This is a genomic window from Pseudoxanthomonas sp. F11, from assembly GCF_037046485.1.
GTDB lineage: Bacteria > Pseudomonadota > Gammaproteobacteria > Xanthomonadales > Xanthomonadaceae > Pseudoxanthomonas_A.
Genome location: NZ_JBANLZ010000002.1, coordinates 733,743 through 789,711, shown reverse-complemented (window position 1 = coordinate 789,711; position 55,969 = coordinate 733,743). Strand labels below are relative to the sequence as shown.

The 55,969-nt window shown below is 67.8% G+C and carries 56 protein-coding genes (2 of these 56 only partly in view); 34 read left to right on the top strand and 22 right to left on the bottom strand.

The features are described from left to right. A protein-coding gene (locus V8246_RS09535; RefSeq protein WP_336189084.1) for an oligopeptide:H+ symporter crosses the window boundary here: on the top strand, positions 1–1,554 show its 3' portion. Its footprint begins 240 nt before the window's first position; only the last 1,554 of its 1,794 coding nucleotides appear in the window; its start codon lies beyond the left edge, outside the window; the stop codon is at positions 1,552–1,554. 29 nt (positions 1,555–1,583) lie between these two features. On the opposite strand, the gene rfbD is transcribed toward V8246_RS09535, so the two are convergent. The 5 genes from rfbD to V8246_RS09510 are packed head-to-tail and all read right to left on the bottom strand — an operon-like array spanning position 1,584 to position 5,518. Continuing rightward, positions 1,584–2,471 carry a dTDP-4-dehydrorhamnose reductase gene (gene rfbD, locus V8246_RS09530; protein WP_336188893.1) on the bottom strand — a complete coding sequence of 296 codons (888 nt, stop codon included), beginning with the start codon at positions 2,469–2,471 and terminating at the stop codon, positions 1,584–1,586. Further along, entirely contained in the window at positions 2,468–3,025 is a 558-nt protein-coding gene (gene rfbC / locus V8246_RS09525; protein ID WP_336188892.1) for a dTDP-4-dehydrorhamnose 3,5-epimerase, read from the bottom strand. Before rfbC ends, rfbD begins: the two co-directional genes overlap by 4 nt. Beyond that, positions 3,022–3,909, bottom strand: coding sequence for a glucose-1-phosphate thymidylyltransferase RfbA (gene rfbA, locus V8246_RS09520; RefSeq protein ID WP_336188891.1), 888 nt, complete (start codon positions 3,907–3,909; stop codon positions 3,022–3,024). The genes rfbC and rfbA overlap by 4 nt, the downstream gene beginning before the upstream one ends. Before the next feature lie 10 nt (positions 3,910–3,919). Beyond that, positions 3,920–4,975: a dTDP-glucose 4,6-dehydratase gene (rfbB, locus tag V8246_RS09515; protein ID WP_336188890.1), complete on the bottom strand. Its 1,056-nt coding sequence runs from the start codon at positions 4,973–4,975 to the stop codon at positions 3,920–3,922. 54 nt (positions 4,976–5,029) lie between these two features. Beyond that, entirely contained in the window at positions 5,030–5,518 is a 489-nt protein-coding gene (locus V8246_RS09510) for a single-stranded DNA-binding protein (RefSeq protein ID WP_336188889.1), read from the bottom strand. A 153-nt stretch (positions 5,519–5,671) separates the two neighbouring features. On the opposite strand from V8246_RS09510, the gene V8246_RS09505 reads away from it, so the two are divergent. Further along, positions 5,672–6,670: a polyprenyl synthetase family protein gene (locus tag V8246_RS09505; RefSeq protein WP_336188888.1), complete on the top strand. Its 999-nt coding sequence runs from the start codon at positions 5,672–5,674 to the stop codon at positions 6,668–6,670. A gap of 13 nt (positions 6,671–6,683) precedes the next feature. Here the strand turns inward: V8246_RS09505 and V8246_RS09500 are convergent, their stop codons facing one another. The 5 genes from V8246_RS09500 to V8246_RS09480 all read right to left on the bottom strand — a co-directional run bounded on the left by V8246_RS09500 (position 6,684) and on the right by V8246_RS09480 (position 13,372). Further along, positions 6,684–7,466, bottom strand: a complete 783-nt coding sequence (locus V8246_RS09500; RefSeq protein ID WP_336188887.1) for a dienelactone hydrolase family protein — start codon at positions 7,464–7,466, stop codon at positions 6,684–6,686. 61 nt (positions 7,467–7,527) lie between these two features. Next, entirely contained in the window at positions 7,528–8,931 is a 1,404-nt protein-coding gene (gene murD, locus V8246_RS09495; RefSeq protein WP_336188886.1) for a UDP-N-acetylmuramoyl-L-alanine--D-glutamate ligase, read from the bottom strand. Continuing rightward, the gene (murL, locus tag V8246_RS09490; protein WP_336188885.1) at positions 8,912–10,267 is read right to left on the bottom strand and encodes a UDP-N-acetyl-alpha-D-muramoyl-L-alanyl-L-glutamate epimerase; all 1,356 of its coding nucleotides are present in this window, start codon (positions 10,265–10,267) and stop codon (positions 8,912–8,914) included. The genes murD and murL overlap by 20 nt, the downstream gene beginning before the upstream one ends. Next, a complete protein-coding gene (locus V8246_RS09485) occupies positions 10,264–10,758 on the bottom strand; it encodes a hypothetical protein (RefSeq protein ID WP_336188884.1) in 495 nt (164 codons plus the stop codon). Before V8246_RS09485 ends, murL begins: the two co-directional genes overlap by 4 nt. Beyond that, entirely contained in the window at positions 10,742–13,372 is a 2,631-nt protein-coding gene (locus V8246_RS09480; RefSeq protein ID WP_336188883.1) for a bifunctional aspartate kinase/diaminopimelate decarboxylase, read from the bottom strand. The genes V8246_RS09485 and V8246_RS09480 overlap by 17 nt, the downstream gene beginning before the upstream one ends. Before the next feature lie 154 nt (positions 13,373–13,526). Between V8246_RS09480 and V8246_RS09475 the strand changes: the two genes are divergently transcribed. Continuing rightward, positions 13,527–14,405 carry a PhzF family phenazine biosynthesis protein gene (locus V8246_RS09475; RefSeq protein ID WP_336188882.1) on the top strand — a complete coding sequence of 293 codons (879 nt, stop codon included), beginning with the start codon at positions 13,527–13,529 and terminating at the stop codon, positions 14,403–14,405. Between the two features lie 144 nt (positions 14,406–14,549). Here the strand turns inward: V8246_RS09475 and V8246_RS09470 are convergent, their stop codons facing one another. From V8246_RS09470 to V8246_RS09455, 4 genes are all read right to left on the bottom strand, one after another. Further along, the gene (locus V8246_RS09470) at positions 14,550–16,223 is read right to left on the bottom strand and encodes an amidohydrolase (protein WP_336188881.1); all 1,674 of its coding nucleotides are present in this window, start codon (positions 16,221–16,223) and stop codon (positions 14,550–14,552) included. Positions 16,224–16,364: 141 nt separating this feature from the next. Then, the gene (locus V8246_RS09465; RefSeq protein ID WP_336188880.1) at positions 16,365–17,066 is read right to left on the bottom strand and encodes a glycine zipper 2TM domain-containing protein; all 702 of its coding nucleotides are present in this window, start codon (positions 17,064–17,066) and stop codon (positions 16,365–16,367) included. Between the two features lie 70 nt (positions 17,067–17,136). Further along, a complete protein-coding gene (locus tag V8246_RS09460) occupies positions 17,137–17,832 on the bottom strand; it encodes an alpha/beta hydrolase family protein (RefSeq protein WP_336188879.1) in 696 nt (231 codons plus the stop codon). Beyond that, a complete protein-coding gene (locus V8246_RS09455) occupies positions 17,829–18,263 on the bottom strand; it encodes an OsmC family protein (protein ID WP_336188878.1) in 435 nt (144 codons plus the stop codon). The genes V8246_RS09460 and V8246_RS09455 overlap by 4 nt, the downstream gene beginning before the upstream one ends. A 205-nt stretch (positions 18,264–18,468) precedes the next feature. Here V8246_RS09455 and fusA point away from each other — a divergent pair, with 205 nt between their 5' ends. The 7 genes from fusA (at position 18,469) to V8246_RS09420 (ending at position 24,383) form a co-directional block, all read left to right on the top strand. Beyond that, entirely contained in the window at positions 18,469–20,514 is a 2,046-nt protein-coding gene (gene fusA, locus V8246_RS09450; protein WP_336188877.1) for an elongation factor G, read from the top strand. Between the two features lie 252 nt (positions 20,515–20,766). Continuing rightward, a complete protein-coding gene (locus V8246_RS09445) occupies positions 20,767–21,165 on the top strand; it encodes an HU family DNA-binding protein (protein ID WP_162109645.1) in 399 nt (132 codons plus the stop codon). A gap of 148 nt (positions 21,166–21,313) precedes the next feature. Continuing rightward, entirely contained in the window at positions 21,314–21,955 is a 642-nt protein-coding gene (locus tag V8246_RS09440; RefSeq protein ID WP_185896820.1) for a tellurite resistance TerB family protein, read from the top strand. A 3-nt stretch (positions 21,956–21,958) separates the two neighbouring features. Continuing rightward, positions 21,959–22,528, top strand: a complete 570-nt coding sequence (locus V8246_RS09435) for a M23 family metallopeptidase (RefSeq protein ID WP_336188876.1) — start codon at positions 21,959–21,961, stop codon at positions 22,526–22,528. A gap of 108 nt (positions 22,529–22,636) precedes the next feature. Next, the gene (locus tag V8246_RS09430) at positions 22,637–22,948 is read left to right on the top strand and encodes a DUF3861 domain-containing protein (RefSeq protein WP_336188875.1); all 312 of its coding nucleotides are present in this window, start codon (positions 22,637–22,639) and stop codon (positions 22,946–22,948) included. Positions 22,949–23,238: 290 nt separating this feature from the next. Beyond that, positions 23,239–23,811 carry a DUF1439 domain-containing protein gene (locus V8246_RS09425; protein WP_185896822.1) on the top strand — a complete coding sequence of 191 codons (573 nt, stop codon included), beginning with the start codon at positions 23,239–23,241 and terminating at the stop codon, positions 23,809–23,811. An 11-nt stretch (positions 23,812–23,822) separates the two neighbouring features. After that, positions 23,823–24,383: a DUF1439 domain-containing protein gene (locus tag V8246_RS09420; RefSeq protein WP_185896823.1), complete on the top strand. Its 561-nt coding sequence runs from the start codon at positions 23,823–23,825 to the stop codon at positions 24,381–24,383. Between the two features lie 75 nt (positions 24,384–24,458). On the opposite strand, the gene V8246_RS09415 is transcribed toward V8246_RS09420, so the two are convergent. Continuing rightward, on the bottom strand, positions 24,459–26,678 hold the full coding sequence (locus V8246_RS09415; protein ID WP_336188874.1) for a DUF5916 domain-containing protein: 2,220 nt from the start codon (positions 26,676–26,678) through the stop codon (positions 24,459–24,461). Positions 26,679–26,790: 112 nt separating this feature from the next. Then, positions 26,791–27,264: an SET domain-containing protein-lysine N-methyltransferase gene (locus V8246_RS09410; RefSeq protein ID WP_162109651.1), complete on the bottom strand. Its 474-nt coding sequence runs from the start codon at positions 27,262–27,264 to the stop codon at positions 26,791–26,793. 122 nt (positions 27,265–27,386) lie between these two features. Here V8246_RS09410 and V8246_RS09405 point away from each other — a divergent pair, with 122 nt between their 5' ends. After that, positions 27,387–27,953, top strand: a complete 567-nt coding sequence (locus tag V8246_RS09405) for a c-type cytochrome (protein ID WP_336188873.1) — start codon at positions 27,387–27,389, stop codon at positions 27,951–27,953. 15 nt (positions 27,954–27,968) lie between these two features. On the opposite strand, the gene V8246_RS09400 is transcribed toward V8246_RS09405, so the two are convergent. Continuing rightward, on the bottom strand, positions 27,969–28,166 hold the full coding sequence (locus V8246_RS09400) for a hypothetical protein (protein WP_185896824.1): 198 nt from the start codon (positions 28,164–28,166) through the stop codon (positions 27,969–27,971). A 209-nt stretch (positions 28,167–28,375) separates the two neighbouring features. Between V8246_RS09400 and V8246_RS09395 the strand changes: the two genes are divergently transcribed. From V8246_RS09395 to V8246_RS09320, 16 genes are all read left to right on the top strand, one after another. Beyond that, entirely contained in the window at positions 28,376–28,837 is a 462-nt protein-coding gene (locus V8246_RS09395) for an SUF system Fe-S cluster assembly regulator (RefSeq protein WP_185896825.1), read from the top strand. A 15-nt stretch (positions 28,838–28,852) separates the two neighbouring features. Next, complete coding sequence (gene sufB / locus V8246_RS09390) at positions 28,853–30,292, top strand: Fe-S cluster assembly protein SufB (RefSeq protein WP_336188872.1); 1,440 nt, start codon at positions 28,853–28,855, stop codon at positions 30,290–30,292. A 152-nt stretch (positions 30,293–30,444) separates the two neighbouring features. Continuing rightward, positions 30,445–31,209: a Fe-S cluster assembly ATPase SufC gene (gene sufC / locus V8246_RS09385; protein ID WP_336188871.1), complete on the top strand. Its 765-nt coding sequence runs from the start codon at positions 30,445–30,447 to the stop codon at positions 31,207–31,209. Continuing rightward, complete coding sequence (sufD, locus tag V8246_RS09380) at positions 31,209–32,471, top strand: Fe-S cluster assembly protein SufD (protein WP_336188870.1); 1,263 nt, start codon at positions 31,209–31,211, stop codon at positions 32,469–32,471. The genes sufC and sufD overlap by 1 nt, the downstream gene beginning before the upstream one ends. Then, complete coding sequence (locus V8246_RS09375) at positions 32,468–33,715, top strand: cysteine desulfurase (protein ID WP_336188869.1); 1,248 nt, start codon at positions 32,468–32,470, stop codon at positions 33,713–33,715. The genes sufD and V8246_RS09375 overlap by 4 nt, the downstream gene beginning before the upstream one ends. A 39-nt stretch (positions 33,716–33,754) precedes the next feature. Further along, positions 33,755–34,294 carry an N-acetyltransferase gene (locus V8246_RS09370; protein ID WP_185896830.1) on the top strand — a complete coding sequence of 180 codons (540 nt, stop codon included), beginning with the start codon at positions 33,755–33,757 and terminating at the stop codon, positions 34,292–34,294. Continuing rightward, positions 34,291–34,623, top strand: a complete 333-nt coding sequence (locus tag V8246_RS09365) for a non-heme iron oxygenase ferredoxin subunit (RefSeq protein WP_185896831.1) — start codon at positions 34,291–34,293, stop codon at positions 34,621–34,623. Before V8246_RS09370 ends, V8246_RS09365 begins: the two co-directional genes overlap by 4 nt. A gap of 584 nt (positions 34,624–35,207) precedes the next feature. Further along, complete coding sequence (locus V8246_RS09360) at positions 35,208–37,577, top strand: TonB-dependent receptor (protein ID WP_336188868.1); 2,370 nt, start codon at positions 35,208–35,210, stop codon at positions 37,575–37,577. A gap of 78 nt (positions 37,578–37,655) precedes the next feature. After that, entirely contained in the window at positions 37,656–38,342 is a 687-nt protein-coding gene (locus V8246_RS09355) for a Fe2+-dependent dioxygenase (RefSeq protein WP_336188867.1), read from the top strand. A 101-nt stretch (positions 38,343–38,443) separates the two neighbouring features. Further along, complete coding sequence (locus tag V8246_RS09350) at positions 38,444–38,890, top strand: hypothetical protein (protein ID WP_336188866.1); 447 nt, start codon at positions 38,444–38,446, stop codon at positions 38,888–38,890. A gap of 94 nt (positions 38,891–38,984) precedes the next feature. Next, entirely contained in the window at positions 38,985–41,363 is a 2,379-nt protein-coding gene (locus V8246_RS09345) for a TonB-dependent receptor (RefSeq protein WP_336188865.1), read from the top strand. Between the two features lie 100 nt (positions 41,364–41,463). Beyond that, entirely contained in the window at positions 41,464–42,099 is a 636-nt protein-coding gene (locus V8246_RS09340) for a PepSY-associated TM helix domain-containing protein (protein ID WP_336188864.1), read from the top strand. A gap of 28 nt (positions 42,100–42,127) precedes the next feature. Next, positions 42,128–42,658, top strand: a complete 531-nt coding sequence (locus tag V8246_RS09335) for a DUF2271 domain-containing protein (protein WP_336188863.1) — start codon at positions 42,128–42,130, stop codon at positions 42,656–42,658. A gap of 32 nt (positions 42,659–42,690) precedes the next feature. Continuing rightward, entirely contained in the window at positions 42,691–43,503 is an 813-nt protein-coding gene (locus V8246_RS09330; RefSeq protein ID WP_336188862.1) for a DUF4198 domain-containing protein, read from the top strand. A gap of 45 nt (positions 43,504–43,548) precedes the next feature. After that, positions 43,549–44,541 carry an FAD:protein FMN transferase gene (locus V8246_RS09325; RefSeq protein ID WP_336188861.1) on the top strand — a complete coding sequence of 331 codons (993 nt, stop codon included), beginning with the start codon at positions 43,549–43,551 and terminating at the stop codon, positions 44,539–44,541. Next, the gene (locus tag V8246_RS09320) at positions 44,538–46,184 is read left to right on the top strand and encodes a sulfite reductase subunit alpha (RefSeq protein WP_336188860.1); all 1,647 of its coding nucleotides are present in this window, start codon (positions 44,538–44,540) and stop codon (positions 46,182–46,184) included. The genes V8246_RS09325 and V8246_RS09320 overlap by 4 nt, the downstream gene beginning before the upstream one ends. 10 nt (positions 46,185–46,194) lie before the next feature. Here V8246_RS09320 and V8246_RS09315 read toward each other — a convergent pair whose 3' ends face one another. After that, a complete protein-coding gene (locus V8246_RS09315) occupies positions 46,195–46,785 on the bottom strand; it encodes a HutD family protein (RefSeq protein ID WP_336188859.1) in 591 nt (196 codons plus the stop codon). Positions 46,786–47,067: 282 nt separating this feature from the next. Continuing rightward, positions 47,068–47,406, bottom strand: a complete 339-nt coding sequence (locus V8246_RS09310; RefSeq protein WP_336188858.1) for a helix-hairpin-helix domain-containing protein — start codon at positions 47,404–47,406, stop codon at positions 47,068–47,070. Between the two features lie 242 nt (positions 47,407–47,648). Here V8246_RS09310 and V8246_RS09305 point away from each other — a divergent pair, with 242 nt between their 5' ends. Both V8246_RS09305 and V8246_RS09300 read left to right on the top strand, forming a co-directional pair. Beyond that, complete coding sequence (locus tag V8246_RS09305) at positions 47,649–49,139, top strand: M20 family metallopeptidase (protein WP_185896842.1); 1,491 nt, start codon at positions 47,649–47,651, stop codon at positions 49,137–49,139. A gap of 217 nt (positions 49,140–49,356) precedes the next feature. After that, a complete protein-coding gene (locus V8246_RS09300; protein WP_345786373.1) occupies positions 49,357–49,623 on the top strand; it encodes a GlsB/YeaQ/YmgE family stress response membrane protein in 267 nt (88 codons plus the stop codon). 67 nt (positions 49,624–49,690) lie between these two features. On the opposite strand, the gene V8246_RS09295 is transcribed toward V8246_RS09300, so the two are convergent. Continuing rightward, positions 49,691–51,097, bottom strand: a complete 1,407-nt coding sequence (locus V8246_RS09295) for a mannose-1-phosphate guanylyltransferase/mannose-6-phosphate isomerase (protein ID WP_185896844.1) — start codon at positions 51,095–51,097, stop codon at positions 49,691–49,693. A gap of 72 nt (positions 51,098–51,169) precedes the next feature. Between V8246_RS09295 and V8246_RS09290 the strand changes: the two genes are divergently transcribed. From V8246_RS09290 to V8246_RS09270, 5 genes are read left to right on the top strand one after another with little or no spacing between them, the layout of a single operon-like run. After that, on the top strand, positions 51,170–52,186 hold the full coding sequence (locus V8246_RS09290; protein WP_336188857.1) for a phosphotransferase: 1,017 nt from the start codon (positions 51,170–51,172) through the stop codon (positions 52,184–52,186). Continuing rightward, positions 52,183–52,887 carry an N-acetylmuramate alpha-1-phosphate uridylyltransferase MurU gene (gene murU, locus V8246_RS09285; protein ID WP_336188856.1) on the top strand — a complete coding sequence of 235 codons (705 nt, stop codon included), beginning with the start codon at positions 52,183–52,185 and terminating at the stop codon, positions 52,885–52,887. The genes V8246_RS09290 and murU overlap by 4 nt, the downstream gene beginning before the upstream one ends. A gap of 47 nt (positions 52,888–52,934) precedes the next feature. Then, positions 52,935–53,495, top strand: coding sequence for an RNA polymerase sigma factor (locus V8246_RS09280; protein ID WP_336188855.1), 561 nt, complete (start codon positions 52,935–52,937; stop codon positions 53,493–53,495). After that, positions 53,485–53,874, top strand: coding sequence for a hypothetical protein (locus tag V8246_RS09275; RefSeq protein ID WP_336188854.1), 390 nt, complete (start codon positions 53,485–53,487; stop codon positions 53,872–53,874). Before V8246_RS09280 ends, V8246_RS09275 begins: the two co-directional genes overlap by 11 nt. A gap of 10 nt (positions 53,875–53,884) precedes the next feature. Then, complete coding sequence (locus V8246_RS09270; protein ID WP_336188853.1) at positions 53,885–54,760, top strand: PDZ domain-containing protein; 876 nt, start codon at positions 53,885–53,887, stop codon at positions 54,758–54,760. A gap of 9 nt (positions 54,761–54,769) precedes the next feature. Here V8246_RS09270 and hda read toward each other — a convergent pair whose 3' ends face one another. After that, on the bottom strand, positions 54,770–55,465 hold the full coding sequence (hda, locus tag V8246_RS09265; RefSeq protein ID WP_185897054.1) for a DnaA regulatory inactivator Hda: 696 nt from the start codon (positions 55,463–55,465) through the stop codon (positions 54,770–54,772). 23 nt (positions 55,466–55,488) lie between these two features. Beyond that, on the bottom strand, positions 55,489–55,969 hold the final stretch of the coding sequence (locus V8246_RS09260) for an AI-2E family transporter (protein ID WP_185896850.1). It continues 683 nt past the right edge of the window; 481 of the gene's 1,164 nt are visible here — the last part of the coding sequence; its start codon lies off the right edge, out of view; it ends in the stop codon at positions 55,489–55,491.

Below are 55,969 nucleotides of genomic sequence, written 5' to 3'. Positions count from 1 at the left end.
AAGGCGGTGGTCTTCGGTGGATTGCTGCTGGTGGCCGGCCATGCGGGCATGGCGCTGGAAGGTGCGGCGGCAACGATGGAAAGTGGCGTGGTCACGCGCGATGAAGGCGCGCTGCGCACGATGTACGTATCGCTGGCGCTGATCGTCATGGGCGTCGGCTTCCTGAAGCCGAACATCACCGGCATCGTCGGCCGCCTGTATCCGGCGGGCGATCCACGCCGCGATGGCGGCTTCAGCCTGTTCTACGCCGGCATCAACCTGGGCGCCCTGCTCGCCTCGCTGGTGTGCGGTTACCTGGGCGAGACGCTGGGCTGGAAGTATGGCTTCGGCGCGGCCGGCATCGGCATGCTGCTGGGGCTGGCCATGTTCCTCTGGGGCCAACGCTACCTGCATGGCCACGCCGAACCACCCACACCCGCGGCGTTGCGTGCACGCGTATGGGGCGTCCCGCGGGAATGGCTGATCTACGCGGGCGCCGCGCTGGGCGTACTGCCGGTGGCCTGGCTGATGTGGGCGGCAGCCAACGGCGCGTTCGCGCTGGGCGGCGAGTTCTCGCTGGCGCTCGCGCTGATGTTGTTGGTGCTGGCCGTGGTGATGGCGTGGTTCCTCTGGTTCATCACCACCCAGTGCACGCCGGTGCAGCGGCGCCAGATGCTCGCGCTGATGGCGCTGATCCTCATGTGTCTGGTGTTCTTCACCCTGTACGAGCAGACCTACGGCTCGTGGGTGATGTTCACCGACCGGCTGCTGACCAAGGACCTGTTTCCGTCGCTGGTACAGCCGGCATCGGTGGTGGTCTGGTCGGACAGCCTTGCCGCGAACGTCGCGCTGTTTTTTGGCAGCGCACCGTGGTCCACCTGGGCCCTGCTGGCCATGCCGCTGTCGTTCGTGATCGCGTCGCGCTGGTCGGAGCGGAGCGTGCATCCGGCCCCCCCTCGCGTGCTGTTCCTGGGAACCGCGGTCCTGATGGTGCTGCTGGTACTGCGAGACTCGCTGGTCCTGCCTCAGACCGCCGGTTCGCTCACTTATCTGGGTGCGATGTTCCTGGTGGTGCTCGCACCGCTGTTCGCCTGGCTGTGGGCCACGCTGGGGCGCCGCGGCCGGGATCCGTCCAAACCGGTGAAGGGCGCACTGGGCCTGCTGTTCGGCGGCCTGTCCTTCATCCCGCTGGCATTGGCCGCACAGCAGGTGGGTGCCACCGGCATGGTCGCGAGCGTGTGGTGGCTGGTGCTGGCCTATCTGCTGCTGGAGATCGGCGAGATGTGCCTGGCGCCGGTGAGCCTGGCGGCGGTCACCGAATTGTCGGTGCCGCGCGTGGTGAGCTCGATGATGGGCATGTGGCTGCTGGCGACCGCGTTCTCGGAAACGCTGGCGGCGCAGTTCGGAAAGCTCGCCGCGATGGACGTTCCCGCCAACGGAGCCGTGGACATCGCCCACGCCGCCACCGGCTTCGCTGACCTGTTCTGGCTGATGATGTGGATCGGCCTGGGCTGCGCCGCCATCGCGATGCTGGCATCGCCGTGGTTGCGACGGGCGATGCGCGCTGCGGACTGAACCCGTGCGTGCATCGCCTGCGGCCCGGATCAGCTGCCCAGCACCTGCTTCAGGCCCACGCGCCACTCGGGAAGCACATGGCCGAGCACCCCTTCCAGCTTGCCGATGTCGAGGCGGGAGTTGCCGGGTCGACGGGCCGGCGTCGGGTAGTCGGACGTGGCGATGGGAGTCACCTTGGGGGCGCGTGAGATAAGACCACGTGCCAACGCCTCTTCAAAAATGGCTTCGGCGAACCCGTGCCAGCTCGTCTGGCCACGAGGCGTCAAGTGAAACGTCCCCGAAGGCGCATCCTGCAGACCCAGCAGTTCCGTCGTGACATCCGCGATCAGCGGCGCCGGCGTGGGCGTACCGATCTGATCGGCGACCACGCGCAGTTCGTCACGGTCCGCGCCGAGCCGCAGCATCGTCTTCATGAAGTTGTGGCCATGCCGGCCGTAGACCCAGGCGGTGCGCAGAATCAGGTGCCGCCCGCCGGCCGAACGGACCGCATCTTCGCCAGCGAGCTTGCTGGCGCCGTAGACACCCAGCGGCGCGGTCGGATCGTCCTCGCGATAAGGCCGCGAGCCCTGCCCATCGAACACGTAGTCGGTCGAGTAGTGGACGAACGGAATGTCTCGCAGGGCGCATGCGTGCGCCAATACGCCCGGGGCCTCCGCATTGGTACGGAAGGCCGCATCGGCATCGTCCTCGGCCTTGTCCACCGCCGTGTAGGCCGCGGCATTGACCACGATGGCCGGTGCCACGCGCTCGACGAGCTCCGCAAGACTGTCGGGGTGATCGAAATCGGCCACTTCGCAACGCGCACCCTCGGGCAACTCGCCGGAGCGCGTGGTAACGACCACGTCGCCCAGCGCACGCAGACTTCGCCTCAGCTCATGCCCGACCTGGCCGTTGCCGCCGAACAGCAGGACGGTCATGGCGCGTATGTCGGCAGCCGCTCCGGCGCCACATCCGCGAGCAGGGGCGCGACGGCGTCCTTGGCCGACAACTGCGGCTCCGCCACCGGCCAGTCGATGCCGATGGCCGGATCGTCCCAGCGCACGCCTGCATCCGCCGCCTTGTCGTATACGGCCGTGCACAGGTAGCTGAATACCGCGCGCTCCGACACAACGGCGAAGCCATGCGCGAAGCCTTCCGGCATCCAGAACTGCCGCTTGTTCTCGGCGCTGAGCATCACCGCCGCCCATTGACCGAAGGTCGGCGACCCACGGCGGATGTCAACGGCCACGTCATACACTTCGCCCTCCAGCACGCTGACCAGCTTGCCCTGGGGATTCGGCCATTGGTAATGCAGGCCGCGAAGGACGCCGCGCGCCGATGACGATACGTTGCTCTGGGCGAAGGCGGTCGGCAGACCATGCTGACCGTAACGCTCCGCATTCCAGGTTTCGAAGAAGAAGCCCCGTTCGTCGCCGAAGACTACCGGCTCGATCACGATGCACCCTGGCAACGATGTTTCGATCACCTTCATCGTACGACCCGACGCGCCGCCAGCGACAGCAGGTACTGGCCGTAGCCGTTCTTGGCCAACGGCGCGGCGAGCTTCTCGACCTGTGCGGCATCGATCCAGCCATTGCCGAAGGCGATCTCCTCGGGGCAACACACCCGCAGGCCCTGGCGCGCCTCGATCGTCTCGATGAAATTGGAGGCTTCCAGCAGTGATTGGTGCGTGCCCGTATCCAGCCAGGCATGGCCGCGGCCCAGTGGCTCCAGGTGCAGCGCGCCGGCTTCGAGATACCGCCGGTTGAGGTCGGTGATCTCCAGTTCGCCGCGCGGCGAAGGCTGCAGCTCCGCCGCATAGTCGCTGGCGTGGCCGTCGTAGAAATACAGACCGGTCACCGCGTAGTTCGAACGTGGATGCGCCGGCTTTTCCTCGATGCCGATCACGCGTCCATGGGCATCGAACTCGGCGACGCCATAGCGCTCCGGATCGTTCACCCAGTATCCGAATACGGTAGCGCCCTCGCTCCGCGCATCGGCGCGACGCAGCATGTCGGTGAAACCGTGCCCGTAGAAGATGTTGTCCCCCAGCACCAGGCAGCTCGGCTGTCCGGCCACGAAGTCCCGACCGATGAGATAGGCCTGCGCCAAGCCGTCCGGGCTCGGCTGCGCAGCGTACTGGATGTCCATGCCCCACTGGGAGCCGTCGCCCAGCAACGCCTTGAACAGTGCCTGCTCATGAGGGGTATTGATCACCAGCACTTCGCGGATGCCCGCCAGCATCAGCACGCTGAGCGGGTAGTAGATCATCGGCTTGTCGTACACCGGCAGCAGTTGCTTACTGATCGCCTGCGTCAACGGATAAAGACGCGTACCCGAGCCGCCGGCGAGGATGATGCCCTTGCGCTTCGTCATCGCATCCACCTCAGACGGCCGTGCCGATACGTTCGAGGCGGTAGCTGCCGTCCAGCACGCGCTTCACCCAGGCCTGATTGGCGAGATACCAGTCGACGGTCTCCGCGATGCCCTGTTCGAAGGTGTATTCGGGCTCCCAGCCCAGTTCGTCGCGCAGCTTGGACGCATCGATCGCATAACGGCGGTCGTGCCCAGGGCGATCGGCCACGAAGGTGATCTGGCTGCTGCGCGGCTTTCCATCGGCGCGCGGCACCCGTTCATCGAGCAATGCGCAGATCGTGTGGACGACTTCGAGGTTCTGCTTCTCGGCATTTCCGCCGACGTTGTACGTCTCGCCCACGCGCCCCTTCTCCAGGACGGTGCGGATGGCGCGGCAATGGTCGCCTACGTACAGCCAGTCGCGTACGTTCTTGCCGTCGCCATAGACCGGCAACGGCTCCCCGGCGAGCGCGCGGGCGATGATCAGCGGGATGAGCTTCTCGGGGAAATGGTAGGGGCCGTAGTTGTTCGAACAGTTGGTCGTGAGGACCGGCAAGCCATACGTGTGATGGAACGCGCGCACCAGATGATCGGAGGCCGCCTTCGAGGCCGAGTACGGGGAGTTGGGCGCGTACGGCGTGGTCTCGGTGAACCGGCCGGTATCGCCCAGCGAGCCGTAGACCTCGTCGGTGGACACATGCAGGAAGCGGAACCGCTCGCGCGCCTCCCCTTCCAGTCCCTTCCAATGGTCGCGGACCGATTCCAGCAACCCGAGGGTACCGACGACGTTGGTCTGGATGAACGCCGAGGGCCCGTCGATCGAACGGTCCACATGGCTCTCGGCGGCGAAGTTCACCACCGCATCCGGGCGATGCTCGGCAAGCAGCCTGGCGACCAGCGCTCGGTCACCGATGTCGCCCTCGACGAAGACGTGCAGGGGGTCGTCCTGTACCGAAGCCAGCGTATCCAGATTGCCCGCGTACGTGAGCGCATCCAGGTTGATGACTTTCACGCCGCTCGCGATGGCGCGCAGGACGAAATTACCCCCAATGAAACCGGCTCCGCCGGTCACCAGCCATGTCGGCACGCTACTGCTCCTTTCAACTCAGCTTGATTGCGACTCCAGCGACATTGAGACGGTTCAGAACGGGATATCGTCGTCCGCGAAGTCGTCCATCGGCGCCGACTGCGAGGCCGGTGCGGGCGCCGGACGGCGCTGGCCGCCGCCCTGGCTGCCATAGTCCTGCCGGGGTGCCCGGGCCGGGCGGTCTCCGCCCGCGCCACCACCGCCGCCTTCACGGCCACCGAGCATCTGCATCTCGTCGGCGATGATGTCGGTGGAGTACTTCTCCTGTCCGTCCTGGCCGGTGTACTTGTCGTAGCGGATCGAACCTTCGACATACACCGAGCTGCCCTTGCGCAAGTATTCGCCGGCGATCTCGCCGAGCTTGCCGAAAAACACCACGCGGTGCCATTCGGTGCGCTCCTGCTGGTTGCCGTCCTTGTCCTTGCGCACGCTGGTGGTGGCCAGGCTGATCCGGGTGATCGCCATGCCGCCCTGCGTATAGCGGGTTTCGGGGTCGTTGCCGAGGTTGCCGACCAGGATGACTTTGTTGATGCCGCGGGCCATATCGATATCCGTTCAGGGATGCCCGCCAAACGCGGGCAAAGACCAGTGGAGTATACCTGTCGGATCCCGGCCATCGGCCTTCCGGCGGTTCACATGTAGGGTATTGCCGCAGCCAAGCCCCTATAATTCAGTGACTTCCCCGTGCCCTGCCTCATGTCCGTCGTCGCCCCCCCCCGCACCGCCCTGGCCCTGCCCGGCATCCAGTCGCTCGCCCAGGCCGACATGGCCGCCGTCGATGTCCTGATCCGGGCGCGCCTGGCCTCGGATGTGGTGCTGATCAACCAGATCGCCGACCACATCATTTCCGCCGGCGGCAAGCGGCTGCGGCCCATGCTGGTGGTCCTGGCGGGCCAGGCCTGCGGCCCGACCACGCCGGACCACCACCAGCTGGCGGCCATCATCGAGTTCATCCACACGTCCACCCTGCTGCACGACGACGTGGTGGACGAATCCGACCTGCGCCGCGGCCGCAGCACGGCCAACGCCCTGTGGGGCAACGCACCCAGCGTGCTGGTGGGCGACTTCCTGTATTCGCGCAGCTTCCAGTTGATGGTGGAGCTGGACCGCATGGACGTGATGCGCCTGCTGGCCGACACCACCAACCGCATCGCCGAAGGCGAAGTGCTGCAACTGCTGCACGTCCACAACCCCGACACCGACCAAGACGCCTACCTGCGCGTGATCGAACGCAAGACGGCCGTCCTGTTTGCGGCGGGCACCCAGTTGGGCGCGATGGCGTCGGGCGCCGAAGCCGCCACGCAACGGCGTCTGTACGACTACGGCATGGCGCTGGGCTATGCCTTCCAGATCGCCGACGACGTGCTGGACTACACGGCCGATGCCGATGCGCTGGGCAAGAACCTGGGCGACGACCTGGCCGAGGGCAAGGCCACGCTGCCGCTGATCCATGCGATCCGCCATTCCGATGCGGCCACCGCCGAGCGCCTGCGCGCCATCGTGCAGGAGGGCGACGCGGGCGCCATGCCCGAGGTACTGGCCGCCATCCGTGCGACCGGCGGGCTGGAGTACAGCCGCGCGCGTGCGCATCACTATGCGGCGATGGCCGAACTGGCGCTCGAGGGCCTGCCCGAATCCGATGCGCTGGCCGCGCTGCGCGGCCTGGCCCGCTACGCGGTGGAACGCGGGCACTGACCCGCGCCCCACTTCACTTCGCGAACACGTCCTGGAAGAAGTCCGCCATCATCCGGTAGGCGCGTCGGGCCGAGGGTGCGTGGTAGACGCAACCCGGCGGATTCTGCGCATCGGATTCGGCGAAGCAGTGCACCGCGCCGCCGAAGTTCACCAACTGCCAGTCGGCCCCGCCCTTGCGCATCTCGTCTTGGAAGGCGGTGATCTCCGCCGCGGATACGTAGGTGTCATCGCCCCCGTTGAGCACCAGCACGGGCGACTTCACCGGACCGGCGGCGGGCAGGTCGGTGGCGAGTCCGCCATGCAGGCTGACCACGCCCGACAACGCATCGCCGGCGCGCACGAGCTCCAGCACCGTGCTGCCCCCGAAGCAATAGCCGAACGCACCGATCCGCGCGTGGTCCACCAATGTAGCGGGCTGCCGCTTCAATACCTCGACGGCCTTCTGCACGCGCGCCCGCAATTTCGGCCGATCGGCACGCATCGCCGTGGCCACCGGGCCGGCCTCGGCATCGGTCTTCGGACGGATACCCTTGCCGTAGACATCGGCGACCAGCACCACGTAGTCGTCGCCGGCGACCAGGCGCGCCTTCTCTATGGCGGAATCGTTCACGCCCTTCCAGTTGGGCACCATCACCAGGCCGGGACGCGGTCGTTTCACCGCATCGTCGTAGACGAGAACCCCGGCGAACGTGTCGCCGCCGATCTTCCATTCCACAGGCTTGGCGATGGGCGCGGCGAACAGGGTGGACGACCAGAGAAGCGAGAACACAGCAGTCAGCAGCAGTCGACAACGCATGGCGGGCTCCTCGTGTGGGCAGGCTGAGGCACCAGTCTACGCCGCCTCCCTGCGAATGGATTCACGCGATACCCAGGCCCGGGATCGCCGTGATCGCGTCCGGATCGAATCCGGCCAGCTCCGCGAAATGGCGACCACGCGCGACGTAGTCCTTGTACTGGCCGAAGCTGGGCGCGCCGGGCGACAGAAGCACCACGCCCTCGCCGCCCAGCGCCCCGCGCGCGGCCGTCATCGCCTCCGGCAGTGTCTCGACGCCGATCAGCGTGAACCCCGCCTCCTGCGCCACCGGTGCGAGCAACGCGTGGATGCGCGGGCCATTGGCGCCCATCGTGATGAGGGTGGCCGGCGCGTCGTGGCGCATGTGCGCCGCGAAATCGGACCAGTCCACACCCCGGTCGTGCCCGCCGACCAGCAGCGCGATGCGGCGTCCCGCGAAGCAGTCCAGCGCGGCCAGCGTGGCGTGCGGCGTGGTGCTGATGGAATCGTTGACCCAGGTGATGCCGTCGCGCGTTCCCATCGTCTGCAGACGGTTGGGCAGCGGACGGAACGACTGCGCCTGCGCGGCCAGCGGCAGCGCATCGATGCCCCGCGCCTCCAGCGCCGTCAGCACGGCGCACAGGTTGCTCCGATTGTGGCGTCCCGGCAGTGGCAGCGGGCGGGTGTCCATGACGAACACGTCGCCCCGGTACAGATCGTCCTCGCGCAGGTGCCAACCGTCGGCACGGTTGAACCAGCGTACGTCGCTGTGCGGCAGCACCAATGCGGCCAGCCGCGGATCGGCGGCGTTGAGCACGGCGATGCGCGGGCGTGCGTCCGTGACGAGCTTCAGCTTGTCCTCGATGTAACGCGCCTCGCTGCCGTGCCAGTCCAGGTGCTCGGGGAACAGGTTCAGCACGATCGCCACGTCCGGGCGTGCGCCGCTGTCGGCGACATCGCCGGTCTGATAGCTGGACAGTTCGATGGCCCATTCATCCGGCGCCGGCCGAGGATCCAGCACCTCCAGCATCGGCAGACCGATATTGCCCGCCAGGACGGTGCGCTTTCCCGCCGCACGCAGCAGATGCGCGAGCAGCGAGGTGGTCGTGCTCTTGCCCTTGGTGCCGGTGACGCAGAACGTATGCGCGACCACACCGTCGTCGCCCGCGTGTTCGCCGAACCACAGGCCAGTGCCGCCGATGAAACGCGTACCGGCACCCGCCGCAACCATCGCCGCGGGCGTGTTCGGGCTGATCCCGGGCGACTTGATGACGATCCCGAACGCGGAAAGGCGTTCGGCGGTCGCCTCGGTGTCCACCGATAGCAGCGGATCGCCCAGCGCCGCGGCGTCCGCGGCTTCCTGTTCGTTGCAGAACAGCGTCAGCGGCAGCGAGGGCAGCCGCACACGCACGGCATGATGCGCTGCGCGGCCTTCACGCCCCCAGCCCCACAGCGCGACACGCCGACCCTCAAGCTGCGAAATTCGCACGCAGGCGCTCCCACAGCGCAAAGGGAATGCGGTGCTCGCCACCGATTTCCAGCAACGGCGCCACGACCAGTTCAGATGCATCGAGTTGTGGGCGGATCTCCCGGTTGAAACGCGCGACAATCACGTCCTCGCGCCATTCCGGGCGGTCGCCCAGCGCGGCCATCGCCGCGCGCGACTCCTGGCCTTCGCCGACGCATTCGAACGGCTTGTGGTCCTGGTACTCCAGCAGCGCGTCGAAGCCCGACGTCTGGTTGGCGTCGTCCAGGAGATTGCGCCCGAAGATGCCCACCAGACGCGGTTTGGGCATGAAGGGCGCCAGCGCCAGGAAGACGAAGTGGCACTTCGGACATACCCCGCACCAGCGGTTGGTGGGGCGCTCGCCGAGCAGATGGAAATTGCGGTTGCAGCTGGAGAAATGCGCGTCGTAGTGGTCGGTGCGAGCGAACTGCCGCGCCACCGCCAGCTCCGACAGCGGCCGCAGCAGCGAGTAGTACTGCAGGTCGGCTGCCACGTGCGACTGCACGTACGCACCGAACGCGCTCTCGAACGCCCAGCCCTTCGACCATTGGTGGTTCACTTCGCCGGTGCCCGGGATCATGCTGCCGTAGCTGGCCGAACGCTCGTTGGAGAACACCACCTGGTCCACGCCATGCAGCAGCGCCGCCAGCACCATGATGGCCGAGTTGATCGCGGTGACCGGGATATGCCCGTTCCACGCGCCCTGGCGGTTGTATTCGAACAGCTCCGGCGCCAGCGCGCGGCCGATGTTGAGCATCGGCAGGCCGGTACGGGCCGCGCAGGCGGCGATCAGTTGCGAACCGCCGATCCAGGTGACGGTCTGGTCGACGCCCGCGCCACGCAGCGCCTCGATGCTGACCAGCGAATCCTTGCCGCCGCCGATGGCGACCAGCGCATGCTCGCGCAATCCGGCCGCGGGCGCCGGTGCCGGCGCCTGCGCCGCCACCGGGAAGCGCACACGACCGTGCAGGCTCAAGCCGTTGCGATACGCAAACTCGCCCAGGCCGTGCACATAGACCTGCTCCATCAGCACCGCGGTGGCGGCGTCGATGGCATAGCCCTCGATGCGAATCTCGTTCGGCACCGCCGCCTTGTAGTAACTGACGCCGGTGATCAGGTGCAGCAGGCGCACGGCGTGCTCGACGGCCTGTGCGCGAGTGGCGTCCAGCGCGAACGGCGCGCCCGGGATCGTCACGGTCTCTATAAGCTCGGGGCCTTCGTCGAAGGCGTACACCAACCGCGCGACGCCGGTCTCCGCATCGAAGGAACAGCGGACGAAACGGAAGGCGCGGATGCTGGATTTGTCGAAAGTCGTCATGCGTGATCCGTGGAAGGAACGGCCTGGCCGCGCAGGTAGCGGCGGCAGGCGAAGTATTCAAGAACGAACAGCGGTACGGCGCCGAACAGCACGGCCGCCAGGGAACCGTAGAAGACGATGACAGGCAACCAGGCCAGCGCCTCCGCGAATCCTGCCGGCCGGCTGGCCGCCAGCTGGTCGATGCCGGTGGCCACTACCGCCCAGACGGCGATCGCGAACGGCAGCAGCAGGAAGATCGCCAACAGAACGCGCAGCGCCATGCCGCCGGCCTTCCATCTACGTCCGGCCGCGCTGGCACGCGCATGCCAGCGGGTGACGGACCACGCGCCGAACCCGGCCGCCAGCACCGTGGCCGGCAGAAGGCGCAACGCGGATGCCAGCTCCGCCATTCCGGGCGTGCGGCGGTCCGCGTCCATGAGCAACACGACCGCGACGGTCAGTGCCGCAGCGGCCATCAGGCTGGACACGATGAATTCAGTCCGCGGCGACATCGCCGGGCACTCCTTCCATCACGTCTTCCACCGGCAGGCCGCGCAGGTTGTAGTGGCTGGCCATCACGTAGCCGTAGGCACCCGCGTCGGAGAACAGCAGCACGTCGCCCTCGGCTGTCGCCGACGGCAGCCGGCGACGCTTGCCGAAGATGTCGCTGGATTCGCAGATCGGGCCCACCACGTCGAACGCGTCCTGTTCCGCATCATCCAGGCGCGACAGGTTGGCCACATCGTGCCAGGCGTCGTACAGCGCGGGGCGTATCAGCGTGTGCATGCCGGCATCGGTGCCCACGCGGCGGATGCCCAGCTTCTCCACCACCTGGGTGACCTGGGCCAATAGCACCCCGCATTCGGCCACCAGATAGCGACCCGGCTCGATCACCAGTTGATAGCCGGGATACGCTGCCTTGATCGCCGCGAGACCTTCGCCCCAGGCTGCCAGATCGAAGGGCTCGTCCGCTTCCGCATAGGGGATGGGCAGTCCGCCGCCGATGTCGATGGTCTCGATGGTGCCGATCTGGTCCGCCAGCCCGCCCAGCTCGTCGGCGATCTGGTTCCAGTGCTGCGCGCTTTCCACGCCGCTGCCCAGATGCGCGTGCAGGCCGACGACGCGCGCGTCCAGCGCACGCGCGGCGGACAGGAACTCCTCCAGCTTCACCAGCGGCAGGCCGAACTTGGACGTCTTGCCTCCGGTCTTCACCTTGTCGTGGTGGCCATCGCCGCGCCCCAGGTCCACGCGCAGCCACAGGCGACGGCCGCGGAACACCTCCGGCCAGTGCTGCAGCGCTTCCACATTGTCGAGTGTGACGTTGATGCCGCGCTCCAGGGCGAAGGCGTACTCCTCGCGCGGTGCGAAGCTGGGCGTAAACAGCACGCGCTCCATCGGCAGCGAAGGCGCCACCTCGAACACGCGCTCGAGCTCGCCGCGGGAGACGCACTCCAGGCCGAAGCCCTCCTCCACCAGCGTGCGCAGGATGTCGGGATGCGAGTTGGCCTTGATCGCGAAGAAACGCCGGTCGACCGCCGCGATGCCCGCCAGCGCGCGGGCGCGGGCGCGCACCACGTCCAGGTTGTAGACGTAGCGGGGTGTGCCCGCCTGCGCCAGCGACAGCAGGTGCCCGCGCGCAGCGGATGCGCTCCACCAGCGCACGCCGCGATGGCGCACGGCACCGTTGATCTCGCGCCAACTGGGCCCGAACACGCTGGCCTCGTCGGTCGGCATGGCACCGCTGTCGATCAGGGCCTCGTGCAGCAACGGCAACATGCCTTCGGCATCGGCCTCGTCGATCACGAAGGTCAGGTTGAGGTCGTTGGACGACTGCGAGATCAGGTGCACGCGCTCGCGGCCGAACATCGCCCACACATCGGACAGCTTGTGCAGCAGCGAGCGCATGCCGCGACCGACCAGGGTGATGGCCGTGCACGGCGCGATCACCTTCACCCGGCAGATCTCGGCCAGGTCGGCCGACAGCGCGGCCAGCACGTCGGTGCTCACCAGATTCTCGCTGGGGTCCAGCGACACGGTGACGTTGGTCTCCGACGAACCGATCAGGTCCACCGACAGGCCATGCTTCTTGAAACGGGCGAATACGTCGGCCAGGAAGCCGACCTGCTGCCACATGCCGATGCCTTCCATCGACACCAGCACGATGCCGTTGCGGCGGCTGATGGCCTTCACGCCGGGCACCGTCACCGCATTGCCGTCGATCGTGGTTCCCGGCAGGTCCGGGCGCTCGGTATCCAGGATGGCCATGGGCACGCCGGCGTCGCGGCAGGGCTTGATGGAACGGGGATGCAGCACCTTCGCACCGGTGGTCGCGATCTCCTGCGCTTCGTAGTAGTCCAATCGCGTCAGCAGTCGGGCATCGGGCACTTCGCGCGGGTTCGCGCTGAACATGCCGGGCACGTCGGTCCATATCTCCACGCGCTGCGCACCCAGCAGCGCACCGAAGTACGCCGCGGACGTGTCCGAGCCACCGCGCCCGAGGATGGCGGTGCCGCCGTCGGCATGCCGGGAGATGAAACCCTGCGTCAGCAGCATGGCCGTCGGCTGGCCGGCGAACGCGCGGCGCCAGTCCTGGTCAGGCGCCGTATTGCACGACACCGACAGCCGTTGCGCCCAGGGACTCTGGTTGGGCAGGAAGTTCGCCTGCAGCCAGTGGCGGGCGTCCACCCAGCCGAAATCCAGCCCCTGCGCGCGCAGATAGGCCACGCCGAGGGTGGACGAGAGCAGCTCGCCCTGCGCCAGCACCTCGGCCTGCCAGTCCAGCGTGCGGGTCGAGGCACGCGGATCGACCAGCAGGTTGCGCAGCGCCGCCAGGCGGTCGCCGAGTACGGCATCGGCATCCAGCTCCAGTTCTACAAGGAACTCGCGGTGGCGCTGTTCCAGTTTCGCCACGCGCTCGGCGCTGTCGGGCGCGCCGTCGGCGATGGCGGTCAGCTCGTTGGTGACGCCGGACAGCGCCGACACCACCACCAGCACCCGCACGCCCCGCTCGTCGGCCCGCTGTTTGGCCAGTCTGCCGATCGTGTTCCAGCGATGGCGGCGCGACACCGAGGTGCCGCCGAACTTGAGGACGATCCAACGATCAGACGCGGGGGTGGCAGAAGGCATGGAGAGCGTGGCGAGGATGCCCGAACCCTTCGGGCGTGAACCGCCGATTCTAGCCCAAGCCTCCGCGCACGAGCCCGACCGTACCGCATGCAACGAACCCCGTCGGCAGCCACCCGACTTGATAAGCTGCCCGGCCCCCATGCAGATCCCCCCCATGACCTCTCGCCGCTACGTCCAGCTGGACGTGTTTGCCGACCGCCCCGGCGCGGGCAATCCGCTGGCCGTCGTCCTCGACGCCGCCGGGCTCGATGACGCCGCCATGCAGGCCATCGCCCGCTGGACGCGATTGCCGGAAACCACCTTCGTCTTCACGCCCACGCGCCCGGGTGCCAGCTACGCCGTGCGCATGTTCAGCCCGCGCCGCGAGGTGCAGTTCGCCGGCCATCCCAGCGTCGGTACCGCGCACGTGGTGCTCGATGCCGGCCTTGCCGCCCCCGTCGATGGCCTGCTGATGCAGGAAGGCGCGGCCGGCGTGCTGCCGCTGCGCGTCGAGGGCGACGGCGCGGCGCGCACGATCGCCGTGCGCACGCCGCGTGCGACCGTGGTGAAGGAAGGCGATCCCGCAGGCGACGCGCTGCTGGGTGCCGCCCTCGCGGCCCTGCCTTCCGGCGCGCTGCCGCCCGCTCTGGTCGATGGCGGCCGCCGTTGGTGGCTGGCCGAGGTGCGCGACGAAGTCGCACTGCGGACCGCCACGCCCGACTGGGAGGCGATCAGCGCCTTGGCGCGCGCCACCGACAGCATGGGCGTGTGCGCCTACGCACGCACGCCGGGCCACGACTACGACCTGGCCGTGCGCGCCTTCGTCGGTGCACCGGCGGCGTTCGAGGACGCCGCATCCGGTGCGGCGAACGCCACGCTGGCGGCATGGCTGAAGTCGCGTGATGCCTTACCCGGCCGCGACGGACGCTACGTCGTCAGCCAGGGCCGCGAGGTGGGCTACGACGCCCGCCTGCAACTGCGTGTGGACGACGCAGGCGACGTCTGGTCCGGCGGCCATGTGCGCACCATCGTGACCGGGCAGATCGACTGGTGATGCATTCGCGCCCACTGTAGGAACGACGTGAGCCGCAACCGCAAAGCAGGCGGTACGAGGAAACCCTGGTGTAAGCATGCGCCACGCATCGCCGCTCGCCCAACGCCCCGGTCGCGACTTACATCGCTCCTACAGATGTAGCCGTTACTCTGCTTCGTACACCGGCTTTCCATCCACCCAGGTCGAGCGGACGTGCAGCGCGTCGAGCTGTTCGCCCGGCACCGCCAGCGGATCCTCGTCGAGCACGACGAAATCGGCACGCAGGCCCGGGGCGAGCTGGCCCACTTCCGCCTCGTCGTGTGCCGCCCAGGCCGCATCCGCGGTGAAGCCGCGCAGCGCTTCGGCCGCACTGAGGCGCTGGTCGGGCATCCAGCCACCCGCGGGCGCATCGTGCCCGTCCTGGCGCGTCACCGCCGCATGCAGGCCGCGACGCGGATCCACCGACTCCACCGGGAAATCCGATCCCAGCGCCAGCTTCGCGCCGCTCGCCTGCAGGCGCTGCCACGCATAAGCGCCCTTGATGCGTGTCGGGCCCAGGCGTTCCTGCGCCCACGGCATGTCCGAGGTCGCATGGGTGGGCTGCATCGAGGCGATCACACCCAGTGCAGCGAATCGCGGAAATTCCTCCGGCGCCACCACCTGCGCATGCTCGACGCGCCACCGGTGATCGGTCTTCACCGCATCGCCCAGTACGCGCGCATAGGCATCCAGCACCATCCGGTTACCCCGGTCGCCGATGGCGTGCGTCGCCACCTGCACGCCGCAGCCGCGCGCCTTGCGCATCGCCGCTTCCAGTGCCGCCGGCTCGGTCACCAGCAGGCCGCGGTTGCCCGGATCGTCGCTATAGTCCTCCAGCAGGGCGGCGCCGCGGCTACCCAGCGCGCCGTCGGCATACAGCTTCACGCCGCGCATCTGCAAGCGACCACCGGCATGGCGGTACAGCCCGCCGGCACACAGGTCCGCCAGCGCCGCGTCGTCGCCATCGGCATAGGCGTCGATGCGCAAGGGCAACCGCCCCTCGTCGGCGAACTGCTTCATCAGTGCCAGATCCTCGCGCGATACACCCATGTCGTGCACGCCGGTGAGTCCGTGGCGCACAGCCGCCTGGGTGGCCTTCTCCAGCGCCTGCCGGCGGTACGCCGCATCGGGCGCGGGCACCACCGCATGGACGAGCGACATGGCCGCATCGATGAACACGCCGGTGGGGCGACCGCCCGCCCGCTCGATCCGCCCGCCATCGGGTTGCCATTCGCCGTCCAGCGGCCGCGCTGCTTTCGCCGAGGCCGCGCGCAGCGCCGCGCTGTTGGCCCAGCCGGCATGGCCGTCCACGCGCTCGAGCCACACCGGGCGGTCGGGAAAGGCGGCATCCAGGTCGGCGGCCATGGGAAACGCCTTCTCCGGCCAGTCGTTCTGGTCCCAACCGCTGCCCAGCAGCCAAGCGTTGGCGGGCAACTGCTTCTCGTATTCGCGCAACCGCGCGATGACCTCGGCCTTGTCGCGCGCGTCCACCAGGTCCGCACGCATCAGCGCGTAGCCCAGGCCCATCACATGGCCATGCGCATCGATCAGGCCGGGAATGACGGTCTTGCCGGGGGCATCCACGCGGCGGGCGTCGGGATAGCGGGTACGCAGGTCATCGGCGTCGCCGACAGCGAGGATGCGGCCCTGCGCATCCCACGCGATCGCCTGCGCGACCGGGCGCGCCGGATCGGACGTGTGCACGCGCTCCGCCGTCAGCACGTGGACCTGCGCCTGCGCCAGGCCCGCGACAACCACGCATCCCACACCCAATCCCGTCAACCACGCCATACGCCGCATGCCGCTCTCCCCAATCGGTCCAAGGCGCGACTATGCGCAATGGCGTCGCGCACGGCAACAAAAGAGGGGCCTTTCGGCCCCTCGGTTGCGGTATTCCCCTGCCCTGCGACGCTGCGTCCGCATACAAGGCCTGGGCGATGCTTACTCCGGGCGGACGTCTACCCGGATGCGGATACGGTCGCCCGGGTGATGATCGGTACGGGTATGGTAGGTGCGGTTGGCGTATTCGTAGGTCACGTCGTATCCACTGACACGGCCGTCACCATAGTAATCGTCGCCATAGCGGCCATTGCCGGCGGGCACCGGGTCGCAGACGCGAACCTGTCCTCGCTGCACATGGCGATCGCGCTGCGCGCTGTCGTAGATCGAGCGCCCGGCCATGCCACCCACCATCGAGCCCACCGCGGTGCCGACATAACGGCCGCTGCCATCGCCGACCTTGCTGCCGAGCACCGCGCCGGCGATGCCGCCGATCACCGTGGCGACGGTACGGCCTGTCTCGGCGGAACGGTCCGGATAGCGACGGTCGCGGTAGTAGCCGTCGTCACCATAGCGATCGTCGGGATAGCCGTCGTTGCGATAGCCATCGCGATATTCGTCGCGGGCATATACGTCATCAGCGTTGCGGTAGTAGCAGCGCTGCCCCGTCGTCGTGTTGGCATAGCCGTCATTGCGGCCATAACCATTATCGATGATCGGGTCCACACGCACCACGCGCGCGTAGTCGTAGTAGGGTTGGTCGCCGTCGCGATCCGTCGTGCCGTAGTAGCGCGCGGACTGCGCGGATGCCATGCCGGAAGCGAGCAGGCCGATGGCCAGCACGGTGGCAGATAGACGCTTCATCTCGGGTACTCCCCTACGCCGGATTGGCGTGGGGGCATGCTCGGCCGATGCGGGTGAAACACGGCTGAATTCAGCCGGCCGGGACGGTCCGGTTTAGCCACTCGACAGCTTGGCTGGCGACGCCCGCCGCTTCGCGCCCCAGCAACGGCCCGACATGCGAACCTGAAACCGTTTGCAGCACCTCCGCGCCCGACGCCTCCGCCATGGCCCACGTGATCGATGGCGGCACGTCGTCGTCATGCTCGGACACCACGCACAGCATCGGGCATGCGGGGCGCGCCGCGGCGATACCACGACCGGCCTCGCGCAGCACCGCGCCGGATTCGTCGCGCCAGTGGCGGAACGCGAACAGCATCGTCGCGTCGTCCGCATCGGGCATGGCTTCGCGCGTACCGCTCAGACGGGCAGCGCGCCGCCACGGCACCACATCCGGCCAATCGCGCGCCGGCATGTCCACATGCCACGGCACAGGAGGCAACGGATTCACCAGCACCACCGCATCCGTACCCTCGGCGGCATCCAGCGCCAGCAATCCGCCCAGGCTCGCACCGACCAGCACGCGCGGCCGCGGCAATGCCGCCAGCGCCGCGCGCACCTGCGCCTGATAATCCTGCAGACGCGTGGCCGCTACGTCGCCGCGCACAGGCATGAGGTCGGGGGCCGCCACCTGGAAGCCCGCCGCCTCGAACACGCCACGCCACACATTCCACTCCCAGCCGCCACCGCCCGCGCCGTGCACGAACAAGGCGGCCCGTGCACCCTTCAAAGCAGGGTCGCCTCCAGCGACACCGGCACCGACAGCGCGCGCGAGATCACGCAGCCCGCCTTGGCCTGCTGGGCGATCTCCTCGAACTGCGCCGCGCTGATCCCCGGCACGCTGGCCGAGACGGTCAGCTTGATCGCGGTGATCGTCGGGCCCGGATCCATGCCCGGCTCCATCGTTGCCTCGGCGCGCGTCTGCAGCTTGTCGGGCGTGAAGCCGGCCTTGCCCAGCACCGCCGACAGCGCCATGGTGAAGCAGCCGGCATGCGCGACCGCCAGCAGTTCCTCCGGGTTGGTGCCCTTCTCGTCGCCGAAGCGGGTCTTGAACGAATAGTTCTGGCCTTCGAACAGGCCGCTCTGCGGCGTGCTGAGGTTGCCCTTGCCGGACTGCAGGTCGCCGGCCCACACCGCATCGGCGTAACGCTTCAAAGCCATGGTCGTACTCCTCGGGTCAGGGGAAACGCAGGGTACACCGCCGGGTGTTCACGCCATGTACCGCAGTGCGACTTGACCCCTCCGCCCCCGCACGCCGATGCTGACCGCCCGCCATGACCGCCCGCCGAGCGCCACGCTCACGGGACGCGCTCTGCCCGGACAGCCATGACGGCCCTTCGACCCAACCTACGGGAGGAACGGCCTCATGTCGTACAGCACGCAACAGATCCGCAACGTGGCCCTGGCAGGCCACCCCGGCGCCGGCAAAACAACGCTCTTCGAAGCCCTGCTGCATGCCGGCGGCGCCCTCCAGGTGGCAGGCACCATCGAACGCGGCACCACCGTGTCCGATCACGATCCTCTAGAGAAGAGCCGTGGCCATTCCATCGATACCGCCATCGCCAGCACCGATCACGGCGGCGTGCACGTCAACCTGATCGACACGCCCGGGTATCCGGAGTTCCGCGGTCCCGCACTGTCGGCCCTTTCGGCGGTGGAAACCGCCCTGATCGTGGTCGACGCCGACCAGGGCGTCGCCCATGGCACGCGCCGGCTGATGGAACGCGCCGCCCAACGCCACCTCTGCCGCGCCATCGTCATCAACAAGATCGACCATGAAGGCGCCGACTGCGCCGGTGTGCTGGCGGCGCTGCGCGAGGAATTCGGCCCTGAAGTGCTGCCGCTCAACCTGCCCGCCGACGGCGGCAAGGCGGTCGTCGACTGCTTCCGGCAAACCACCGGCGACTCCGACCTGGGCGATGTGGCCGACTGGCACCAGAAGATCATCGATCAGGTGGTGGAGATCAACGAGACCGTGATGGAGCACTACCTGGACCTGGGCGAAGGCGGCCTATCCGGCGAGGAACTGCATGACGCCTTCGAGCAGTGCCTGCGCGAGGGCCATCTGGTACCGGTGTGCTTCGCCTCCGCGCGCACCGGCGTGGGCGTGAAGGAACTGCTGGATGTGGCCGAGCGCCTGTTCCCCAATCCGGCCGAAGCCAACCCGCCGCCCTTCATGAAGCTCGAAAGCGGCGGTCCGCAGCCGATCGAGGCCGTGCCCGACCCCCGCGCGCATGTCATCGCCGACGTCTTCAAGATCGTCAACGACCCCTTCGTCGGCAAGCTGGGCATCTTCCGCGTGTACCAGGGTACCGTGAGGAAGGACTCGCAGCTGTTCGTCGACGACGGCAAGAAGCCCTTCAAGGTGGGCCACCTGTTCAAGCTCAGGGGCAAGGATCATGTGGAAATCGAACACGCCATCCCCGGCGACATCGCCGCGGTGGCCAAGGTGGAGGACCTGCACTTCGACGCCGTGCTGCACGACAGCCACGACGAGGACCACATCCATCTGGCGCCGATCGATTTCCCCCGGCCCATGTTCGGACTGGCCATCGAGGCCGCCAGCAAGGGCCAGGAACAGAAACTGTCCATCGCCCTGCAGAAGTTGGCCGAGGAGGATCCCGCCTTCGTGGTCGAACACCAGACGGAAGTGAACGAAACCGTGATCCGCGGCCTGTCCGACCTGCACCTGCGGATCATGCTGGAGCGGCTGAAGGAGCGCCACGGCGTGGAGGTGAAGACGCGACCACCGCGCATCGCCTACCGCGAGACCATCGCGGCGAAGGCCGAGGGCCACCATCGCCACAAGAAGCAGACCGGCGGTGCCGGCCAGTTCGGTGAAGTGGCGCTGCGCATCGAGCCGCTACCGCGTGGCGCCGGCTTCGAGTTCGTCGACGAGGTGAAGGGCGGCACCATTCCCGGGCAGTTCCTGCCGGCCGTGGAGAAAGGCGTGCGCCAGGTGCTGTCGGCGGGCGCGGTCGCCGGCTATCCGCTGCAGGACCTGCGGGTGATCGTCCACGACGGCAAGCACCATCCGGTGGACAGCAAGGAGGTGGCCTTCGTCGCCGCCGGCAAGAAGGCGTTCCTCGACGCCATCGCCAAGGCCAGGCCACAAGTGCTGGAGCCGGTGGTGGACCTGGAGGTGGCGGTACCGGAGGCGCAGGTCGGCGACATCACCGGCAACCTCGCCGGCAAGCGCGCACGCATCAACGGCACCGACACCGTACGCGGGGAGATCATGGTGAAGGCGCAGGTTCCCCTGGCGGAACTGGAAGGCTATGCCGCGGAACTGAAATCCATGACCGCCGGCCGGGGCCGTTACAGCCTGGATTTCAGCCACTACGAGCCGGTGCCGCCGGCGGTGCAGCAAAGACTGATGGAGGCCTACCGGCCGCGGCACGACGAGGACTGAGCCGCGGCGCGGGGTGCGGCATCCTGTCGCGCTGCAGCGCCATGGATGCCGCATTCGGTGCATGATCGTCCGCCGTTTCGGTCGCGGCGCCGGCGATTTCCGACGTGCGGCGGAGGCGAAACGAGAAAAAACCGAAAAAAAAGGCGTTTTGGGGCCTTTCCGCTCTTGGCGCCGCCAGTTCTTTGCCCTACATTTCGCATGCCGACGCGATCGGCCCGATTACCCAACCACTCGACCGTAGAGACAGGACACATGGCAAAGAGCACCAAGAAGGCCGCGCCGAAGAAGGCCGCCAAGAAAGCTGCACCGAAGGCCGCCGCCAAGCCGGCCGCGCCGAAGCCGATCAAGGAAGCGCTGAGCAAGTCGGGCCTCGTCGCCCACATCGCCGAAGCCACCGCCGTGGCCGCCAAGGACGTCCGTGCCGTGCTCGCCTCGCTGGAAAGCGCCGTGCATGCGTCCATCAACAAGAAGGGTGCCGGCGCCTTCACCCTGCCGGGCCTGCTGAAGATCACCGCCGTCAACGTGCCGGCCAAGCCGAAGCGCAAGGGCATCAACCCGTTCACCAAGGAAGAGCAGTGGTTCGCCGCCAAGCCCGCCTCGGTGAAGGTCAAGGTCCGTCCGCTGAAGAAGCTGAAGGACGCCGCAGCCTGATCGCTGCGCACCGCATGTGACCCGAACGGGACGGCCTGGCCGTCCCGTTTTTTTTCCGCCGGTGCAGCCCTGCCGGAGGTCACCCCTTGTGATCGCACGCCGCCGCCCGCAGGTCCTGCTTATCCCTTCCGAACAAGGTGCGCCACGCATGAAGATCCAGGGTTTCCTCGACCACCTGCTCAAATCCTCCAGCGGCAACGGCAGCGTGCTCAATGCCGACTTCGGCAAGGGCGCGATCACCGGCGGCGCGCTGGGACTGCTGCTGGGCAAGAACAAGACCTCGCGCAAGCTGGCCACCTATGGCGGCCTGGCGGCGATCGGCGTGATGGCCTATCGGGCCTACAACGACTACAAGCAGCAGCAGGGCGGCTTCGCGGCCGGCGCGGGACCGCAGACCGTGGACCGGCTGCCGCCGCCGCAGGCGGAACTGCACAGCCAGGCGATCCTGAAGGCCCTGGTGGCCGCCGCGAAGGCCGACGGCCACATCGATGCGCGCGAACGTGAGGTGATCGAAGGCGAATTCTCGCGCATCGGTGCCGAAAGCGAACTGCAGCAGTGGCTGCATGCCGAACTGGAAAAGCCACTGGACCCGGCGGACGTCGCGCGCGCCGGCAGTACGCCGGAGATCGCCTCGGAGATGTACCTGGCCAGCCTGATGGTGGCCGACGAGCAGAACTTCATGGAGCGCGCCTATCTGGACGAGTTGGCAAAGCAACTGCGGCTTGAGCCGTCGCTGAAGGCGCAGCTGGAGCGCCAGCTGGCACAAGCGCAGCCGCCGGCACTGCCCTGACCGATGCGCCGCACCGCCCACCGCCTGCGCCGCCTGGCGTGGACGCTGCTGTGGCTGGCGATGCTCGCCGCGCTGCTCGCATGGGCATGGGGCCAGCCGTTCATGGCCTCGCCACGCATGCTGTGGGACGTTTCGCGCGCGCCGGCACCGGAAGCGCTCCCGGTGCCGGTGGACGGCGTGCGGGCGAAGCAGATCGCCGACACGTTCGGCGCGCCACGCGGTACCGACCGCACCCATCAGGGCGTGGACATCTTCGCCGCGCGCGGCACGCCCGTGCGCAGCGCCACGCGCGGCATCGTCGTCGCCATCCGCGACAGCGGCCTGGGAGGCCGGCAGGTCTGGGTCCTGGGACCGGGTCGCGAGCGGCACTACTACGCGCACCTCGACGACTGGGCGCCCGACCTGTCCACCGGCCAGGTGATCCGCACGGGCGACGTGCTGGGTTTCGTCGGCACGTCGGGCAATGCGCGCGGTACGCCACCGCACCTGCACTACGGCATCTACGGCAGGAACGGCGCCTACGACCCGCTCCCCCTGCTAAGGGCCGATGCCGCGCCTGCGATGACACGCTGAACCACGCCAGCCGACGGAACAGTCCATCACGGCGCGCCCCCTCGTTCGGGATGCCGGACGAGCCTATGGTGGCCATGGTCCCCACCGCGCCTAGAGCGCACGCCCGCCATGCCCAACAACTCCCATCGCTACCGCATCACCGTCACGCCCATCGAGAGCGACGGCCTGCAATGCAACGGCCGCTGCACCATCGAGTTCGAGCACGCCTGCCACGACGACTGGATGCGCATCCTCGAGAACGTCCAGCGGCAACGCGGCCTCAGCGGCGACGAGCGCGCCGCGCTGGTGGTCGGCACCAAGCTGCTGAGCGGCTTGATGCTGGACCACCGAAAGGATGCCGACGACCTGTTCGCACCCTTGCGCCCGCACATGGGCGAGTTCATCGCCACGCTGAAGGAGCGCGGCCGCGACGCCGGCTGACAGCCGCGCGGCACGTTAAGCTGCCGCCTATGAAGGCCCGCCACGCCGCAGGACCTGGCGCACCAGGATCCGTACGCCCTGTACGAACGGGTAAACGCCGCCACCGGCCAGCGCCACGACCCCTGCCTGTGCGACTGCTTCATCGCCGCGGTGCGCTTCATGGAAGGTGGCGCACCCACGCCGTGGTGGCACTACACCGCCGAGCGGAAGCGGCATTTCGCCGACCACGCCGGTTAGCGTCCGGACAGGCATGCCCGGCTATGGTGCGCCGACGCCTTCCGGAGCCCGCCATGCGCCGCACCCGACGCCAGTTCTTCACCCTCGCCCTTGCCACCGGCGCCACGCTCGCGCTGGCGGGCTGCAGCACGCTCAATGCGGTCACCGGCCTGCTGGGCAACCAGATCAACTTCACCCAGCCGCAGTTGCAGCGCTACCTCAACCAGAGCTTCCCGCGCGAATTCGACAAGCTCGGAGGCCTGGTGTCCGCCACGCTGACCAACCCGCGCCTGAGCATTCCCACCGGCGACGACCGGCTGCGCCTGGACTTCGACATCGGCGTGAGCGCGCTGGGCGCGCGCGACATCAGCCGTGGCCACTTCGCGCTGGCCAGTCGGCTGCGCTACGACCCCGCCACCCGCGGTCTGCATCTGGACAACCCGGAAATCCTCTCCGTGGACGTCCCCGGCGCAGGCTCGCTGATGTCCGGCGGCACCCGCCAGCTGGTCAACACCGTATTGCAGGAGTACGCGCGCAGCGAGCCGGTCTACAGGATCGACAGCGACGTGCTGCGCCGCCTGCCGGCCAGCAAGCAGATCGGCAACCCCCAGATCGAGGATGGCCGCGTGGTCATCCCCCTGCAGTGAGACGCGACACGATGATGAAGCCGCTTCTGGCCCGCCTTGCCCTGCTCGCTTTCCTGGCCGCGCCCCTCCTGGCCTCCGCGGCCACGCCTGCCTTGCTGCGGTTCGATGCGGGACAGCTGCAGACCGCCGCGCGCGCCGGCTTTCCGCTGGAAGAGTCGCTGCTGGAGGGCTTCGCGTCGTTGACGCTGAGCGATCCCGACATCAGCATCCCGCGACCCGGCGAGCGCGTGCACCTGCAGATGAACTACGACATCGCCCTGGCCACCGGCGAGCGCCTGGAGCACGGCAACGTGATCGTCAGCAGTGGCCTGCGCTACGATCCCGGCACACGCGGCCTGCACCTGGTGGACCCGCAGCTGGAACATCTGGGTTCCGCTGCGGATGGGCGCGGCCTGCCCGGCGGTTCACGTGAGGTGCTGCAGGACCTGATCCGCGAGTACGCCCGCACCCGCCCGCTGTACCGGTTGAGCGCCGAGGACCTCGCGCAGGTGCCCGGCACGCTGACGGCCGATTCGCTGCGCATCCGCGACGGCCACGTGGAATTGCAGTTGCCGGTGGACGCGGCACGCTGAGCGCTACGCTGTTCGACGGCGCCAGGCCGGTCGGTGGCCCGGCGCGCGGCATGGCCTGGCCACCGGGCGGTGCCTTTACAGTTCGAAGCGGTAGCTCAGCTTCACGATCAGCTGCTCGTCGTTGCGCAGGCTGAAACTGTCGCGCAGTGCCTCGTCGGTGCCATCCGTGCCGGCCAGTTGTTCGTAGCCGCCGCGGGCGTACACCACGTACAGGTAGGACAGCGGCGCGAGTTCGTAGCGGTAGCGCACCTGGAAACCGAGGTTGCGCACCTGGAAGTCCTCGACCGTGTCGCTGGCCGCCACCGCATGCCCGGCGGCATCGAAGCGCCACGCATCGTGCGCCCGCGCACTTATGGCGATCGCCTCCAGCTTCACGCGCAGTTCCTGGCGGTTGTCGATGTTCCAGTCCAGGCCGGCGCGCAGCGTCGTCTCGCGACCGTCGAACGCGCCCACCAGGTCGCCCTGCGCGGCACCCTGCCAGATCAGCCAGTCCGGGCGCCTGACGACGTTCAAGCCCGCGTTGAGGCTGAAGGCGTCGTTGATGAAATACGTGGTCGAATACCAGAAGGCCGAACCCAGCTTGCGGTTGCCCGCCAGGCCGCCGCCGAAGGCCTCGACCTCGACCTCGTGCGCCCAGTTGCCCTTGCGCGGGCGCTCGTACTCGAAATACGCATTCATGTTCGCCGGCAGGCGCACGATGCCGTTGCCGCGCAACAGGGTGTCGCTGATCCCCGCACTGTTGACGTTGATCTGCGCATACTCGTAGCTGCCGTCGCGCAGCTGGCCTTCGCGGCTCATGCGGAACTGGTCGTTGAGCTTCTCGCCATGATTGTTGTGGCTGCTGCTGACCCGCCAGCGCCAGTCCTTGGATGAATAGCGCGACGTGTCAGGCAGGCCGGTGAAGCGCTTTCGCGCCTCCCAGTGCAGGTAGTTGGTGCTGTTGCGCGACAGGTAGCCGAAGTCGTTGAGCTGCAGGTCGTTGCCGAAATGCATGGCGATCCACTGCTGGCGCCAGCCGTGGTCCATCTCGTAGTCGGCCCAGACGGTGGCGCCGTAGTCCTGCAGCGCGTCGCCGGCCTGATCGATGCGGCTGCCCAGCAGGCGCGTGCGGATGTTCCAGCGCGCAGTCGGCCGCCAGTTGTGGTCCACGCCGAGCACGGTGGCCTCACGGTCGCGCCAGGGATCGTCGACGCGGGTCAGCATGGCACCCAGATTCTGCATTTCGAAATCGCGTACCAGCCGCACCGCGTGGTAACGGCGGCCGGTAGCGCCATCCTCGTCGGCGGAGAACAGGCCGTAGTTCACCCGGCCCAGGCTGCCGTTCAACTTGACCGCCGCCGTGATGTCGCCGGTGCTGCCCACACGGCGCGTGTAAAGCTGCTGGCTGTCGTCCGACGGCGTGGTCAGTTCGAAGATGCCCTGGTTCTCGGTGAAGAACGGACGCTTGTCGCTGATGAAGGTCTCGGTGGCGCTGAAGTTCACCACCAGGTCGTCCGCTTCCACCTGGCCGAAGTCGGGATTGACCGTGGCCGACAGCTGGAAGCGTCCGTTCGGCTTCCAGAAGATGTCCGCGCCGCCGTTGAAATCGCTGCCGCCGCCGGCGTTGTCGTACAGGCCCGACACGTACGGCGTAATGGCTAGCAGCGACTGGTCGTATCGCGCAACGGTGATCGGCGCGAAATCCGACAGGAAGCGCGGACGCTCGAAGCTCGCCTGCGGCCACGCCATGCGCTCGCCGGTGGAGCCGATCACGCGCGCCAGGAACACCTTCAGCGTGCGCTGACCGTCCGTGCCGTCGCGCATGGGTGCGGTGTGCCACGGAACCAGCAGCTCGACCGACCAGCCCTGTTCGTCCTCGGCCACCGCATGCCGCCACTGGCCGTCCCAGTCGTCGCTGAACTGGTTCTCGTTGGTGATGATCTCGTCGGCGATGCCGCCGGTGGAACTGACGGTGAAGGCGTAGCCGGTGCGCCCGTCGCCGTCGAAATCGACGAAGGCATTGACGCGGTCGACCTGTTCGTCGAAATCGCGCTGCACCTTCTGCCGCGTACGGGGCACGTCGGGCGGCTGGGCGTTGCGGAACGCGATGGCCAGGCCATCCGGCGTGGCGAGCACCCAGGCCTCGGTGGCGAGCGAACCGGGTTCGCCGGTCAGCGGCTGGGTCTTGCGGAAGTCGGCGACGTGATGCGCGCCCTGCCACTCGGCGGGGTGGATGCGGCCGTCGACCTCGACGGCCTGCACCGCGGCACACGGCAGGACCAGCGCGAGCGCGCCGGCGAATCGGGTAAGCATCATGGGGATCGGGGGTGGTCCGGTGCGCGCACGGTATCGACGCGGCGCGAAGGCCACACCTGCCGTCGGTCATTTCAACCTTCCGGCTTTCTGCGGCATCCGTGCCGGGTGGAGATCAGCGCCCTTTCTTGGGCTGCAGCATCGTGCCCGTGCACTTCTTGCTGCCGCACCGGCACGCCCAGATCTTCTTCAGGCGCGCGGTGTGCGGCTCGTCCAGGGTGATGCCGTAGTTGTAGGTCAGTTCCTCGCCGGGCTTGATGGCGCGGATGGCCTCGATGAACACCTTGTCCTTCTTGCGGTTCTTGCCGTCGTGCTCTTCGATCACCGCTTCGCAGTTGGGATCGCAGCTGTGGTTGATCCAGCGCGCCTTGTTGCCCTTGTGGTTGGCATCAATCACGTACTCGTCGTTGAGCGTGAACAGGAAGGTATGGCCGGAGTCCACGTCGCCGGTGTCGTCGGCGTCCACTTCCTCGTGCGTGCGGCGCTTGCCCTTGTATTCCACCACCCGCTCGCCCTTCTCGATCGGGGCGATGGCGAACACGCCGTTGCCGTGGATGTCGGATTGGCGGGCTTCGATCTTGCGGGGCATGCGGGGGTCCGGCGGGAGGGAGGAGAGACGATTCTCGCCCAACGCGCGGCGTTTCCCAACTTTCCGTTGCCTGAACGCTTCCGCTCGGAGGCGTGGCCGGTCCGCGCAGGGCGGCGCGTTCGATGCCCGTTCCCCTCAATGCGACCGTCTCCATGCGCGCCAACCCGTTCCTGCTCGCCATCGCCCTGTGCCTGGCCCTGTCCGCCTGCCAGCCCTCCGAAACCCGGACCACCTCGCGTCTTCCGCCGTCCACGCCCAGCGACGCGGACCTGCTGGCCCGGGGCGAATACCTGGTGCGGACCACCGGCTGCAACGACTGCCACACGCCCGGTTATGCCGAATCCGGCGGCACGACCGACAAGGCGGGCTGGCTGGTGGGTTCGCCGATGGGTTTCCATGGTCCGTGGGGCACCACCTATCCGAGCAACCTGCGCCTGCGCATGCAGCAGCTGACCGAAGGGCAATGGCTGGAATACAGCGCCAACCTGCGCACCCGACCGATGATGCCGGACTTCGCCGTACGCGCGATGACCGAGGAAGACCGTCGCGCGATCTACCGCTTCATCCATTCGCTGGGCGCTGCCGGCCAGCCCGCGCCCGACGCCCTGCCGCCGGGCCAGACGCCGCCGGTGCCGTACCTGGGCCTGGTGCTGCCGACGCCGCCGGCAGATGCGCCTGCGGCCCACTGAAGCCTTGGGGCCGCCTCAACCGAGGCGGCCGTCGAACATCCAGAAGAAGCCCAGTGCCAGACCGAACACGGTCCAGAACAGCTGGCCGATGCCGCGAAACAGCTTCACGGCCAGGTATACGCCGCCAATGGCGAGCAGCACGCGCCAGACGAACCTCTGGTCCAGGCCGTGACCCGATAGCGTGGAAGCGGAAGAAGCGTGGGTGGTGTTCATGGTGGCAATCCTGGGAAAGAGACCGTCCAGAAGTGGACGATGGCCATCTTCCCCGCGCGCCGGCGCTCGCATCAGTACAAGCCGTCAGCCTTCGCGGGTGACATTCGTCAGCCGCACGGCGCCCGCCTGAACAGGGAAAACCCCCGCATTTGAGCCCGACGGACCAAAAGCGTACAATTTCGGTACGTTTTATGGATTCCCTCGCCCCAATGCTCCGCGTCACCAAGCTGACCGACTACGCCACCGTCGTCCTGACCGTGCTCGCCGCCCGGCCGGGCGAGATCCTCAGTGCGTCCGACCTGGCCGAGCATTCCGGCCTGGAAACGCCCACCGTCAGCAAGGTGCTGAAACCGCTGGCGCAGGCCGGCCTGGTGGAAGGCCTGCGCGGCGTGCACGGCGGCTACCGCCTGAGCCGCGATGCGGCCGACATCAGCCTGATCCAGATCGTCGAGGCCATGGAAGGACCGCTGGCGATGACCGAATGCAGCCAGAGCGAGAGCCAGTGCGGCATCGCCCACCAGTGCGGTGCGCGCGCCAACTGGCGCCTGATCAACGATGTGGTGGCTGACGCTCTGCGCGGATTCACCCTCGCGCAGATGATCGCCCCGCCCCCCTCCTCTTCCGACGACATGCGCAGGCGACCCATCGCCGTGCAGGTCGCCACCCGCTGAACCGCAGGCAGCCCCATGGCCACCGAGAACGCTGAAATCCTGGAACAGCTGGGACGTCGCTACGACGCCGGCTTCATCACCGACATCGAATCCGATTCGCTGCCGCCGGGCCTGGACGAGGACGTCGTTCGCGCCCTGTCGGCGAAGAAGAACGAACCCGAATGGATGACCGAATGGCGCCTGGCCGCGTACCGCCACTGGCTGACGATGCCGGCGCCGCACTGGGCCAAGCTGAAGATAGGCGCCATCGACTTCCAGTCCATCAGCTACTACAGCGCGCCGAAGGCGAAATACGCTTCGCTGGACGAGGTGCCGCAGGAACTGCTGGACACCTACGACAAGCTGGGCGTGCCGCTGCACGAGCGCGCCAAGCTGGCCGGCGTGGCGGTGGATGCGGTATTTGATTCCGTGTCCGTCGGCACCACCTTCCGCAAGGAACTGGCCGAGAAGGGCATCATCTTCTGTTCGATGTCCGAGGCCATCCACGAGCATCCCGACCTGGTGAAGCAATACCTGGGTACCGTGGTGCCGGTGGGCGACAACTATTTCGCCGCGCTGAACTCGGCGGTGTTCTCCGACGGCAGCTTCGTGTTCATCCCCAGGGGCGTGCGCTGCCCGATGGAGCTGAGCACTTATTTCCGCATCAACGCCGGCCACACCGGCCAGTTCGAACGCACGCTGATCGTCTGCGAGGACAAGGCCTACGTGTCCTACCTGGAAGGCTGCACCGCACCGATGCGCGACGAAAACCAGCTGCACGCCGCGGTCGTCGAGCTGGTCGCGCTGGAAGACGCCGAGATCAAGTACTCGACGGTGCAGAACTGGTATCCGGGTGACGAGGAAGGCCGTGGCGGCATCTACAACTTCGTCACCAAGCGCGCCGAGTGCCGGGGCGACCGCAGCAAGGTGACGTGGACGCAGGTGGAGACTGGTTCGGCGATCACCTGGAAGTACCCGTCCTGCGTGCTGCTGGGTGACGACTCGGTGGGCGAGTTCCACTCGGTCGCGCTGACCCACCACCGCCAGCAGGCCGACACCGGCACCAAGATGATCCACGTGGGCAAGCGCACCAAGTCCAAGATCGTCAGCAAGGGCATCAGCGCCGGCCGCGGCCAGAACACCTACCGCGGCCTGGTGAAGGTGGACCGCAACGCCGACGGCGCGCGCAACTACACCCAGTGCGACAGCCTGTTGATCGGCAAGAAGTGCGGCGCGCACACCTTCCCCTACATCGAGGTGAAGAATCCCACCGCGACGCTGGAACACGAGGCCACCACCTCCAAGATCAGCGACGACCAGCTGTTCTACTGCCGCGCGCGCGGCATCGGCCAGGAAGACGCGGTCAGCATGATTGTCGACGGCTTCTGCAAGCAGGTCTTCCGCGAACTGCCCATGGAGTTCGCGGTGGAAGCCAAGAAGCTGCTGGAAGTGTCGCTGGAAGGCAGCGTGGGATAAGGCTTTTCCCTTCTCCCGTGGGGAGAAGGTGCCCGTAGGGCGGATGAGGGGCAACGAAGTCCGGTGGCCTCAAAGATCCGGACTCCATCGCCCCTCACCCCAACCCCTCTCCCGATGGGAGAGGGGCTCAAAAGAATCAAACGGAAACGAACATGCTGAAGATCGACAACCTCCACGCCCGCGTCGCCGGCAAGGACATCCTCAAGGGCCTCTCGCTGGACGTGAAGCCGGGCGAGGTGCACGCCATCATGGGCCCCAACGGCGCCGGCAAGTCCACGCTCGGCAACATCCTGGCCGGCCGCGAGGGCTATGAGGTCACCGCCGGCAGCGTCGAGTTCGACGGCAAGCCGCTGCTGGAACTGGCACCGGAAGAGCGCGCTGCCGCCGGTGTGTTCCTGGCATTCCAGTACCCGGTCGAGATCCCGGGCGTGAACAACACCTATTTCCTGCGTGCGGCGCTCAATGCTCAGCGCAAGGCGCGCGGCGAGACCGAGCTGGACTCCATGCAGTTCCTCAAGCTGGTGCGGGAGAAACTGGCCGTGCTGCACCTGAAGGACGAACTGCTGCACCGGGGCGTCAACGAAGGTTTCAGCGGCGGCGAGAAGAAGCGCAACGAGATCTTCCAGCTCGCCGTGCTGGAACCGAAGCTGGCGATCCTGGACGAGACCGACAGCGGCCTGGACATCGACGCGCTGAAGAACGTGGCCGATGGCGTCAACGCGCTGCGCTCCCCGGACCGCGCGTTCGTGGTCATCACCCACTACCAGCGCCTGCTCGACTACATCAAGCCGGACGTGGTGCACGTGCTGGCCGGCGGCCGCATCGTCGAGACCGGCGGCCCGGAACTGGCGCTTGAGCTGGAACAGCACGGCTATGCGTGGATCAAGGACCGTGTGGCACCGGAGCAGGCCGCCTGATGAGCGCATTGCTGGATTCCCTGTCGGCCACCTTCCACGGCGATGCCGCACGCCGCGCTGCGCTCGACGAGGCGTTGCGCGACGGCCTGCCCGGCCCGCGCACCGAGGCGTGGAAGTACACCTCGCTGCGGCAACTCGAACGTCGCAGCTTCGCTGCCGTCGACGCGCTGCCGTCGCTGGACCCGATGCTGCTGGCCGATATCCCGGCGCCGCGCGCGGTGTTCGTCAACGGCCGCTATTCGGTGGCGCTGTCGCTGACCACCGACCTGCCGGACGGCGTCAGCCTGCAGCTGCTGTCCGAGGCACTGGCGGAGGGCGGCGATGCGGCGCGCTTCCTGCAGCGTCGTTTCGAGCGCACCGACGAGGTCTTCGCCCGGCTCAACGCCGCGCTGGCGACCGAAGGCCTGCTGCTGCGCGCCGAAGCCGACGTGCGGAGCGAGCAGCCGCTGCATCTGGTCTTCATCGGCACCGAGGACGGCGCCGACCGCGCCTGGCATCTGCGCAATCTGATCGAACTGCGTGCGGGCGCGTCGCTGACGGTGGTGGAGCACCACTTCGCCGCTACGCCGCACGCGCACTTCATCAACGCCCTGAGCCACGTGCACCTGGCGAAGGGCGCGACCCTGTCGCACGCGCGCGTGCAGGCCGAGGGCGAGCGCGCCACCTCGCTGCTGCGTACAGACGCGGTACTCGCGCGCGAAGCCGACTACCGCCGCGTGGATCTGGAGCTGGGCAGCGCGCTGTCGCGCCACGAGCTCAACGTACGCCTGGAAGGCGACAACGCGCGCGTGACGGCGAACGGCGTGCTGCTGGCCGGCGGACGCCGGCATGTCGATACCCGCCTGGGCATCGACCACATCGGCCGGGACACCACCTGCGAACTGACCTGGCGCGGACTAGGCGCAGGCCGTGGACGCGCGGTCTTCCATGGCGGCATCCTGATCCGCGAGGGTGCGGACGGCACTGATGCAGCGCTGTCGAACAAGAACCTGCTGCTGTCGGACAACGCCGAGATCGATACCCAGCCCGTGCTGGAGATCCACGCCGACGAAGTCAAGGCCGCCCATGGCGCGACGGTCGGCCAGCTCGACGCCAATGCCCTGTTCTACCTGCGCTCACGCGGGTTGACGCAGGCCGAAGCCCGGCAGCTGCTGACCATCGCGTTCTGCCGCGAACCGCTGGGCGTCGTCGCGCATGCCGGCGTGCGCGAAGCCCTGCTCGCCCGGGTGGACGCCGCGCTGGCGGCGCTGGAGGCACCATGAACCGCGAGGCCCTGTCCGGTGCCGGTGCCGCGATCGACTGGGCGCGCGTGCGCGAGGACTTCCCGCTGCTCGCACGGCAGGTGAACGGCAAGCCGCTGATCTATCTGGACAGCGCCAACACGGGCCAGAAACCGGCATCGGTGATCCAGACGGTCGATGACTTCTACCGGCAGCACAACGCCAACGTCAGCCGTGCCGTGCACACGCTGGGCACCGAAGCGACGGATGCGTACGAAGGCGCGCGCAAAAGGCTGGCGCGCTTCCTCAACGTGCGGCCGGACGAACTGGTGCTGTGCAGCGGCACCACGTTCGCGATCAACCTGGTGGCTTACTCGTGGGCGCTGCCGCGCCTGAAGGCCGGGGACACCCTCCTGGTGTCGCGCATGGAACACCACGCCAACATCGTGCCGTGGCAACTCGTGGCCCAGCGCACCGGCGCGACGATCAAGGTCGCGGAGATCCACACCGACGGCACGCTCGACCTGGACGCGCTGCACGCCGCCATGACCGGCGACGTGAAGCTGCTGGCGATCACTCAGACCTCCAATGTGCTGGGCACGGTCAACCCGGTGCGCGAGATCTGCCGCGAGGCCCGCAAGCGCGGCATCGTCACCGTGGTGGACGGCTCGCAGGCGGTACCGCACCGCGCAGTCGACGTCGCCGCCATCGGGTGCGATTTCTACGCGCTCACCGGCCACAAGATGTGCGGCCCCACCGGCACCGGCGCGCTGTGGGCCCGCAAGGAACACCTGCAGGCCATGCCGCCGTTCATCGGCGGCGGCGAGATGATCAAGGAAGTGAGCTTCGACGGCACGGTGTTCAACGACCCGCCGCACCGGTTCGAAGCCGGCACGCCCAACATCGCTGGTTTCGTCGGGCTGGGCGCGGCCGTGGACTACCTGGACGCGCTGGGCATGGCGAACGTGGAAGCCCGCGAGGCCGAACTGTTGGCGCACGCCACCGAGGAACTGGACCGGATCGACGGCCTGCGCATCGTCGGCCGCGCCCCGGACAAGGCGGCGGTGATCTCGTTCCTGATCGAAGGGGCGCACGCGCACGACCTGGCCACGCTGCTGGACCTGGAAGGCGTCGCCGTCCGTTCCGGCCAGCACTGCGCCCACCCGCTGCTGCAGTTCTACGGCGTCGCCGCCACGCTGCGGGCCTCGTTCGCCTTCTACAACACGCATGAGGAAGTGGACGCCTTCATCGCCGCCCTGAAAAAGGCGCGCGCCCTGCTGGCGTAACCCTGCGGGCATGCCCGCAGCCGCCCTACAATGGACGGCATGGATACCCTCAGCTTCCGCCCCGCCACCCACGCCGACATCCCGGCCCTCGTCGCCCTGGTCACGTCCGCCTACCGCGGCGACGTCAGCCGACAGGGCTGGACGACGGAAGCCGACCTGCTGGACGGCCAGCGCATCGACCCCGATGTCCTCGCGCGCGACATCGGCCGCGCGCGCAGCCGCATTCTGGTTGCAGAGCGTGCCGGCGAAATGCTGGCATGCGCGCACGTGGCCGAGGAGGACGGCGCGGGCTACTTCGGCATGTTCTCGGTACGCCCCGACCTGCAGGGCGGCGGCGTGGGCAAGGCCATGCTGGCCGAGGCCGAACGCGTCGCGCGCGAGGAGTGGCAGCTGCCGACCATGCGCATGACCGTGATCGACATCCGCGACGAGTTGATCGCGTTCTATGAACGCCGCGGCTACGCGCGCACGGGCATCAAGAAGCCCTTCCCCTACGGCGACGAGCGCTACGGCATTCCCAAGCGCGAGGACCTGCGCTTCGAGATCCTGGAGAAACCGCTGACGGGAGCCGCCGCATGAGTGAGACCTGGACGTTCGTGTGCGCCGCCGGCGAGCTGCTGCCCGGCGAGCTGAAAACCGTGTTCGACGAGGTCACCGGCACGCCGATCCTGGTCCTCAACCACGACGGCGATCTGTATGCCCTGGAAGACAAGTGCAGCCATGAGGATTTCGAACTGTCCTCCGGCCACTTCGATCCGGCGGACGCCAGCATCGAATGCGTCCTGCATGGGGCCCGTTTCGACGTCCGCGATGGCCGTGCCTTGTGCGCGCCGGCCTACTCGCCGGTGGCAAAGTTTCCGGTCCGGCTTGAACTCGGTGGCGTCTGGACCCGGGACGACAGGGACTGAGCTCGACCTTTGAACACCGTGTTGTAATCGCAAATCATTCTCATTATCCTGTCGCACCCTGCGGCAGGTCGCCGCAGCCGTCTCTTCGAGGCTCCGGTGCCGCGCGTCCTTCCTCTTGTCCTGCCGAGCGTCGTCTGCGTGCTGCTGGCATGCATGATGCTGTTCATGGGCGGGCTGGATGCCACCCCCGCCGCGCAGGCGGATGTCCTTCCCTCTGCCGTGACGGCTCCTGCTACGGCGAGTGAAGACGCCGCGCAGGCCGCGTACGAGAGCCAGGCCTACCACGACGCCATCCCGACGTCTCCCGAGTCCGAACCGGCGGCAAGCGAAGAGCACGCAACCGCGTCGCGGTGCGCCATCGAGGGGCGTTACCTCGCTGCCTCCAGGGACGACGGCCCACGCACGCGATCCCCCGCTTATCGCGGCTGCGGTCCTCCCCGCTGATTTCCCGCGGCGCCTTGCGCCGTCGCGTGACGCCTCCTTTCGCCGGCATACCGAACGCTGTGCGCAAGACACCAAACCGTTTCCACTCCGTCCCGTAGCCGTCGCCACCGGGTCATCCGCTCAAGCACACAAGGATGCCTATGACCTTCCGCCCCTCCCCGTTGAACGCCGCCCTGCTCTTCGCCATCACGGCCCCGGCCATGGCCGCCCCCACTGGCGATGCCGCCACCGACGCCGCCATGCAAGCCAAAGAACTGGACACCGTGGAAGTGCATGGTGAGCGCGTGCAGAAGGCCAGTTCACCCAAGTACACCGAGGCGTTGGTCGACACACCGCAGACCATCACCGTGGTCACGAGCGAGGTCATGGCGCAGCAGAACCTGCTGGGCCTGCGCGACGTGCTGAGCACGCTGCCCGGCATCACCTTCGGCGCCGGCGAAGGCGGCGGCGGGTATGGCGACAGCATCAACCTGCGCGGCTTCACCGCCAGCAGCGACATCACCACCGACGGCGTGCGCGACAGCGCGCAGTACACGCGCACGGACAATTTCAACCTCGAATCCATCGAACTGATCAACGGCGCCAACTCGGCGATGTCGGGTGCGGGTTCGGTCGGCGGCACCATCAACCTGGTCAGCAAGGTCGCGCGCGAGGGCGACTTCAGCACGTTCACCGTTGGCGCGGGTACGGACAAGTACGGGCGCGTGACCGCCGACACCAACCACGACCTCGAGAACGGCATCGCCGTGCGCCTTAACGCGATGGTTCACCAGAACGACGTGCCCGGCCGTGACCACGAGAGCTTCCAGCGCTGGGGTTTCGCACCGTCGATCGTGTTCGGTCTCGGCTCCGATACGCGCGTCACCCTCAGCTACCTGCACCAGAGCGACGACAACCTGCCCCAGTACGGCGTCCCGTACGCGCTCAATCCGTTCAACGACGGCGCGCTGCCGGGCGTCGACCTCGAGAGCTACTTCGGCTATCGCAATGTATCCGAACAGCAGATCGACATCGACATGCTCACAGGCATCTTCGAACACGATTTCAGCGACCAGGTTTCGGTGCGCAGCCTTGCCCGCCTGCAGAAGGTCGACCAGTTGAGCAACGTGACCGCGCTGCAGGGCACATGGTGCTTGGACAACGGCACGAATCCCTACACCGGCGCCGTCTGCTCGCCCGCGGGCATCTGGAATCCCAACTCCGGCCCACGCGGCTTCGTGCGCGACGCCAGCAACTTCATGGCGATCAGCCAGACCGACCTGACGGCGCGCTTCTCGACCGGCGCCATCGAACATGCGCTGGTCGCCGGCGTGGCGTTCTCGAAGGAAGACTTCGACCTGGATACCGGCAGCGTCTTCAACAATTCCAACGGCACGTCCGTCACGGTCTTCCCGCTGGTCGACATCAACAATCCGTACAACGTCTGGACGGGACCGTTGAACTACTACGCCACGTCACGGACGAAGGGCTCGCTGAACAACCAGGCCGTCTACCTGTTCGACACGATCCGCTTCACCCCGCAGTTCTCGCTCAACCTCGGCGCGCGCTATGAGCGCAACGAGGGCGACACGGTCACCTGGACAGCGTCCACCGTGGCCGCGACGCGCGGCCAGTACCTGACCGCACCTTCGCCGTCGGCGAGCAACAGCGACAACCTGTTCTCGTATCGCGCGGGCCTGGTCTACAAGCCGACCGAGAACGGTTCGATCTACCTGGCGTACGCCAACAGCAAGACGCCGTCCAAGGCCTCGGTCAACGGGTCGTGCACGCTTAACAGCACCACCGGTGGCAACAACTGCTCGGTCGCTCCGGAGACCGCGGTGAACGTCGAACTGGGAACGAAGTGGGACCTGTTCGGCACCCGTCTCGCGTTGACCGCGGCTGTTTTCCGCAACGAACGCCAGAACTACCGCGTGGCCGACCCGGACCCGCTCAACCTCACCGGCGAGCAGTCGCTGGACGGCAAGGCACGCGTAGATGGCATCGCCCTGGGCGCGGCCGGCAACATCACCCGGGAATGGTCGCTGTTCGCCAACTACACATACTTGGACAGCGAAGTGCTGCACGGGGTCTCCTCGTTCTGCGCCGCGAACCCCGGCGCCGCGAACTGCGGCAACACCGCCCTCTTCCCCGATCCGCTGAAGGGCAACCTGCTGACCAACACCCCGAAGCACTCCATGAGCCTGTGGAGCACCTACCAGCTGAACGACTGGAGCTTCGGCTACGGCGCGACCTACCAGGGCGGTTTCTACACGCAGAACAGCAGCCTGCTCGGCGACCTGGACCCCTACAAGACCGAGGCCTACTGGGTGCATCGCGCAATGGTGGGCTATCGCGTCAACGACAGCCTGGGCCTGCAGCTCAACCTCAACAACTTGTTTGATGAGGAGTACTACACGCGCATTCGCAACAACGTCACGCTGACCAACGGCGTGATCACAACGGGCAATGGCTGGGCCACGCCCGGCGAAGGCCGCTCTGCCGTGCTGACGGCCACGCTCAAGTTCTGAGGCCGGTGAGCCTGTTGTAGGTGCTCATTACCCTGCCTATGCACAATGGGCGGGGCTTTCTGTTCGAGGTAGACCGATATGCTGCTGGCGATTCCGGAGGTGCTGACTCCCGCGCAGGTCGCGCAAGCACGGGCGCGCCTGGATGCCGCCGACTGGGCGGACGGCCGCATCACCGCGGGCTACCAGTCGGCCAGGGCCAAGGACAATGCGCAGCTGCCGGAGGATTCTCCCGCGGCCCGCGACGTCGGTGCCCTGATCCTGGACGCGCTGTCGCGCAACAGCACCTTCTTCTCCGCGGCGCTGCCCAAGCGCATCTATCCGCCCCTGTTCAACCGCTATGACGGCGGTCAGTTCTTCGATTACCACGTGGACAACGCAGTCCGCTACGACCGCAGCCGCGGCGGCGTGGACGCCGTGCGCACGGACCTGTCCGCGACGCTTTTCCTGAGCGCACCGGAGGACTACGACGGCGGCGAGCTCGTCATCGAGGACACCTTCGGCACGCAGCGCGTGAAGCTGCCCGCCGGCCACATGGTGCTGTATCCGGGCACCAGCCTGCACAAGGTGACGCCAGTGACCCGCGGCGCGCGCGTGGCGTCGTTCTTCTGGATGCAGAGTATGGTCCGCGACGATGGTCATCGCCGGCTGCTGTTCGAACTGGACCTGTCCATCCGCCGCTTGACCGTGGACGTGCCCGAGCATGCCGCCCTGGTCCAGCTGACCGGCGTCTACCACAACCTTCTCAGGCAGTGGGTGGAGACCTGAGGAAACAAATCAAGATTCAATCTTGTTTGCACTTGATAAGTATTCTCATTTAAAATGCCCCGTAACGGCCCGCCGGACTGGCGCGCGCCCTGGGGACCTTCTTGAATCAACCGCCTGACAACCCGATCGGCCTGCACGCACCGAGACCGGCGCGCGCACCCTGGTGGTCGCGGTTGGGCATCGCGGCCGTCGTGATCGCGCTGTCCATGTTGCTGGGATTCCACTTGCCGGTCCCTTCCGGCACGGGTCGGGCGGTTGTCGCTGCCCAGACGACGCCCGCGCTGATCGCAGGGGAATCCCGCGACCACGCAGGGGGCGCTCGCGAGGACCGCCATCGCGACGTCCCCGCGAAGAAGGCACGACTGATCGCCCTGAAGGTGAAAACCACCCGCGCGCCAGGACACATCCGCGACGCCGCTTCGCCCCTGCCTTCATCACGGCGGGGGCATGCCGGTCCGCAACCGGACCCGCGCATGCCGGACGGCGCCCTGCACCGCCTGGATCCGTCATTGAGCCTGCATCACGGCCAGGCACCTCCTGTCGCCTGATCCGCTCGCGGCCCGTCCGATCCCGGACGCTGCTTTCTCCTGATCGCGCACCCGCGCGACCGCGCCCCCTGCTGCCCACTTCTTCCCGGATCCCATGAACGTCACCCGTACGTCCGTGCGCGCCTCGCTGCGTCGCAACCGCCTTGCCCTCGCCCTGCTGTCCGTCGCCACTGCCCCCGCCATCGCGCAGCCCGCGGCCGATGCCGCCGATGTCAGCACCCTCGACACCGTCGTCGTCACGGCCTCCGGTTTCGAACAGAAGATCACCGACGCGCCCGCCAGCATCAGCGTGATCTCCGCGGAGGAACTGCGCCAGCGCCCCTATATCACGCTGATCGACGCCGTGCGCGATCTGGAGGGCGTTGATGTCGGCGAGACCTCCGACAAGACGGGGCAGAAGACCATCAGCATCCGTGGCATGGGGCCGGACTACACGCTGATCCTGATCGACGGCAAGCGTCAGAACAACCATGGCGACATCTACCCCAACTCGTTCGGCGGCAACCAGTTCAACCATATTCCGCCGCTGGACATGATCCAGCGCATCGAAGTGATCCGCGGGCCGGCGTCCACCCTGTACGGCGCCGACGCGCTGGGCGGGGTGATCAACATCATCACGCGCAAGGTGTCGGACCGCTGGCAGGGCTCGGCCACGCTCGGCCACGGCATCCAGGAGAACCGCGATTTCGGCAGCGACAGCACCTTCGACTTCATGTTGATGGGGCCGCTGGTGAAGGAACGTTTGGGCTTGGGCGTGCGCGGTTCTTGGTACGAGCGGGACGCATCCACGCCCGAATACGAGGCCATCACCGCACCGGACGGCACGGTGTTCGAGCGGGCGCTGGGCTTCGGTGGCGGCGGCAAGACCGTGGACAACACCAACAAGAGCGCGGGCGTGACGCTGAGCTGGACGCCGACGGACAGCCAGAGCGTCGTCTTCGACTACGACACGTCCAAGCAGACGTACGACAACACGCCGTACATCAACAATCTGGGCACTGAAACGTATCCGCTGGGCACGGTGGACGGACTGGCCGGCATCTGGCGCGCGGCGCCGCAGGTCGGGTACGCGGCTGACCAGGAGTTCACGCGTGACCAGTGGTCGGTCACCCATCACGGGCAGTGGACGTTCGGCGACAGTTTCGTCTCGCTGGCCCATATCGACACCGGCAACCACGGCCGCACGCTGCCGTTCACCGTGGCCGAACGGCTGCTGCATCGGGACATCTACTGCAACAACGCCTCCACCTGCGCCACCGGCCCCTATGCCGGATTGACGCGAACACAGCGCCAGCAGCTGGTCATGGATACCTTCCTCCCGCGTCCGAAGCGCACGATGGAAAGCCGCCAGTACACACTGGACGCCAAACTGGATTTCGCCGTCGGCGAGGCGCACCGCTTCGTCGTCGGCGGCCAAGTGATCGACGGCGAACTGGAGGACGGCGTGTTCGGCATGGAAGGTGGCGGCGATGGCGGCGGCACCGTCCAGGAGCACAGGATGTGGTCGCTGTTCGCGGAGGACAACTGGAATCCGCTGGACACACTGACCGTCACGCTGGGCCTGCGCCACGACGACCACCGCGTGTTCGGCAGCCAGTTCAGCCCGCGCGCCTATGCCGTGTGGGACATCAGCCCAGCATGGACGTTGAAGGGCGGCGTCAGCACCGGCTTCAAGACGCCCAAGACCACCGACCTGTACGACGGCGTCACCGGCTTCGGCGGCCAGGGGACCACGCCCTTCGTGGGCAACCCCGACCTGCAGCCCGAGACCAGCGTCAACAGCGAGATCGCGCTGTACTGGACCTCGCCGGACGACGCGCACAATGTCAATCTCACCGTGTTCCGCAACGACTTCGACGACAAGATCGCGCGCGGCGAAACCAGTCTCAGCTGCGAGCAGACCGGCGGCATGCGTCCCTGCGCCAACCTCGGCGATTACGCGCTGCTGGGCTATACGACGTATGCGCAGAACATCAACATCGACGAAGTGCGCATCCAGGGTGTGGAAGTCGCTGGACGTTGGGGCATCACGGAGACCCTGTCGCTGCGCGCCAACTACACCTTCACCGACAGCGAGCAACTGAGCGGGGCACAGAAGGGCCTGCCGCTGACCAACACCGCCCGCCACATGGCCAACGCCAGCCTGAACTGGCAGGCGAACGACCGCTTCAGCATGCAGCTGCTCGCCGAAGCCCGCTCCAAGCGCTATCGCGACACGATCAACGGGGTTCGCCGGGACTACCAGGACTACACGGTGCTGCATCTGGGCGCGCAGTACCGCTTCAACGAGCATGTGACGGTGTCGGGCCGCATCAATAACCTGCTCGACGAAGATTTCACCACCTTCCAGACGGTCTTCAATGACCTCAACAACGACGGCATCTATACGTCCAACGAGGTGTCGTACCTGGACGACTACAACAACAAGGACAAGTCTCGGAACCTGTGGCTGAGTCTCAACGTCAGCTTTTGAGAGCCGCCGCTTGGCCCGCCCGGTGGGAACGCTTCTCAATTGAGAGTTATTCTCATCCATGATGTAATGGCCACCTGTTCCATCCGCCTCGAGAGTGCCGTTGTCCGCTCCCGCTTCCCCTGCCCTCCAGCAACAACGCCGCGGCTTCTGGCTGCGCACGTTGCATCAGTGGCACTGGATCAGTTCGGCCGTCTGCCTGGTTGGCATGCTGCTGTTCGCCATTACGGGGATCACGCTGAACCATGCCGCGAAGATCGAAGCCTCGCCCGAGGTCACCCACCTGACCGCCACCCTTCCCGCACCTGTCGTCGCCATGCTGGGCGATCGACAGGAAGGCCATGCGCCCCTGCCTGCGGCCGTGGGCGATTGGCTGGAGCAGGAGCTGTCGATATCGATCGGACGACGACCGGCCGAATGGTCGGACATGGAGCTCTATCTCTCGATGCCGGGCCCCGGCACCGACGCCTGGTTGAGCATCGATCGCGAAACGGGGGTGGTCGAGTACGAACGGACCCGCCGCGGCTGGATCTCCTATTTCAACGACCTCCACAAGGGCCGCAACGCCGGGCCGGCGTGGGGATGGTTCCTGGACATCTTCGCCGTGGCGTGCCTGGTGTTCTGCATCACCGGCCTGTTCCTGCTCTACCTTCACGGGCGGCAGCGCCGCATGACCTGGCCGATGGTGGGCCTGGGCCTGCTGGTGCCGCTGCTGATCGCGCTGCTTTTCATCCATTGAACCCCTTCAACGAACCGCGAGTGACCGCATGTCGAAGATCGCCGTCCACACCACGCTGACCATCGCGCTCAGCGGCCTGCTGGCCACGCCCGCCTACGCCGCCACGCTCGACATCAATGTCGAGATCCCCAAGCTCAATGTGGCCGAGTACCACCGTCCTTACGTCGCCGTGTGGATCGAAGGCGCCGACCAGAAGGTCGCCGCCAACCTGTCCGTCTGGTACCAGCAGACCAGCAATTCCGAGGGCCACGGCACCAAGTGGCTGCCCGACCTGCGCCAGTGGTGGCGCAAGTCCGGCCGCTCGCTGAAGGTGCCGGTGGATGGTGTGACCGGACCCACCAAGCCGGTCGGCAAGCACGCGTTGAGCTTCAGCGACAAGCAGCATCTGGCCAAGCTGGCGCCCGGCCAGTACACGCTGGTCGTCGAGGCCGCGCGCGAAGTCGGTGGCCGTGAGCTGCTGAAGATTCCTTTCACCTGGCCCGCCAAGGGCGCACCGCAGTTGGGCAAGGCGCAGGGCGCCACCGAACTGGGGTCCGTCACGCTGACGGTCAAGCCCTGATCCTTCTTTCCATCTGTCCGCTGGAGATTCCGATGAAGCGTTCCCTCGCCGTAGCCATCGCCCTGGCCTCCGCCATCCCCGCCACCACGCTGGCGCACAAGGCCTGGTTGCAGCCGTCGCAGACCGTCATCGCCGGCACCAACCCGTGGATCACGGTGGATGCGGCGGTGTCCAACGACCTGTTCTACTTCAACCACGTTCCCCTGCGCACGGAAGGCCTGGCGATCACCGCACCGGACGGCAGCGCGGTCGAGGCGCAGAACCTGGCCACGGGCAAGTACCGCACGGTGTTCGATGTCGAGCTGAAGCAGCAGGGCACCTACCGCATCGCCACGGTCAACAAGGGCCTGATGGTTCGCTGGGAAGGCGCCGACGGCAAGCCGGGCGGCCTGCGCGGCGCCAAACCGGAAGACCTGGCGACCAAGGTGCCGAAGGATGCGAAGAACCTGCAGGTATCGCAGTCGATCGGTCGCATCGAGACCTTCGTGACCAACGGGGCGCCCAACGACACTGCGCTGAAGAGCACCGGGGAAGGCATCGAACTGCTGCCGGTGACGCATCCCAACGACCTGTTCGCCGGTGAAGCGGCCACCTTCCGGATGCTGGTCGACGGCAAGCCGGCGGCCGGGCTGGAATTCGAGATCACCCGCGGCGGTACGCGCTATCGCAACGCGCAGGATGAGATCAAGGTCACCACGGATGCCAACGGCGAATTCAGCGTGACCTGGCCGGAAGCCGGCATGTACTGGCTGGAAACCGGCACGCAGGACGACAAGACCACCGTGCCGCAGGCCAAGCAGCGCCGGCTGAGCTATGTCGCCACGCTGGAAGTGCTGCCCCAGTAAGACGGGGCTATGCCGCCGGACGCAGTACCGGCGGCATGGATCAGCATGAACATCTCCCTTCCCTCCCCCTCTGCGCAGGCGGCGCCGGTGCATGCACTGCACGGGCAGACCATGGGTACGACCTGGTCCGTCCAGTACGCCAGTCCGTCGCGCATCGATCCGCATGCATTGCACGACGCCATCCAGGTGCGCCTGGACGAATTGGTCGCGCAGATGAGCACGTGGGAGGCGGATGCGGACATCATGCGCTTCAACCGCTGCGCCGCAGGCGAATGGTTCGTCCTGCGGGACGACATGCTGCAGGTGCTCACGGCGGCGCTCGACATCGCGTCACGCAGCGACGGCGCGTTCGACCCCACCGTGTCGCCGCTGGTGGCGGCATGGGGATTCGGTGCGCATGCGCACGGGCGGGGTCGCCCCACGCCGGCGGCGCTGGTCGAAGCCCGCTCCCGCGTCGGCTGGCAGCACCTGCGGTTCGATGCCGCGCAGCGCCGCGTCCGCCAGCCGGGCGGTGTGATGCTGGACCTTTCGGCCATCGCCAAGGGCTACGGCGTGGACGTGGTGGCCGACCTGCTGCGGCGTCGCGGTATCGACGCCGGCCTGATCGAAGTGGGCGGCGAACTGTATGGCTATGGCCGCAAGGCCGACGGTCAACCATGGCGCGTGCTGGTGGAATCCTCACCGGATGAGGAAGCCGACAGCGAAGGGCTGGAACCACGGGTACTGGCACTGGAGGGCATGGCCGTCGCTACCTCGGGCGACCGCTGGCATGCCTACGCGCAGGATGGCCACCGCTACTCGCACACGATCGACCCGCGCAGCGGCGAGCCGGTGACCGATGCCGCTGCCGCGGTGACCGTGATCGCGGCCGATGCGATGCACGCCGATGCCTGGGCCACCGCCCTGACGGTCATGGGCACCGAAGAAGGCCCGGCTTTCGCGGCGCATCACGGCCTGGCGGCGCGCTTCCTGCACCGCACCGGCGAAGGCTTGCGGGAAACCATGACGCCAGCGTTCGAGCAGCACCTGGCGGCATGAGCACGGCAGGCCCTTCACCTCGGCACGGGAGTGCCCCCCTGGTTGGCAATGCGCTGGTGATGCTGTCGCTGGCCGCGTGCGCCTGGCTGTTCGCCGGCTTGCACGAGGGCGACTGGTGGCAGGTCAGCCCGTCCAGGGCCCGCGTCTGCATCGCCGCCGCCGCCCTGCTGGCATATGCCGGACTGGTGGCGGGCATCCTGTCCCGCGCGCGCAAGCGCGACACGTCGGGACAACCGGCGATGCTGGCCGGATCCGATGCGACGTGGGTCGTGCATGCCAGTCAGACCGGTTTCGCGATGGAGCTGGCCGACATGACCGCCGCATCGCTTCGCCAGGGCGGCGTCGCGGTCCAGCGCGCGGGGCTGGAACGGTTGGATGCGGCACAGTTGCAGGCCATCGGGCGCGCCGTGTTCATCGTCAGCACCACGGGCGAAGGCGATCCACCCGACTCCGCGCTCGGCTTCGTCCGCCGCGTGATGTCGCAGACACTCCCGCTGCACACGCTGCGCTACGCCGTCCTGGCCCTGGGCGATCGCGAATATGCGCAGTTCTGCGCTTTCGGCCACCAGCTCGATGACTGGCTGCGGCGACAGGGCGCGCAACCGCTGTTCGACCTGGTGGAAGTCGACAATGCCGACGACAGTGCCCTGCGCCACTGGCAGCATCATATCGGCCAGTTGGGCGACGGGTCCGATGCGCAGGACTGGTCCACGCCGCGGTACGAATCCTGGCGGCTGCGCGATCGTGTCGAGCTGAATCCCGGCAGCATCGGTGGGCCCGTGTTCCTCCTTTCCCTGACACCCGGATCCGGTTCGCTGCCCGACTGGGCCGCTGGCGACATCGCCGAGATCGGGCCGTGCCGCGCCATGGCCGAGGTCGACGAGGTCCTGCAGCGCACGGGCCTGGCGGGCGATGTTCCCGTGCAGTGGCAGGACCACGCGCAATCGCTGGCGCAGGTACTTGTCCGCAGCCAATGGCCCGTCGCGGACCATGAGCTCTGGCGCGGAGATGCGCAGGCGCTCGCCGATGCCTGCACGCCCCTGCCGCACCGCGAATACTCCATCGCCTCCCTCCCCGGCGATGGCGCGCTGCACCTGCTGGTGCGCTTGATGCATCATGCAGACGGTACCGCCGGTCTGGGCAGCGGCTGGCTGTGCCGGCATGCGCAGCCGGGAGACGCCATCGCCCTGCGCATCCGCCGCAATCCGAATTTTCATCCACCCGCCGCCGATGTACCGATGATCCTGATCGGCAACGGCACGGGCCTGGCGGGTCTGCGCGCCCACTTGAAAGCGCGGACGCTGGCCGGTGCGACACGCAACTGGCTGTTGTTCGGTGAGCGCCAGCGCGCGCACGACGCCTTCCTCGCCGACGAACTGGCAGCGTGGCAGGCGCAAGGCCTGCTCCCACATCTCGACCTGACCTTCTCGCGCGATGGCGACGGCCATCGCTACGTCCAGCATGCGCTGGCGTCGCACGCGAACCGGCTGCGGCAGTGGGTCGAAGAAGGCGCGGCGGTGTACGTCTGCGGGAGTCTGGCCGGCATGGCGCCCGACGTGGACGCCACGCTGCGCCGCATCCTGGGCGAGGACAAGGTCGAAGCCCTGCGGACCGCCGGGCGCTATCGCCGCGACGTGTACTGACCTGTCGTCCTCAGCGGCCTTCGGCCTCGATGCGGACGGCCAGCAGCTCGCCGCCGCCGTGCAGGGCATGTCGCGCGCGCGCCTTGCCGCCGACCAGAAAAGCAGTATCGCCGCTGCACAGATCGTCAAGGCCACTCGCCCCGTCGAACGCCGCCTGTCCGGCGATCAGATGGACGACCCAGTGCACGCCCGGCTCGGTGAAGAACAGCATCGGCCCCACCAGCGGACGATGCAGCAGTTCGGTCCGGACCCGGCCACGCCGCCACATCAGGTTGAAATCGTGCGTCGTGCCGTCGACCAGTTCCCCCGTCACCGCGTCCTCGCCCGCGAACCGGTAGCGGCCGTGCGGCGGCATCAGATCGACCGTGCGTCCGTCTTCGAACCTCAGGCGCAGCCCGTTCCCGCGCAGCAGCACCAGTTCGCGGTCGATGCCGGGGAACGATGAGAACGCCGCATCGCGCTCGATCTCGGCGATCGACAGGCGCCAGTCCCAGTCGTCGTCGTCCGGAACCCGCACGATTTCACGGGTCCAGCCCAATCCATTCTTCCAGCGCACCCGCCGATATTCGTTGGCGGGAATGACGCGCGATGATTCCGGCATGATGGTCCCCGGCAGTCCGTGGCGGGATTCTAGCCGGCGCCCGGCCTTGCCGCGCCTGTCCACCCACAAACGACAACGCCCGGACGTGCGTCCTGCGCGTCCGGGCGTTGTCGACATCCCTGTCGGTCTACCGTCGGCGAATCAGGCTGCAACCCGCTGCCGACCTGCGCGTCGTGCGCGATATGGATACGTCCCTGTCGGCATCCCGCCTGTTTCCCCCTGGCTTCCTGCCCCTGTGCCTGGCGCTCCACATCCTGTGGAGACGCCCGGCACGGGAATCGATCAGCGCCGCGCGACCGGCTTGGCGGGCGCCGCGGTCGCGGCAGCCGGCTTGCGCGCCGGTGTGGCGCCCGTGCGCAGCTCGATACGGTCGCGGTTCTGCTCCACGGTGCTCAGGCCGATGCCCTTCACCATGGCGAGCTCCTCGGCGCTCTTGAACGGGCCGTTGGCCTTGCGGTACTCGACGATCGCGGCCGCCTTCGACGGACCGACCCCGACCAGCACGCGATCCAGCGCGGCCGCGTCGGCGGTGTTGATGTTGACCTTCTCGGTGGCCAGCGCCTGCGCGGCGATCAGCAGCGACAGGACGGCGGCGAACACGGTGTGGACGAACGACTTCATGACGACTCTCCTTGTGGCGATGGACTGTCCCTGGACGGCGGACGCCTCTTGGCATCCGCCATGTTGCCGCTGCAGGCCGATGACCTTGGCGGCAGGTTCAGTCTTGCGTTCCCACGGGCTTCAAGATATCGCCCGAGCACGGGGGAATCTGCCCGTAAACACCGCGCATGCATGTAGGAAAAGTCCTACCCGCTCCCAGGGCGTAGAATGACCGCCTGTGCCTTTCAGTACCGGGAGTTGCCATGGACACCGCCAAAGTCGACCGCTACGTAGCCGAGAAATGGGATGACGACATCGTCCCGCAGCTGGTCGAGTACATCCGCATCCCCAACAAGTCGCCGATGTTCGACAAGGACTGGGTGGCCAACGGGTACATGGAGCAGGCGGTGCAGCTGATGGAGCGCTGGGCGAAGGCGCAGTCGGTGCCGGGCATGCAGGTGGAAGTGGTGCGCCTTGAAGGCCGTACGCCGCTGATCTTCATCGAAATCCCGGCGACGGGACCCGAAACCGGCGCCGACACCGTGCTGCTGTACGGCCACCTGGACAAGCAGCCGGAGATGACCGGCTGGGACGACGACCTGGGCCCTTGGGTACCGGTGATCAAGGGCGACAAACTGTACGGCCGCGGCGGCGCCGACGACGGCTATGCGATCTTCGGCTCGCTGGCCGCCATCCAGGCACTGCAGCAGCAGGGCGTGCCGCATGCGCGCTGCGTGGTGCTGATCGAGGCCTGCGAGGAATCCGGCAGCTACGACCTGCCGGCCTACGTCGACCACCTCGCCGGTCGCATCGGCAAGCCGTCGCTGGTGGTCTGCCTGGACTCGGGCTGCGGCAACTACGAGCAGCTGTGGTGCACCACGTCGCTGCGCGGTCTGGCCGGCGGCAATTTCACGGTCAAGGTGCTGGAGGAAGGCGTGCATTCCGGCGATGCGTCCGGCGTGGTGCCGTCCAGCTTCCGCCTGCTGCGCCAGCTGCTGTCACGGCTGGAGGACGAGCGGACGGGCCGCATCCTGCCGGAAGGCCTGCAGGTCGAGATCCCGGCGGACCGTCTCGCCCAGGCCCAGGAAGCCGCGCGCGTGCTGGACACGGCGGTATTCGACAAGTTCCCATTCCTGCCCGGCATGACCCCGATGGCCGAAGATCTGGCCGAGCTGGTGCTCAACCGTACGTGGCGCCCCGCGCTGTCGGTCACGGGAGTCGACGGCATGCCGCCGCTATCGTCCGCCGGCAACGTGCTGCGCCCCTACACGTCGGTGAAGCTGTCGCTGCGCCTGCCACCCACGCTGGATGGCAAACAGGCCGGCCAGCTGCTGAAGGACCTGCTGGAAAAGGATGCGCCCAACGGTGCGCAGGTAAGCCTGGAGCTCGAGAAGGCCAGCACCGGCTGGAATGCGCCGGCGATGTCGCCGTGGCTGGAGCAGGCGATCGACGCCTCCAGCCGCGAGTTCTTCGGCAAGCCGGCGATGTACATGGGAGAAGGTGGCACGATTCCCTTCATGGGCATGCTGGGCGAGAAGTTCCCCGGTGCGCAGTTCATGATCACCGGCGTGCTGGGCCCGCATTCCAACGCGCACGGCCCGAACGAATTCCTGCACATCCCGATGGGCAAGAAAGTCACCGCCTGCGTGGCGCGCGTGATCGCCGAACACCATGCCGCCAGCGTGCGCGGCGAGACCACGGGCGTGGCGGCGGTGGCCGGAGGCGAACAGCACGGCGACCACGGCTGCTGCTGATCCGCGCAGGTTGTGCCACCTGCAGAAGGCCGGGGCGACCCGGCCTTCGCTCATTCCGGCCTCATGCCCAGGCCGGCTCCTGAAGGCCTGATTCACTTGCCCCGGGTCGGCTCCTCCGCCTGCGACTCTCTGAGCGCCATGCCGGCCGCTGCCCGCAGCGCGGGCAGCTGGGTTACGCTGAGCATCGCCCCCACACCTTCCCAACCGGAGCGTTTCGATGGAACAGATCTTTGGCGGCGGCATCCTGTGGACCCTGCTCATCGGCTTCCTGGCCGGCCTGCTGGCACGTGCGCTGAAACCCGGCGACGACAAGCTGGGCTTCTTCATGACCATCGTGCTGGGCATCCTGGGCGCGCTGCTGGCGCGCTTCATCGGCGGGGCGTTCGGCTGGTACAGTCCCGGCGAACCGACGGGATTCATCGCCTCGGTGATCGGCGCCATCGTGCTGCTGCTGATCTACGGCATGGTCCGCAAGAAGAAGTGACATCCCGGAAAGAACGAAGGCCCCGCTCCCGCGGGGCCTTTCCTTTTTGCACGCGCGGGCGATACGGTCACTGACTCCGGCCGTACACGTCCTCAAACCGCACGATATCGTCTTCGCCCAGGTAGCTGCCGGACTGCACTTCGATCAGCTCCAGCGGCACCTTGCCCGGATTCTCCAGGCGATGCTTCACGCCCAGCGGGATATAGGTGCTTTCGTTTTCCGACAACAGCAGGGTTTCGTCGCCGCGCGTCACCTTCGCGGTACCGCTGACCACGATCCAGTGCTCGGCGCGGTGGTGGTGCATCTGCAGGCTCAGCGCGGCACCGGGCTTGACCTTGATGCGCTTGACCTGGTGGCGGCCTCCGTTGTCGACCGAATCGTAGCTGCCCCACGGACGGTGCACTTCGCGATGCAGGACGGCCTGGCTGCGTTGTTCCTGCTTCAGCCGCGCGACCACCTGCTTGACCTCCTGCACCTTGTCCTTGCGCGCGACCAGCACGGCGTCGTCCGTCTCCACCACCACGATGTCGTCCACGCCCACCAGCGCCACCAGTCGCTGCGCGTAGGCGTAGCTGTTGCGGCTATCGACCGCGATCACGTCGCCGTGGTGCGCATTGCCATCGGCATCGCGCTCGGCCACGTCCCACAGCGCGGACCAGCTGCCGACATCGTTCCAGCCGATGTCGACCGGCAGCACCATCGCGTCGGCGGTTTTCTCCATCACCGCATAGTCGATGGAGTCCGACGGACACGCACTGAAAGCGTCCTTGTCCAGGCGCACGAAATCGCCATCGTGCCGCGCGGCCGCATGCGCCGCGCGCACGGCGTCGACGATATCGGGACGGAAACGCGCGAGTTCTTCCAGGTAGCGGCTGGCGCGGAACAGGAACATGCCGCTGTTCCAGTAATAGCCGCCCGCATCCAGGTAGGACCGGGCCGTGGCGGCATCGGGTTTCTCGACGAAGCGCAGGACCTGGCGCAGGCCGTCGCCGGCTTCGGCCTGGATGTAGCCGAAGCCCGTTTCCGGTGCATCGGGCACGATGCCGAAGGTCACCAGCGCACCGGCGTCCGCCGCGGACGATGCCTGGCGCACGGCGCGCTGGAAGCCGGCGACGTCGCGGACGACGTGGTCCGACGGCAGCACCAGCAGCAGCGGATCGGCGCCGCCCGCCATCGCCTGCAGGGCCGCAGCGGCAATCGCAGGCGCCGTGTTGCGACCCACCGGCTCCAGCAGGATCGCCGGGACCGGCGCGCCCACCTGGCGCAGCTGTTCGGCGACCAGGAAGCGGTGCTCCTCGTTCGCCACCACGATCGGTGCCATATCGGCCAGCGCTTCCACGCGGCGCCACGTGGCCTGCACCATGGTGTCGTCGCCGGCGAGCGGCAGGAACTGCTTGGGGTAGGCTTCGCGGGAGAGCGGCCACAGGCGCGTGCCGGAGCCGCCGGACAGCAGCACGGGTTGGAGTTGGGCCATGCAAGCCTCGCAAGTCGGTAGGGCGCCAGTTTACCCTGTAGCCCTTTGACGCCTGTGCCCGCCCCCGACCGCATGAACCCTACGATTCAGGACCCTTCCGGGCGTGGTGCCCAACGCCTTGAATGGGCGCGCGGCGCGCTGGGCGACCCCTACGCACAACTGGAACGCGCGTCGATGGACGCCGGCTTCCGCAGCTACTGGCGCAGCCTGGGCGATGGTCCCGGGCGCATCGTGATGGACTCGCCTCCGGGGCTGGAGGATGTCCGTCCCTGGCTGTCCATGCGCGAACTGCTGGTGGGCGGCGATGTGCGCGTGCCGGAGGTGCTGGCCATCGACATCGAACACGGCTTCCTGCTGCTGGAGGATCTTGGCGGCCCGACGCTGGCGCACGTGATCAGCGAGGACAACGCGGACACCTGGTTCGATGCCGCGCTGGAGCAGTTGTTGCGGCTGCAGACGATCGCTCCGCCCGCCGGCATGGGGGAGTTCGGCGAGGCGCTGCTGCAGCGCGATGCTGGCCTGTTCGACGAATGGTTCCTGCGTCGCCATCTGGGACTGGTGCTGGACTGCGGCGAGAGCGAGGGACTGGAGCTGGCTCAACGCAGGTTGATGGACAATGCGCTGGGGCAGGCGCGCGTGCTGACGCATCGGGATTTCATGCCGCGCAATCTGATGCCGGTGACGCCCGGGCCGGCGGTGCTGGATTTCCAGGATTGCGTACTCGGCCCGATCGCCTACGACGCGATGAGCCTGTTCAAGGACGCGTTCCTGAGCTGGCCGTTGGAACGCGTGGACGGCTGGTTGGCCCGCTACCACGCCCGTGCCACGCGCGCCGGGCTGCCGGTGCCCGAACTGAAGGTGTTCCTGCGCGACGCCGACTGGATGGGCGTCCAGCGCCACCTGAAGATCCTCGGCATCTTCTCGCGCCTGCACTACCGCGACGGCAAGACGCGCTACCTGCCCGACGTGCCGCGCTTCATCCGCTACCTGGACGAGGTCCTGCCGCGCTATCCGGAACTGGATGGCCTGCGGACGCTGCTCGACGCGCGCATCAAGCCGGTGCTGCAGGCGCGGGGCGAGATCGCATGAAGGCGCTCATCTTCGCGGCCGGCCTGGGCGAGCGCATGCGCCCCCTGACCGACCACACGCCCAAGCCGCTGATCGAAGCCGGCGGCAAGCCCCTGATCGTCTGGCATCTGGAAAAGCTGGCGGCGATGGGCGTGCAAGAGGTGGTGATCAACACCAGCTGGCTGGCCGACCGCTTCCCGGTGGCGCTGGGCGATGGCGCGCGCTGGGGCCTGCGTATCCAGTATCTCTACGAAGGCGACACGCCCCTGGAAACCGGCGGCGGCATGCTCAATGCCTTGGCACGGCTGGGCCAAGCCCCGTTCCTGCTGGTCAATGGCGATATCTGGACCGATTTCGATTTCAACCGGCTGCCGCGCGAGCCGCAGGGTCTCGCGCATCTTGTGATGATCGATCCGCCCGGCTACGCCACCCATGGCGATTTCGCACTGGACCCTGCCGGGCATGTCCGCGGCGACGGCGAGCGCCGCCTTACCTACGCGGGTATCGGCGTCTACCGCCCGGCCTTGCTGGACGGTTGGGCTCAGCATGTGGACGACCACGCCAGCATCGCCGGGAACGGTAAGCCGCGCTTCCGCCTGGCGCCGATCCTGCGCGCGCACATGCCTGCAGGTCGGATCCATGGCGAACATCACGCTGGCCGCTGGACCGATGTCGGCACGCCGGAACGCCTGGCCGACCTGAACCGCGAGCTGTCGCGCTGACGTTGCGGCCTGCGACGGAAGACCACGGCGGCGCGTAGTGTGGGGCTATGGATGCTCCCGCCTACGTCCCCGATCCCAACGCCGAAGCCGAGCGGCTTCGACGGGCCCGCAGGGGCGACGGCGCCGCGTTCGAAGCGCTGTACCACGACCACGCGCGCGCGGTGCATGCGCTGGCATTCCGCCTGACGGGCAACGCGGCGGAAGCCGAGGACATCGTGCAGGAGACCTTCCTGCGCATGTTCGGCTTCCTGTCCGGGCTGCGCGAAAACACACCGTTGCGACCGTGGCTGAAGCGCGTGGCGGCCAACCTGGCCATCGATCGCCTGCGCCGCCAGCAGCGCCCCGGCACCGAGATGGCGCTTGCCGCACTGGCCGACCCCGCTTCCGCCTCGCCAGCCGACGCCGCCGATGCCGACGCCCTGTTGCGACGCCTGCCGCCCCTCGCCCGTACTGTCGTATGGCTGCACGAAATGGAGGGCTGGTCGCACGAGGACCTGGGCCGCCGCTTCGGACGCACCGCCAGCTGGTCCAAGTCGCTGATGTCGCGCTCGCTGGCGCGCCTGCGCCAGGACCTCGCCCCCCACGGAGACGCCCCCCATGACGCCTGAATCCCTCCACGCGCGGCTGGCCGCACTCCCGGAGCCGGATCTGCCGCCCGCGCTGTGGCCGCGTGTCCGGCATGCGCGCACGCGGCAACGCGAACGCCACAGGCGGTTCGCCGCCGGCGCCATAACCGCGTTGGCACTGGCGGCCTTGCCGATGGTCTACACGCGTCTCGTCCCGCCTGCCGCGCCCGTACCCGAGCGCCTGGCGGTCGTTCCGCGCGCGCCACTGCACGAGGATCCGCTGCGCATCGTCGACCGCGAGCTGCAGCACGCGTACGAACGCGGCGCCAGCGAGCAGGAACTGCAATGGCTTTGGCAACGGCGTGAGGCGCTGGCGCGCAGCGGCGCCGCCCCTTCCTTGCCCCAACCGGTTGAAATCTGAGGTGGATGCCGTGAATACCTTCCGTTCCGTTACGCACGCCCTGATCGCCGCCGCATGGGCCACCGGCCTTGCGACAAGCGCGCACGCGCAGTCGACGCGCGAACTCGACGCCGCCCTGTTGCAGATGTCCGAACGCGGGGATCTCAAGGACACCGGCGCTCCGCAGGTGATCCAGAAATCCGCCCAGGTCCGCTACGAACTGGGTGCCGTCGTGGACGTGCGCGCGGCGCAGCGCAACGGCCTCCCCGTGCTCGCGCTGACACCCGATGGACCCGCCGCGCGGGTAGGACTGAAGGCCGGCGACCGGCTGGTGGCGCTGAACGGCGTACGCCTGGACGGCACCGCGCCGCCGGCACCGCTGCTGGAGCAGGCGATGCAGCGCGGTGCGGGCCGGGTGGCCGCCGAGATCCTGCGCGGCAGCACGCCCCTGAAGCTGGAAGGCGCGGCCGGCGTGGTGGCCGTGCCGGCCTACCGCATCGAGATCGGCCCGGAAACGCGGGGCGCCTGCGGATTCGTCACGGCGCATGCTGGCACCGTTCCCAAGAGCCAGGGCATCTTCCGCGCCGACATCACGACCATCGACGGACGCAGCACGCCACTGCAGCCGGTGAACCGGCATCGGCTTCCCGTCGGCCGCCACGTCCTGGTGGTGCGCGAACTGATCGACCGGCACCGCCTGAACTCCGCGCAGCTGCTGCAGATCGACAAGATGAAGCGCTTCGCGATGGCCAAGGCCTACAAGCCCCTCGTGGTCGACGTGAAGCCGAACACCAGCTACCGCATCGGCGCCCGTCTGTTGCGCGACAGGCTGGACACCCAGAGCCTGCGCGACAACGCCTACTGGGAGCCTGTGATGTGGGAGGAGGTCCCGGAAACCTGCCCCTGACGCCGGGCCTCAGCCCGCGGCGCCGAGCGTCTGCCGCAGGAAGGGCACGGTGATCCGGCGCTGTGCCGCCAGCGAGGCACGGTCCAGCCGGTCGAGCAGGGCGACCAATGCGCCCAGGTCGCGGTCGGTGCGCGTGAGCAGCCAGTCGAGTGCGGCCTCTTCGAGTATCAGGCCACGCCGTTGAGCGCGGTCGCGCAGCACGTCGCGGCGTCCTGCGTCGTCGAGGGGATGCAGCGTGAAACGCAGGCATTGCTGCAGGCGCGAGCGCAGGTCCGGCAGCACCAGGCCGATGTCGTCGGGAATGCTGCGCGCGGTGTAGAGCACATTCAGTCCCGAGCCGCGCGCCCGGTTGTGGAAGTCGAACAGCGCGACTTCGTCTTCCCGCGCGCCCGCAATCGCGTCCACGCCGTCCAGCGCGACCACGTCATGGCCTTCCAGGGCGTCGAGGGCCTCGCGCATTCGTCCTGCCGCCGCGATCGCCGGCAGATAGGCCGCCCGCCGCCCCTGCTGCTCGGCGGCCGCACACACGGCCAGCGCAAGGTGGGTCTTGCCGGTCCTCGACGCGCCGGCCAGGTACACCCAGTCCGCGCCCGTCCCTGCGGCCAGCCGCGACAGGGCCGCCAACGCGCCATCTGGCGGCGCGATGAAGCTTTCCAGGCGCTGGTCCGGCGGATAGCGCAGCGCAAGCGGGAGTTGCGGCCCCAGCCCGGCCCCCTGCACGTCACGGCTCACGGCGCTTCGTGGTCCCGCGTCGAGGCCTGCTCCACGCTGCCCTTGTCGATGTACGAATCCAGCACGATGGACGGCCGGTCGCCGGCATACAGGCGGCTCTGCGTGTAGCGTTCGTGGGCGAAGCGCAGCAGCACGTTGGCGATCGCGGCCACTGGCAACGCCAGCAACATGCCGAGGAAGCCGAACAGCTGGCCGCCGGCCATGATGGCGAAGATCACCGCCACCGGATGCAGGCCGATGCGGTCGCCGACGATGCGCGGCGTCAGCACATAGCCTTCCAGCATCTGGCCCACCACGAACACGCCCATCACCATCGCCACCAGCGACCAGTCGCCGCCCGACTGCACCATCGCGGCGATCACGCCCAGCACGATGCCGGTGGCGGTACCCAGATACGGCACGAAACTGATCAGGCCGGCGACGATGCCCACCAGCAGACCCACCTTCAGGCCCACGACCGACAGGCCGATGGCATAG

Excerpts from the sequence above, each read along its gene's own strand:
- V8246_RS09320 (WP_336188860.1), top strand. The coding sequence starts at position 44,538 with ATGAGCACGGCAGGCCCTTCACCTCGGCACGGGAGTGCCCCCCTGGTT.
- V8246_RS09305 (WP_185896842.1), top strand. The coding sequence starts at position 47,649 with ATGGACACCGCCAAAGTCGACCGCTACGTAGCCGAGAAATGGGATGAC.
- V8246_RS09405 (WP_336188873.1), top strand. The coding sequence starts at position 27,387 with ATGCCCGTTCCCCTCAATGCGACCGTCTCCATGCGCGCCAACCCGTTC.
- V8246_RS09365 (WP_185896831.1), top strand. The coding sequence starts at position 34,291 with ATGAGTGAGACCTGGACGTTCGTGTGCGCCGCCGGCGAGCTGCTGCCC.
- V8246_RS09275 (WP_336188854.1), top strand. The coding sequence starts at position 53,485 with ATGACGCCTGAATCCCTCCACGCGCGGCTGGCCGCACTCCCGGAGCCG.
- V8246_RS09335 (WP_336188863.1), top strand. The coding sequence starts at position 42,128 with ATGTCGAAGATCGCCGTCCACACCACGCTGACCATCGCGCTCAGCGGC.
- V8246_RS09315 (WP_336188859.1), bottom strand. The coding sequence starts at position 46,785 with ATGCCGGAATCATCGCGCGTCATTCCCGCCAACGAATATCGGCGGGTG.
- V8246_RS09430 (WP_336188875.1), top strand. The coding sequence starts at position 22,637 with ATGCCCAACAACTCCCATCGCTACCGCATCACCGTCACGCCCATCGAG.
- V8246_RS09510 (WP_336188889.1), bottom strand. The coding sequence starts at position 5,518 with ATGGCCCGCGGCATCAACAAAGTCATCCTGGTCGGCAACCTCGGCAAC.
- murL (WP_336188885.1), bottom strand. The coding sequence starts at position 10,267 with ATGACGACTTTCGACAAATCCAGCATCCGCGCCTTCCGTTTCGTCCGC.
- V8246_RS09500 (WP_336188887.1), bottom strand. The coding sequence starts at position 7,466 with ATGCGTTGTCGACTGCTGCTGACTGCTGTGTTCTCGCTTCTCTGGTCG.
- rfbC (WP_336188892.1), bottom strand. The coding sequence starts at position 3,025 with ATGAAGGTGATCGAAACATCGTTGCCAGGGTGCATCGTGATCGAGCCG.
- V8246_RS09325 (WP_336188861.1), top strand. The coding sequence starts at position 43,549 with ATGAACATCTCCCTTCCCTCCCCCTCTGCGCAGGCGGCGCCGGTGCAT.
- V8246_RS09355 (WP_336188867.1), top strand. The coding sequence starts at position 37,656 with ATGCTGCTGGCGATTCCGGAGGTGCTGACTCCCGCGCAGGTCGCGCAA.
- V8246_RS09310 (WP_336188858.1), bottom strand. The coding sequence starts at position 47,406 with ATGAAGTCGTTCGTCCACACCGTGTTCGCCGCCGTCCTGTCGCTGCTG.
- V8246_RS09445 (WP_162109645.1), top strand. The coding sequence starts at position 20,767 with ATGGCAAAGAGCACCAAGAAGGCCGCGCCGAAGAAGGCCGCCAAGAAA.
- V8246_RS09290 (WP_336188857.1), top strand. The coding sequence starts at position 51,170 with ATGAACCCTACGATTCAGGACCCTTCCGGGCGTGGTGCCCAACGCCTT.
- sufD (WP_336188870.1), top strand. The coding sequence starts at position 31,209 with ATGAGCGCATTGCTGGATTCCCTGTCGGCCACCTTCCACGGCGATGCC.
- V8246_RS09295 (WP_185896844.1), bottom strand. The coding sequence starts at position 51,097 with ATGGCCCAACTCCAACCCGTGCTGCTGTCCGGCGGCTCCGGCACGCGC.
- V8246_RS09330 (WP_336188862.1), top strand. The coding sequence starts at position 42,691 with ATGAAGCGTTCCCTCGCCGTAGCCATCGCCCTGGCCTCCGCCATCCCC.
- sufC (WP_336188871.1), top strand. The coding sequence starts at position 30,445 with ATGCTGAAGATCGACAACCTCCACGCCCGCGTCGCCGGCAAGGACATC.
- V8246_RS09370 (WP_185896830.1), top strand. The coding sequence starts at position 33,755 with ATGGATACCCTCAGCTTCCGCCCCGCCACCCACGCCGACATCCCGGCC.
- V8246_RS09470 (WP_336188881.1), bottom strand. The coding sequence starts at position 16,223 with ATGCGGCGTATGGCGTGGTTGACGGGATTGGGTGTGGGATGCGTGGTT.
- V8246_RS09300 (WP_345786373.1), top strand. The coding sequence starts at position 49,357 with ATGGAACAGATCTTTGGCGGCGGCATCCTGTGGACCCTGCTCATCGGC.
- fusA (WP_336188877.1), top strand. The coding sequence starts at position 18,469 with ATGTCGTACAGCACGCAACAGATCCGCAACGTGGCCCTGGCAGGCCAC.
- V8246_RS09465 (WP_336188880.1), bottom strand. The coding sequence starts at position 17,066 with ATGAAGCGTCTATCTGCCACCGTGCTGGCCATCGGCCTGCTCGCTTCC.
- V8246_RS09475 (WP_336188882.1), top strand. The coding sequence starts at position 13,527 with ATGACCTCTCGCCGCTACGTCCAGCTGGACGTGTTTGCCGACCGCCCC.
- rfbD (WP_336188893.1), bottom strand. The coding sequence starts at position 2,471 with ATGACCGTCCTGCTGTTCGGCGGCAACGGCCAGGTCGGGCATGAGCTG.
- sufB (WP_336188872.1), top strand. The coding sequence starts at position 28,853 with ATGGCCACCGAGAACGCTGAAATCCTGGAACAGCTGGGACGTCGCTAC.
- V8246_RS09345 (WP_336188865.1), top strand. The coding sequence starts at position 38,985 with ATGAACGTCACCCGTACGTCCGTGCGCGCCTCGCTGCGTCGCAACCGC.
- V8246_RS09435 (WP_336188876.1), top strand. The coding sequence starts at position 21,959 with ATGCGCCGCACCGCCCACCGCCTGCGCCGCCTGGCGTGGACGCTGCTG.
- V8246_RS09375 (WP_336188869.1), top strand. The coding sequence starts at position 32,468 with ATGAACCGCGAGGCCCTGTCCGGTGCCGGTGCCGCGATCGACTGGGCG.
- V8246_RS09455 (WP_336188878.1), bottom strand. The coding sequence starts at position 18,263 with ATGGCTTTGAAGCGTTACGCCGATGCGGTGTGGGCCGGCGACCTGCAG.
- V8246_RS09360 (WP_336188868.1), top strand. The coding sequence starts at position 35,208 with ATGACCTTCCGCCCCTCCCCGTTGAACGCCGCCCTGCTCTTCGCCATC.
- V8246_RS09410 (WP_162109651.1), bottom strand. The coding sequence starts at position 27,264 with ATGCCCCGCAAGATCGAAGCCCGCCAATCCGACATCCACGGCAACGGC.
- V8246_RS09505 (WP_336188888.1), top strand. The coding sequence starts at position 5,672 with ATGTCCGTCGTCGCCCCCCCCCGCACCGCCCTGGCCCTGCCCGGCATC.
- V8246_RS09420 (WP_185896823.1), top strand. The coding sequence starts at position 23,823 with ATGATGAAGCCGCTTCTGGCCCGCCTTGCCCTGCTCGCTTTCCTGGCC.
- V8246_RS09415 (WP_336188874.1), bottom strand. The coding sequence starts at position 26,678 with ATGATGCTTACCCGATTCGCCGGCGCGCTCGCGCTGGTCCTGCCGTGT.
- V8246_RS09395 (WP_185896825.1), top strand. The coding sequence starts at position 28,376 with ATGCTCCGCGTCACCAAGCTGACCGACTACGCCACCGTCGTCCTGACC.
- V8246_RS09480 (WP_336188883.1), bottom strand. The coding sequence starts at position 13,372 with ATGCCTTCTGCCACCCCCGCGTCTGATCGTTGGATCGTCCTCAAGTTC.
- murU (WP_336188856.1), top strand. The coding sequence starts at position 52,183 with ATGAAGGCGCTCATCTTCGCGGCCGGCCTGGGCGAGCGCATGCGCCCC.
- V8246_RS09280 (WP_336188855.1), top strand. The coding sequence starts at position 52,935 with ATGGATGCTCCCGCCTACGTCCCCGATCCCAACGCCGAAGCCGAGCGG.
- V8246_RS09425 (WP_185896822.1), top strand. The coding sequence starts at position 23,239 with ATGCGCCGCACCCGACGCCAGTTCTTCACCCTCGCCCTTGCCACCGGC.
- rfbA (WP_336188891.1), bottom strand. The coding sequence starts at position 3,909 with ATGACGAAGCGCAAGGGCATCATCCTCGCCGGCGGCTCGGGTACGCGT.
- V8246_RS09440 (WP_185896820.1), top strand. The coding sequence starts at position 21,314 with ATGAAGATCCAGGGTTTCCTCGACCACCTGCTCAAATCCTCCAGCGGC.
- V8246_RS09485 (WP_336188884.1), bottom strand. The coding sequence starts at position 10,758 with ATGTCGCCGCGGACTGAATTCATCGTGTCCAGCCTGATGGCCGCTGCG.
- V8246_RS09400 (WP_185896824.1), bottom strand. The coding sequence starts at position 28,166 with ATGAACACCACCCACGCTTCTTCCGCTTCCACGCTATCGGGTCACGGC.